General features: G+C 68.8%; 53 protein-coding genes (1 of these 53 cut by a window edge). 36 read left to right on the top strand and 17 right to left on the bottom strand.

The annotated features are described in order from the left end of the window. Positions 1 to 338, bottom strand: the 5' end (the start) of a protein-coding gene (locus tag ACZ6O0_RS33385; RefSeq protein WP_465769011.1) for a helix-turn-helix transcriptional regulator. The gene continues 349 nt to the left of window position 1, outside the view; 338 of the gene's 687 nt are visible here — the first part of the coding sequence; the start codon lies at positions 336 to 338; its stop codon lies off the left edge, out of view. Positions 339 to 413: 75 nt separating this feature from the next. Between ACZ6O0_RS33385 and folE the strand changes: the two genes are divergently transcribed. Then, complete coding sequence (gene folE / locus ACZ6O0_RS33380; protein ID WP_465769010.1) at positions 414 to 1025, top strand: GTP cyclohydrolase I FolE; 612 nt, start codon at positions 414 to 416, stop codon at positions 1023 to 1025. Positions 1026 to 1050: 25 nt separating this feature from the next. Here the strand turns inward: folE and ACZ6O0_RS33375 are convergent, their stop codons facing one another. Then, positions 1051 to 1377, bottom strand: coding sequence for a hypothetical protein (locus ACZ6O0_RS33375; RefSeq protein WP_465769009.1), 327 nt, complete (start codon positions 1375 to 1377; stop codon positions 1051 to 1053). A gap of 295 nt (positions 1378 to 1672) precedes the next feature. On the opposite strand from ACZ6O0_RS33375, the gene ACZ6O0_RS33370 reads away from it, so the two are divergent. The 10 genes from ACZ6O0_RS33370 (at position 1673) to ACZ6O0_RS33325 (ending at position 14892) form a co-directional block, all read left to right on the top strand. Beyond that, complete coding sequence (locus ACZ6O0_RS33370) at positions 1673 to 3076, top strand: 3' terminal RNA ribose 2'-O-methyltransferase Hen1 (protein ID WP_465769008.1); 1404 nt, start codon at positions 1673 to 1675, stop codon at positions 3074 to 3076. Then, entirely contained in the window at positions 3073 to 5598 is a 2526-nt protein-coding gene (locus ACZ6O0_RS33365; RefSeq protein ID WP_465769007.1) for a polynucleotide kinase-phosphatase, read from the top strand. The genes ACZ6O0_RS33370 and ACZ6O0_RS33365 overlap by 4 nt, the downstream gene beginning before the upstream one ends. Before the next feature lie 187 nt (positions 5599 to 5785). Beyond that, the gene (locus tag ACZ6O0_RS33360; protein ID WP_465769006.1) at positions 5786 to 7618 is read left to right on the top strand and encodes a glycoside hydrolase family 127 protein; all 1833 of its coding nucleotides are present in this window, start codon (positions 5786 to 5788) and stop codon (positions 7616 to 7618) included. A 10-nt stretch (positions 7619 to 7628) separates the two neighbouring features. Continuing rightward, a complete protein-coding gene (locus ACZ6O0_RS33355; RefSeq protein WP_465769005.1) occupies positions 7629 to 9323 on the top strand; it encodes an ABC transporter substrate-binding protein in 1695 nt (564 codons plus the stop codon). Positions 9324 to 9326: 3 nt separating this feature from the next. Continuing rightward, a complete protein-coding gene (locus tag ACZ6O0_RS33350) occupies positions 9327 to 10283 on the top strand; it encodes an ABC transporter permease (protein ID WP_465769004.1) in 957 nt (318 codons plus the stop codon). Further along, complete coding sequence (locus tag ACZ6O0_RS33345; protein ID WP_465769003.1) at positions 10280 to 11263, top strand: ABC transporter permease; 984 nt, start codon at positions 10280 to 10282, stop codon at positions 11261 to 11263. The genes ACZ6O0_RS33350 and ACZ6O0_RS33345 overlap by 4 nt, the downstream gene beginning before the upstream one ends. After that, positions 11260 to 12063 (top strand): ABC transporter ATP-binding protein, encoded by an 804-nt coding sequence (locus ACZ6O0_RS33340; RefSeq protein ID WP_465769002.1) that lies wholly within the window; start codon positions 11260 to 11262, stop codon positions 12061 to 12063. Before ACZ6O0_RS33345 ends, ACZ6O0_RS33340 begins: the two co-directional genes overlap by 4 nt. Continuing rightward, positions 12060 to 12884 carry an ABC transporter ATP-binding protein gene (locus ACZ6O0_RS33335; RefSeq protein ID WP_465769001.1) on the top strand — a complete coding sequence of 275 codons (825 nt, stop codon included), beginning with the start codon at positions 12060 to 12062 and terminating at the stop codon, positions 12882 to 12884. The genes ACZ6O0_RS33340 and ACZ6O0_RS33335 overlap by 4 nt, the downstream gene beginning before the upstream one ends. Next, complete coding sequence (locus tag ACZ6O0_RS33330; protein ID WP_465769000.1) at positions 12881 to 14158, top strand: alpha/beta fold hydrolase; 1278 nt, start codon at positions 12881 to 12883, stop codon at positions 14156 to 14158. The genes ACZ6O0_RS33335 and ACZ6O0_RS33330 overlap by 4 nt, the downstream gene beginning before the upstream one ends. Before the next feature lie 50 nt (positions 14159 to 14208). Further along, complete coding sequence (locus ACZ6O0_RS33325) at positions 14209 to 14892, top strand: GntR family transcriptional regulator (protein WP_465768999.1); 684 nt, start codon at positions 14209 to 14211, stop codon at positions 14890 to 14892. Here ACZ6O0_RS33325 and ACZ6O0_RS33320 read toward each other — a convergent pair. Beyond that, a complete protein-coding gene (locus ACZ6O0_RS33320) occupies positions 14880 to 15473 on the bottom strand; it encodes a TetR/AcrR family transcriptional regulator (RefSeq protein ID WP_465768998.1) in 594 nt (197 codons plus the stop codon). The two genes, ACZ6O0_RS33325 and ACZ6O0_RS33320, sit on opposite strands and share 13 nt — an antisense overlap. Positions 15474 to 15631: 158 nt before the next feature. Here ACZ6O0_RS33320 and ACZ6O0_RS33315 point away from each other — a divergent pair, with 158 nt between their 5' ends. Continuing rightward, complete coding sequence (locus ACZ6O0_RS33315; RefSeq protein ID WP_465769252.1) at positions 15632 to 15850, top strand: ester cyclase; 219 nt, start codon at positions 15632 to 15634, stop codon at positions 15848 to 15850. Here the strand turns inward: ACZ6O0_RS33315 and ACZ6O0_RS33310 are convergent. Then, the gene (locus tag ACZ6O0_RS33310; protein ID WP_465768997.1) at positions 15837 to 16817 is read right to left on the bottom strand and encodes a carbohydrate kinase family protein; all 981 of its coding nucleotides are present in this window, start codon (positions 16815 to 16817) and stop codon (positions 15837 to 15839) included. The two genes, ACZ6O0_RS33315 and ACZ6O0_RS33310, sit on opposite strands and share 14 nt — an antisense overlap. Before the next feature lie 94 nt (positions 16818 to 16911). Between ACZ6O0_RS33310 and ACZ6O0_RS33305 the strand changes: the two genes are divergently transcribed. From ACZ6O0_RS33305 to ACZ6O0_RS33285, 5 genes are all read left to right on the top strand, one after another. After that, on the top strand, positions 16912 to 17547 hold the full coding sequence (locus ACZ6O0_RS33305; protein WP_465768996.1) for an O-methyltransferase: 636 nt from the start codon (positions 16912 to 16914) through the stop codon (positions 17545 to 17547). Next, a complete protein-coding gene (locus tag ACZ6O0_RS33300; protein WP_465768995.1) occupies positions 17544 to 18197 on the top strand; it encodes an ABC transporter ATP-binding protein in 654 nt (217 codons plus the stop codon). The genes ACZ6O0_RS33305 and ACZ6O0_RS33300 overlap by 4 nt, the downstream gene beginning before the upstream one ends. After that, the gene (locus ACZ6O0_RS33295) at positions 18194 to 19762 is read left to right on the top strand and encodes a DUF6297 family protein (protein ID WP_465768994.1); all 1569 of its coding nucleotides are present in this window, start codon (positions 18194 to 18196) and stop codon (positions 19760 to 19762) included. Before ACZ6O0_RS33300 ends, ACZ6O0_RS33295 begins: the two co-directional genes overlap by 4 nt. Before the next feature lie 407 nt (positions 19763 to 20169). Continuing rightward, positions 20170 to 20949 (top strand): DUF4097 family beta strand repeat-containing protein, encoded by a 780-nt coding sequence (locus tag ACZ6O0_RS33290; protein WP_465768993.1) that lies wholly within the window; start codon positions 20170 to 20172, stop codon positions 20947 to 20949. A 39-nt stretch (positions 20950 to 20988) separates the two neighbouring features. Then, positions 20989 to 23142 carry an MMPL family transporter gene (locus ACZ6O0_RS33285; RefSeq protein ID WP_465768992.1) on the top strand — a complete coding sequence of 718 codons (2154 nt, stop codon included), beginning with the start codon at positions 20989 to 20991 and terminating at the stop codon, positions 23140 to 23142. 186 nt (positions 23143 to 23328) lie between these two features. Here the strand turns inward: ACZ6O0_RS33285 and ACZ6O0_RS33280 are convergent, their stop codons facing one another. Next, the gene (locus tag ACZ6O0_RS33280) at positions 23329 to 23625 is read right to left on the bottom strand and encodes a helix-turn-helix transcriptional regulator (protein ID WP_465768991.1); all 297 of its coding nucleotides are present in this window, start codon (positions 23623 to 23625) and stop codon (positions 23329 to 23331) included. Positions 23626 to 23751: 126 nt separating this feature from the next. Between ACZ6O0_RS33280 and ACZ6O0_RS33275 the strand changes: the two genes are divergently transcribed. The 3 genes from ACZ6O0_RS33275 (at position 23752) to ACZ6O0_RS33265 (ending at position 25009) form a co-directional block, all read left to right on the top strand. Further along, on the top strand, positions 23752 to 24069 hold the full coding sequence (locus tag ACZ6O0_RS33275) for a hypothetical protein (RefSeq protein ID WP_465768990.1): 318 nt from the start codon (positions 23752 to 23754) through the stop codon (positions 24067 to 24069). A 371-nt stretch (positions 24070 to 24440) separates the two neighbouring features. Continuing rightward, positions 24441 to 24824, top strand: coding sequence for a hypothetical protein (locus ACZ6O0_RS33270; protein WP_465768989.1), 384 nt, complete (start codon positions 24441 to 24443; stop codon positions 24822 to 24824). Further along, a complete protein-coding gene (locus ACZ6O0_RS33265; protein WP_465768988.1) occupies positions 24821 to 25009 on the top strand; it encodes a hypothetical protein in 189 nt (62 codons plus the stop codon). Before ACZ6O0_RS33270 ends, ACZ6O0_RS33265 begins: the two co-directional genes overlap by 4 nt. Before the next feature lie 128 nt (positions 25010 to 25137). Here ACZ6O0_RS33265 and ACZ6O0_RS33260 read toward each other — a convergent pair whose 3' ends face one another. Both ACZ6O0_RS33260 and ACZ6O0_RS33255 read right to left on the bottom strand, forming a co-directional pair. Further along, the gene (locus ACZ6O0_RS33260; protein WP_465768987.1) at positions 25138 to 25983 is read right to left on the bottom strand and encodes an acyl-CoA desaturase; all 846 of its coding nucleotides are present in this window, start codon (positions 25981 to 25983) and stop codon (positions 25138 to 25140) included. A gap of 167 nt (positions 25984 to 26150) precedes the next feature. Further along, the gene (locus tag ACZ6O0_RS33255; RefSeq protein WP_465768986.1) at positions 26151 to 27197 is read right to left on the bottom strand and encodes a fatty acid desaturase family protein; all 1047 of its coding nucleotides are present in this window, start codon (positions 27195 to 27197) and stop codon (positions 26151 to 26153) included. Positions 27198 to 27305: 108 nt separating this feature from the next. On the opposite strand from ACZ6O0_RS33255, the gene ACZ6O0_RS33250 reads away from it, so the two are divergent. Together ACZ6O0_RS33250 and ACZ6O0_RS33245 are read left to right on the top strand one after the other, a co-directional pair. After that, positions 27306 to 27503 (top strand): PadR family transcriptional regulator, encoded by a 198-nt coding sequence (locus ACZ6O0_RS33250; RefSeq protein ID WP_465768985.1) that lies wholly within the window; start codon positions 27306 to 27308, stop codon positions 27501 to 27503. Then, positions 27500 to 28075 (top strand): HAAS signaling domain-containing protein, encoded by a 576-nt coding sequence (locus ACZ6O0_RS33245; RefSeq protein ID WP_465768984.1) that lies wholly within the window; start codon positions 27500 to 27502, stop codon positions 28073 to 28075. Before ACZ6O0_RS33250 ends, ACZ6O0_RS33245 begins: the two co-directional genes overlap by 4 nt. 211 nt (positions 28076 to 28286) lie before the next feature. Here ACZ6O0_RS33245 and ACZ6O0_RS33240 read toward each other — a convergent pair whose 3' ends face one another. Both ACZ6O0_RS33240 and ACZ6O0_RS33235 read right to left on the bottom strand, forming a co-directional pair. Then, on the bottom strand, positions 28287 to 28592 hold the full coding sequence (locus tag ACZ6O0_RS33240) for a pyrophosphatase (protein ID WP_465768983.1): 306 nt from the start codon (positions 28590 to 28592) through the stop codon (positions 28287 to 28289). 29 nt (positions 28593 to 28621) lie between these two features. After that, positions 28622 to 29467, bottom strand: coding sequence for a peptidoglycan recognition protein family protein (locus ACZ6O0_RS33235; protein WP_465768982.1), 846 nt, complete (start codon positions 29465 to 29467; stop codon positions 28622 to 28624). Between the two features lie 242 nt (positions 29468 to 29709). Between ACZ6O0_RS33235 and ACZ6O0_RS33230 the strand changes: the two genes are divergently transcribed. Continuing rightward, positions 29710 to 31617, top strand: a complete 1908-nt coding sequence (locus ACZ6O0_RS33230) for a glycoside hydrolase family 76 protein (protein ID WP_465768981.1) — start codon at positions 29710 to 29712, stop codon at positions 31615 to 31617. 189 nt (positions 31618 to 31806) lie between these two features. On the opposite strand, the gene ACZ6O0_RS33225 is transcribed toward ACZ6O0_RS33230, so the two are convergent. Further along, entirely contained in the window at positions 31807 to 32862 is a 1056-nt protein-coding gene (locus ACZ6O0_RS33225) for an LLM class flavin-dependent oxidoreductase (protein WP_465768980.1), read from the bottom strand. Positions 32863 to 32949: 87 nt separating this feature from the next. On the opposite strand from ACZ6O0_RS33225, the gene ACZ6O0_RS33220 reads away from it, so the two are divergent. From ACZ6O0_RS33220 to ACZ6O0_RS33205, 4 genes are all read left to right on the top strand, one after another. Next, positions 32950 to 34359, top strand: a complete 1410-nt coding sequence (locus ACZ6O0_RS33220) for a DUF2252 domain-containing protein (protein WP_465768979.1) — start codon at positions 32950 to 32952, stop codon at positions 34357 to 34359. Between the two features lie 101 nt (positions 34360 to 34460). Beyond that, a complete protein-coding gene (locus ACZ6O0_RS33215; protein WP_465768978.1) occupies positions 34461 to 35429 on the top strand; it encodes an aldo/keto reductase in 969 nt (322 codons plus the stop codon). A 96-nt stretch (positions 35430 to 35525) separates the two neighbouring features. Then, positions 35526 to 36518, top strand: coding sequence for a zinc-binding dehydrogenase (locus tag ACZ6O0_RS33210; RefSeq protein WP_465768977.1), 993 nt, complete (start codon positions 35526 to 35528; stop codon positions 36516 to 36518). A gap of 31 nt (positions 36519 to 36549) precedes the next feature. Then, complete coding sequence (locus tag ACZ6O0_RS33205) at positions 36550 to 37548, top strand: RNA polymerase subunit sigma-70 (protein ID WP_465768976.1); 999 nt, start codon at positions 36550 to 36552, stop codon at positions 37546 to 37548. Positions 37549 to 37616: 68 nt separating this feature from the next. Here ACZ6O0_RS33205 and glnA read toward each other — a convergent pair whose 3' ends face one another. Next, positions 37617 to 39041: a type I glutamate--ammonia ligase gene (gene glnA / locus ACZ6O0_RS33200; RefSeq protein WP_465768975.1), complete on the bottom strand. Its 1425-nt coding sequence runs from the start codon at positions 39039 to 39041 to the stop codon at positions 37617 to 37619. 190 nt (positions 39042 to 39231) lie between these two features. Between glnA and ACZ6O0_RS33195 the strand changes: the two genes are divergently transcribed. After that, the gene (locus ACZ6O0_RS33195; protein ID WP_465768974.1) at positions 39232 to 39693 is read left to right on the top strand and encodes an RDD family protein; all 462 of its coding nucleotides are present in this window, start codon (positions 39232 to 39234) and stop codon (positions 39691 to 39693) included. Here the strand turns inward: ACZ6O0_RS33195 and ACZ6O0_RS33190 are convergent, their stop codons facing one another. The 3 genes from ACZ6O0_RS33190 to lipA form a co-directional block, all read right to left on the bottom strand. Then, positions 39694 to 40974, bottom strand: coding sequence for a class I SAM-dependent methyltransferase (locus ACZ6O0_RS33190; protein WP_465768973.1), 1281 nt, complete (start codon positions 40972 to 40974; stop codon positions 39694 to 39696). It abuts the gene before it with no gap. A gap of 221 nt (positions 40975 to 41195) precedes the next feature. Further along, on the bottom strand, positions 41196 to 41891 hold the full coding sequence (locus ACZ6O0_RS33185) for a DUF4191 domain-containing protein (protein WP_465768972.1): 696 nt from the start codon (positions 41889 to 41891) through the stop codon (positions 41196 to 41198). A 16-nt stretch (positions 41892 to 41907) separates the two neighbouring features. Further along, positions 41908 to 42852 (bottom strand): lipoyl synthase, encoded by a 945-nt coding sequence (lipA, locus tag ACZ6O0_RS33180; protein ID WP_465768971.1) that lies wholly within the window; start codon positions 42850 to 42852, stop codon positions 41908 to 41910. Positions 42853 to 42908: 56 nt separating this feature from the next. On the opposite strand from lipA, the gene ACZ6O0_RS33175 reads away from it, so the two are divergent. The 5 genes from ACZ6O0_RS33175 to ACZ6O0_RS33155 all read left to right on the top strand — a co-directional run bounded on the left by ACZ6O0_RS33175 (position 42909) and on the right by ACZ6O0_RS33155 (position 48230). Continuing rightward, a complete protein-coding gene (locus ACZ6O0_RS33175) occupies positions 42909 to 44276 on the top strand; it encodes a sensor histidine kinase (RefSeq protein ID WP_465768970.1) in 1368 nt (455 codons plus the stop codon). After that, positions 44269 to 44946, top strand: coding sequence for a response regulator (locus tag ACZ6O0_RS33170; protein WP_465768969.1), 678 nt, complete (start codon positions 44269 to 44271; stop codon positions 44944 to 44946). Before ACZ6O0_RS33175 ends, ACZ6O0_RS33170 begins: the two co-directional genes overlap by 8 nt. Positions 44947 to 45105: 159 nt before the next feature. Further along, on the top strand, positions 45106 to 45987 hold the full coding sequence (locus tag ACZ6O0_RS33165) for an ABC transporter ATP-binding protein (protein WP_465768968.1): 882 nt from the start codon (positions 45106 to 45108) through the stop codon (positions 45985 to 45987). Then, a complete protein-coding gene (locus ACZ6O0_RS33160) occupies positions 45984 to 47156 on the top strand; it encodes an ABC transporter permease (protein ID WP_465768967.1) in 1173 nt (390 codons plus the stop codon). Before ACZ6O0_RS33165 ends, ACZ6O0_RS33160 begins: the two co-directional genes overlap by 4 nt. Before the next feature lie 108 nt (positions 47157 to 47264). After that, entirely contained in the window at positions 47265 to 48230 is a 966-nt protein-coding gene (locus tag ACZ6O0_RS33155; protein ID WP_465768966.1) for a LysR family transcriptional regulator, read from the top strand. A 4-nt stretch (positions 48231 to 48234) separates the two neighbouring features. Here ACZ6O0_RS33155 and ACZ6O0_RS33150 read toward each other — a convergent pair whose 3' ends face one another. Beyond that, positions 48235 to 49662: a hypothetical protein gene (locus ACZ6O0_RS33150; protein WP_465768965.1), complete on the bottom strand. Its 1428-nt coding sequence runs from the start codon at positions 49660 to 49662 to the stop codon at positions 48235 to 48237. Between the two features lie 88 nt (positions 49663 to 49750). Here ACZ6O0_RS33150 and ACZ6O0_RS33145 point away from each other — a divergent pair, with 88 nt between their 5' ends. Next, the gene (locus ACZ6O0_RS33145) at positions 49751 to 51061 is read left to right on the top strand and encodes a sulfatase-like hydrolase/transferase (RefSeq protein WP_465768964.1); all 1311 of its coding nucleotides are present in this window, start codon (positions 49751 to 49753) and stop codon (positions 51059 to 51061) included. Further along, a complete protein-coding gene (locus tag ACZ6O0_RS33140) occupies positions 51058 to 52449 on the top strand; it encodes a sulfatase family protein (protein ID WP_465768963.1) in 1392 nt (463 codons plus the stop codon). Before ACZ6O0_RS33145 ends, ACZ6O0_RS33140 begins: the two co-directional genes overlap by 4 nt. 81 nt (positions 52450 to 52530) lie before the next feature. On the opposite strand, the gene lipB is transcribed toward ACZ6O0_RS33140, so the two are convergent. Further along, the gene (gene lipB, locus ACZ6O0_RS33135; RefSeq protein WP_465768962.1) at positions 52531 to 53247 is read right to left on the bottom strand and encodes a lipoyl(octanoyl) transferase LipB; all 717 of its coding nucleotides are present in this window, start codon (positions 53245 to 53247) and stop codon (positions 52531 to 52533) included. A gap of 142 nt (positions 53248 to 53389) precedes the next feature. On the opposite strand from lipB, the gene ACZ6O0_RS33130 reads away from it, so the two are divergent. Further along, positions 53390 to 55435, top strand: coding sequence for a protein kinase domain-containing protein (locus tag ACZ6O0_RS33130; RefSeq protein WP_465768961.1), 2046 nt, complete (start codon positions 53390 to 53392; stop codon positions 55433 to 55435). Between the two features lie 26 nt (positions 55436 to 55461). Here ACZ6O0_RS33130 and ACZ6O0_RS33125 read toward each other — a convergent pair whose 3' ends face one another. Next, complete coding sequence (locus tag ACZ6O0_RS33125; protein WP_465768960.1) at positions 55462 to 55647, bottom strand: hypothetical protein; 186 nt, start codon at positions 55645 to 55647, stop codon at positions 55462 to 55464. Positions 55648 to 56098 lie beyond the last annotated feature (451 nt).

The following is a 56098-nucleotide window of genomic DNA, read 5'->3' as shown; positions in this document are numbered from 1 at the left end:
TCGATGGCGGCGGCGAGGAGGCGGCCGGCGATGGCGTACTGGCGCTCGGGGAGGCTGATCTCGATCTCGCGGTCGGAGCGGTGGTAGAGCTTCGCGGGCCGGCCGGCGCCGGGGCCGGTGCGACCGGTGCGGCGCTCGTAGCAGGTCGCGAGCAGACCCTCCTCGGTCAGCTTGTCCAGGTGGAACGCGGCCGTCGTCCGCGGGATCCCGATCGCGGTGGCGGCCTCGTCCCGGCTCACCGGCCCGGGCTGGGCGACGACGTACTCGTAGAGGCGGCGCCGGGTCGGTTCCTCCAGCACCGCGACCGCCTGCACGCGGGCGTCCCACGAAGTGTCCACGGAATGATTCTATCGACAACTTCCGTTGGACTAACAGTATGATGGCACTTCGTTGAATTCTCAGGGAGTGAGTAGATGGCGATCTCGGCCGATCTCGAGTCCGTCCCCCTCCACATCGTCCCCGGACGTGCGGAGATCGATCTTCCCGCCGCCCAGCGCGCGGTCGCGGATCTGCTGACCGCCCTCGGGCGGGACCCGCACAGCGCGCACCTGGCCGACACCCCGCGCCGCGTCGCGCACGCCTACGCGGAGATGCTGACGCCGCGCGAGTTCGAGCTGACCACGTTCCCGAACGACGAGGGGTACGACGAGCTCGTGCTGGCCAAGGACATCCCGGTGCAGTCGCTGTGCGAGCACCACCTGCTGCCGTTCCAGGGTGTCGCCCACGTCGGCTACCTGCCGGGGGAGCGGATCCTCGGGCTGTCGAAGCTGGCCCGCGTCGTGGAGCTGTTCGCGCGCGACTTCCAGGTGCAGGAGCGGCTGACCAAGCAGGTCGCCGACTGGCTGCAGGACCACCTCGACCCGAAGGGCGTCGGCGTGGTGATCGAGGCCGAGCACCAGTGCATGTCGTTGCGCGGCGTCCGCGCGGTCGGCTCGCGCACGGTCACGTCGGCGCTGCACGGCACCCTGCGCGAGAACCCCAGCTCGCGGCAGGAGTTCTTCGCCCTGACCGGCCTCACCCCGTAGCGGCGGCGGCCGGGCGAAGCGTCACTCAGGCGGAGGCGACCGCCGTCGGCGGGTGGTGATGGGTCTGCCGGCCGGTGGCCAGGATGTGTGCCACTTCGCCGGGGAGCAGGTCGGTGCCCGGAACCGTTTCCATCTCGGAGACGTCGAGCCAGCGGACGACGGTCGCGCCGCAGTGGCCGTGGACGGCGAGGATGGAGTCGAGGTCCGGCCAGACGGCCGTGGACGGGTTGGCGCCGTGCCAGCGCAACGCGACCGAGCCGTCGGTGAAGACGCAGCCTTCGGCGACGATGCCGGTCCCGGAGACGCCGCTGATGTCGCTGTAACGAACGAGTTCGAACGTCTGGGGTTTCACCGGCGGGCCTCGCCGGAACTGTCGTGGCCTGATCGGCCTGAGGGAGCTGCCATGGTCCTTTCCCCGTGGTCGGCGTGGTTGGGCGCTCGCCACAAACCGGGACATTACCGACTGTCAACGGGGAAGGACGGTCTGTAGCGACTCAACTTCTCAAAACAAGCTAGATCCAAACGGCCCGAACACGCCAGAGGTCCGGCAGCGTGTCTCAAATCTCGGCCGTGGGTTCCCCGAAAACTCCTGCCAAAACGGGGTAATTCGGTACATAACCGAACGCGCGGCGTGATCGAATACAGCAGTGTTCCTGACCATTGCCACCGACCTGGCCGGAATCGACGCGCCCGCGAGCGATTTCGGCTTCCTGCTGCACAAGAATCCGGCACGACCGCAGGCGGTCGACATTACCGGCGGGTCGGCGCAGGTGTTCTATCCCGAGGCGACCGCCGAACGGTGTACGGCGGCCGTCCTGCTCGAAATCGACCCGATCGCGCTGGTCCGGTCCGGGCGGGGAAAGGCGGCGGAGGGATTCACGCTCGGGCAGTACGTGAACGACCGTCCGTACGCCGCCTCCAGCCTGCTCGCGGTCGCCCTCGGCAAGCTGTTCCGGACCGCGATGAACGGCCGGTGCGACGCCCGGCCCGAGCTCGCGGCCCGGCCGATCCCGCTCGAGATCCATGTCCCGGCGCTCCCGTGCAGTGGTGGCGCCGAGCTGGCCGAGCGGCTGTTCGCGCCGCTCGGCTGGACGGTCGACGCGCGGCCGGTGCCGCTCGATCCCGAGATCCCGGGCTGGGGTATGTCGCGGTACGTCGACTTGCGGCTGAGCGGCGCACTCCGGCTGGCGGACGCGCTCAATCACCTGTACGTGCTGCTGCCTGTGCTGGATGACGCCAAGCACTATTGGGTCGGCTCCGATGAGGTGGACAAACTCGTCCGCGCGGGTGAGGGGTGGCTTGGCGCGCATCCCTTGAAGGACGTGATCTCGCATCGCTATCTCGCCCATCGCCGCTATCTGGCCGACAACGCGCTCGAGCGTCTCGCCGAGGCCGATGGTGTGGAGCTGGTGGAGGAGGCGCCCGTGGAAGGGTCGGTATCGCTTGCGGTCGAACGTCGTACGGCGGTTGCCGGCGTACTGCGGGAGCTCGGGGCGCGGCGGGTCGCGGACCTCGGCTGTGGTGAGGGCGCGCTCGTCGGTGAACTGCTGAAGGACCCGATGATCGGCGAGCTGATCGCGACGGACGTGTCCGCGCGGGCGCTTGTCGCGGCGAAACGACGCCTGCACTACGACGATCTCCCGGACCGTCAACGTGAGCGTCTCCGCTTCCTGCAGTCGTCGGTCACGTACGCCGACCACCGCCTCGCCGGCCTGGACGCGGCCGTCCTGATGGAGGTCGTCGAACACGTCGACCCACCCCGGCTGCCCGCCCTCGCTCGATCCGTCTTCCACACCGCCCACCCCGGAGCCGTCATCGTCACCACCCCCAACAGCGAGTACAACGTCCGCTTCCCCTCCCTCCCCGCCGGCAATTACCGCCACCCCGACCACCGCTTCGAATGGTCCCGCCACCAGTTCCAGACGTGGGCAGCCGGCGTCGCGGACCTGTACGACTACACCGTCGAGTTCCGCCCGGTCGGTCCGGAAGATCCGGCAGTCGGCCCGCCAACCCAGCTCGCGCTCTTCCGCGTGCGTGCGGAGGCTCGATGACGACCATCGATGTACCGAAGCTTTCTCTGGTGGTTCTGGTGGGGGCCAGTGGGTCGGGGAAGTCGACGTTTGCCCGGCGGCATTTCCTGGCGACCGAGGTGATTTCGAGTGACTTCTGCCGCGGACTGGTTTCTGATGACGAGAACGATCAGGCCGCCACCAAAGACGCGTTCGAGGTGTTGCACTTCATCGCGGGGAAGCGGCTGGCGGCCGGGCGGTTGACGGTGATCGACGCGACCAATGTGCAGCCCGAGGCGCGGAAGGAGCTGGTGAATCTCGCCCGGGAGTACGACGTACTCCCGGTGGCGATCGTGCTGGATCCGCCGGAGCGCGTGTGCGTGGAGCGGAACGAGCAGCGGGCCGACCGGCAGTTCGGCGCGAAGGTGGTCGTCCGGCAGCGGTCGCAGCTCAAGCGCGGGCTGCGGAGCCTGAAACGCGAGGGCTTCCGGACCGTGCACGTGCTGACCGGCGTCGAGGAGATCGATGCCGTCAGCATCGAACGCACGCGGCTGTTCAACGACCGCACCGACGAGACCGGCCCGTTCGACGTCATCGGTGACATCCACGGCTGCCGGGCCGAGCTCGAGCAACTGCTGACCGACCTCGGCTACACGTTCACCCGCGACGCCGCCGGCCGGCCGGTCGACGCCGTCCACCCCGATCGCCGCGCCGTCTTCGTCGGCGACCTGGTCGACCGCGGCCCGGACACCCCGGGCGTGCTGCGCCTGGTGATGGGAATGGTTGCCGCAGGCCACGCTTTCTGCGTCCCCGGCAACCACGACGACAAGTTGCTCAGGGCACTCAGAGGCCGGAACGTGAAGATCAGCCACGGCCTCGAATCCTCCCTGGAGCAGCTGGCCGGCGAGCCGCCCGAGTTCCGCGATGCCGTCGCGACGTTCATCGACGGTCTGATCTCGCACTACGTCTTCGACGGCGGCAAGCTGGTCGTCTCGCACGCCGGCCTGGTCGAGCGGATGCACGGCCGCACGTCCGGCCGCGTCCGTTCCTTCTGCCTGTACGGCGAAACGACCGGGGAGACCGACGAGTTCGGGCTACCGGTCCGCTACCCGTGGGCGAACGAGTACCGCGGCCGCGCGACGGTCGTCTACGGCCACGCCCCGACTCCGGAGCCGGAGTGGATCAACAACACGATCTGCCTCGACACGGGCTGCGTCTTCGGCGGCGCACTGACCGCACTGCGGTATCCCGAGCGCGAGCTGGTCTCGGTCCAGGCAGCCCGCGAGTACTACGCCCCAGCGAAGCCGTTGCACGTGGCAACCGCTCCGGCGCGTGAGCCCGACGTCCTCGAGCTGACCGACGTGACCGGTCGCCGGGTGATCGAGACCTCGACCCACGGCCGGCTCAGCATCCGGGCCGAGCAGGCGGGCGCGGCGCTCGAGATGATGAGCCGGTTCGCGATCGATCCGCGGCTCCTGCTGTACCTGCCGCCGACGATGAGCCCGGTCTCGACCTCCCCGGAACCAGGCTTGCTGGAGCACCCGCGACAGGCCTTCGAGACCTATCGGGCGCAGGGCGTCACCGAGGTGGTGTGCGAGGAGAAGCACATGGGTTCGCGTGCCGTGGTGCTGCTGACCCGGGACGACGACGTGGCCGAGAGACGCTTCGGCCTCGCTGGTCGCGGCGCGATCCACACCCGCACGGGCCGGTCCTTCTTCGACCCCGCGTTGACGGACGAGCTGCTGCTCCGCCTGCGTACAGTTGCCGAGGACGCGGGTGTCTTCGACGAGCTCGACACCTCGTGGCTCCTGCTCGACGCGGAATTGCTGCCGTGGAGCGCCAAGGCCGAGGACCTGCTCCGGAACCAGTACGCCGCCGTCGGCGCGGCCGCGCGTACGGCGTTGCCAGCGGCAACCGCCGCGCTGGAGGCGGCCGTCGCCGCCGGTCTCGACGTCGGTGGGCTGCTGGCCGCGACGGAACGCCGTACGGCGAACGCCGCGAAGTTCACCGCCGCGTACCGGCGCTACTGCTGGCCGACGGACGGGCTGGACGGGGTGCGGATCGCGCCGTTCCAGGTGCTGGCGTCGGAAGGGGCGACGTACCAGGACCGGGCGCACGCGTGGCACCTCGGGATCGCCGATCGGATGGTGGCCGCGGGGCCGGGGCTGATCACGCCGACCCGGCGACTGTTCGTGGACGCGGCGAACTGGGATGCCGGGATCGCGTGGTGGGAAGAGCTCACCGGCGCGGGTGGTGAGGGCATGGTGGTGAAGCCGGCCGCCAACCTGACGCGGACGGCGAAGGGGCTTGCGCAGCCGGGGCTGAAGGTGCGCGGGCAGGAGTACCTGCGGCTCATCTACGGGCCGGACTACACCGAGCCCGCCAACTTCGAGCGGCTGCGTGATCGCAACCTCGGCCACAAGCGGTCGCTGGCTCTGCGCGAGTACGCACTCGGTCTGGAGTCGCTGGAGCGCGCCGCTCGCGGTGAGCCGCTGTGGCGCATCCATGAGTGTGTCTTCGCAGTCCTCGCGCTCGAGTCGGAACCGATCGATCCACGCCTCTGACCTGCTGCGCAGGCCTCCGCCGGAGCTGGAGGAGCGAGCGGCGGCCGGACGGACCGCGGTGAGCGGACCTCGGCGGGCGTGCTGGGCGGGAGTTGTCTCCGGTCGGTAAACGTCTTTCGGAATCGCTTGGCAAGGCGTGGGGGAGCGCCTTAGGGTCAGTGCAATGTCACACGGTACTGACGAGAGGATGGCGTCTGTGGTCCAGGTGGAGCTGACCGGAGGGCTGCTGCGCGCCTGGCAGGAGCGCAATCGGGTGGCGACGATCCCGCACTCGATCGCGGAGCTGCGCAAGGCCGGCAACCTGGAGAACCTGCGCCGCCTGGCCGACCCGTCGGTCGGGCCGTACCGCGGCCGCTACCCGTTCCTCGACACGGATCTGTACAAGACCCTCGAGGGCCTCGCCTACGAGGTCGGCCGGGACGACGCGCCGGTGGGCGCCCGCGAGTTCTTCGACGAGGTCGTCGAACTGCTCGAGCAGGCGCAGGCCGAGGACGGCTACCTGAACTCGTACTTCCAGGACCCCGACCAGCCGAAGCAGCCGTGGTCGGACCTCGGCTGGGGCCACGAGCTGTACAACCTCGGCCACCTCATCCAGGCGGCCGTCGTGGCGAATCGTCAACTGTCCGATGGTCGACTGTTGGCCATCGCCGGCCGGTTCGCGGACCTCGTCGTCCGGCGGTACGGCGTGGACGGCGAGGAGGCGATCGACGGGCATCCCGAGGTCGAGATGGCGCTCGTCGAGCTTTATCGAGAAACGGGGAACCCGGACTACCTGACCCAGGCACGGCTGTTCGTCGATCGTCGCGGACAGGGGAAGCTGAAGCACACGATCTTCCCCGCCGAGTACTTCCAGGACAACGCGCCGTTCCGCGAGCTCCCGTCGGTCACGGGCCACGCCGTACGGATGGCGTATCTCGCGGCCGGGGCGGCGGACGTGCACCTCGAGACCGGCGATCCGACCCTGCTGGCGGCGCTGGAGCGGCTGTGGGACGACATGGTCGCGACGAAGCTCTACCTCACCGGTGGGTTGGGCAGCCGGCACTCCGACGAGGCGATCGGCGATCGGTACGAGCTGCCGTCCGAACGCGCGTACGCCGAGACATGTGCGGCGATCGCGACCATGCAGTGGGCGTGGCGGATGTTCCTTGCGACGGGCAAGGCGTCGTACCTCGATGTCTTCGAGACCGTGCTCTACAACGCTTACGCCGTTGGGCTTTCGGCCGATGGTACGGCGTTCTTCTACGACAACCCGTTGCAGCGGCGGCCGGATCACGAGCAGCGTTCCGGGGCGGAGAGCGGCGGTGATCCGCTCCGGCGCCCGTGGTTCGGCTGCCCGTGCTGCCCGCCGAACATCATCCGCTGGATGTCGGAGCTCCAGGACCATGTCGCCGGCGTCCGCGACAACACCCTGTACGTCGGTCTGTACGCCGACGCCCGCATCACCACCGGCGACCTCACCATCGCCCTCACCACGAACTACCCGTGGGACGGCCAGGTGACGATCACGGTCGAACAAGCACCGGACGAGGAGCAGGCGATCGCCCTCCGCATTCCGTCGTGGGTGGTGGGTGCTGAGGTGGACGGATCGGCGGTAGAGCCTGGCTGGGCGGTCGTCAAGCGGAGGTTTGTTGCCGGCGACACCATTCGGCTGACGCTTCCGATGGTGCCTCGGGCGCATGGGTCGCATCCGTATCTGGACGCGACCCGGGGAGCGATTGCCGTTGCCCGCGGACCGCTTGTCTACTGCGTCGAGCAGCAGGACGTCGCGGCCCCGGTGGACGACTTGTTGCTCTCAGCAACAGACGTCAGGAACGCGACAGCCCGCCCGTGGGACGACCACGTCGTGCTCGAGCTACCCGTCGGCGTCGCGCCGACCCCGTCGACCGAGCTCTATCCCGTCATCACCGAGCAACCACAGGTCGCTCGAGCGGGCGAGGTGCCGGCGACGTTCGTGCCGTACTTCCTCTGGGGAAACCGTCAGGCCCTGGCCATGCGTGTATGGCTGCGCGCCGCGAACTGAAAGAAGATCAATGAAGAGAACGACCATGCTGGTGGGGCTGGTGGCGGCCGGTGCGTTGGCGCTCAGCGCCTGCGGCGGCGGCACGACTGCGAGCAGCGGTGCGTCGGCCGGGCCGGGTGGTAAGGCGGCGCAGGGCGGCACGCTGCAGGTGCTGCAGAACGCGGCGTACTCGCACCTCGATCCGGCCCGCGGGTTCGACGGTGGTGTGAACAACTTCTACCGGTTGATCTACCGGACCCTGACCACCCAGGGCGCGGCGCCCGGTGCCGAGGGCACCAAGATCGTCCCCGACCTGGCGACCGACACCGGGAAGCCGTCCGACGGCGGCAAGACCTGGACGTTCACGCTGAAGGACGGCCTGTTCTTCGAGACCGGTGCGCCGATCACCAGCGCGGACGTGAAGTGGGGTGTCGAGCGGGCGTGGGACCCGGAGCTCGGCATCGGCTCGCCGTACGCGAAGCAGCTGATCGCGGCACCGGCGTCGTACCTGGGCCCGTACAAGTCCGGTGACCTGTCGACGATCGAGACGCCGGACGCGAAGACCATCGTCTTCCATCTGAAGAAGCCGTTCGCCGACTTCAGCAGCGTGGTCGCCCAGAACACCTTCACCCCGGTGCCGAAGGGCCAGGGTGCGGGCAACCAGCTGGACAGCAAGCCGATTGCCTCCGGCCCCTACAAGGTCTCCGAGTACAAGCCCGGCGCGTCGCTGACGCTGGTCCGCAACGACAAGTGGGACAAGAACACCGACTCGATCCGCAAGGCGAACCCGGACGGCTACCACTGGACGTTCGGCCTCGACCCGGCCACCATCGACGAGCGGATGATCGCCGGCCAGGGCACCGACGCCGACGCGATCGCCGGCACGATCCAGGCCGCGACCGTGGCCCGGATCCAGACCCCGCAGCTCAAGCAGCGCACGATGACCGGCCTCGCCGGCTGTACGACGTACATGGGCCTGAACACGACCAAGAAGCCGTTCAACGACGTCAAGGTCCGGCAGGCGATCAACCTCGCGGTCAACAAGGAGACGGTCCGCAACGCCGTCGGCGGATCGACCCTCGCCGACATCGCGACCAGCATCCAGCCGCCGACCGTGGCCGGCCGGGTGGACTACGACCCGTACCCGAGCCCGGACCACAAGGGTGACGTCGCGGCGGCCGGCAAGCTGCTCACCGAGGCGGGGGTGGCGGCAGGCTTCACGATGACGCTCGACATCATGTCCACGCCGAAGATGCAGGCGATGGCGGTCGCGGTCCAGCAGGCGCTCGAGCCGCTGAAGATCACGGTGAAGATCAACACCATCGACACCTCGACGTACTACGAGGTGATCGGCACGCCGTCGCAGCAGCACGACGCCGCGATCACCGGCTGGTGCCCGGACTGGCCGTCCGGCGCGACCTTCCTGCCGCCGCTGTTCGACGGCCGCAACATCGCCCCGAAGGGCAACTCGAACCTGGCCCAGCTGAACGACCCGGGCGTGAACGCGAAGATCGACGAGATCGCCACGATGACCGACGTGACCGCGGCCAACGCGGCGTACGGCGACCTCGACAAGCAGATCATGGCGCTCGCGCCGGTCGTCCCGCTGCTGTACGAGAAAGTGCTGATGCTGGTCGGCAGCAACATCGCCGGCGCCTACCTGCACGACGGGTTCTCCGGCGGGATCGACCTGGTCTCGGTCGGCCTCGCGGACGCCGGGAAGTAGCCGATGACAACGACCCCGGTGTTGCTCGAGGTCGAGGAGGTGGGGACCCCGGCGCCGGCCGCGGGTCCCCCGACCTCGGGCCGGCGGATCCTCACCACGATCACCCGGGACAAGGGCGCGCTGGCGTGCGTGCTGTTCCTGGCGATCGTGGTCCTGATGGCGGTGGCCGCGCCGCTGATCGTCAAGCTCAGCGGCTGGGGGCCGTACCAGTTCGACTCCGCGGCGATCAACCCCGACCTCGGCGGCGTGCCGCGCGGCGCGCTCGGCGGGATCAGCGGGGAGCACTGGTTCGGCGTCGAGCCGCAGAACGGCCGCGACCTGTTCGCCCGGATCGTGTACGGCGCCCGCGTGTCCATCACGATCTCGTTGTCGGCGACGCTGCTGACCGGGATCCTCGGGGTCGTGCTCGGCCTGCTGGCCGGGTTCTACCGCGGCTGGGTCGACCAGGTGATCTCCCGGTTGATGGACTTCCTGATGGCGTTCCCGGCGCTGATCTTCATGATCGCGATCCTGTCCTCGCTGCCGGCCGGGAACCGGCCGGTCCTGCTGGTCGTGGTGATCAGCGCGTTCGGCTGGCCGTACCTGGCCCGGGTGATCCGCGGCCAGACGATGACGCTGGCCAACCGCGAGTTCGTCGAGGCGGCCCGGGCGTCCGGGGCGAAGGACTCCGCGGTGGTGTTCCGGGAGATCCTGCCGAACCTGCGCGGCTCGATCATCGTGATGACGACGCTGGCGATCCCGGGCTACATCGGCACCGAGGCCGGCCTGTCCTTCCTCGGCGTCGGCGTCTCCCCGCCGACCGCGTCCTGGGGTCAGATGATCGCGAGCTCGGTCAGCTGGTACTCGGTGGACCCGATGTTCTTCGTGATCCCCGGCGCCTTCCTGTTCCTCACCGTGCTCTCGCTGACCGTGCTCGGCGACAAGATCCGCTCGGTCGTCGATCAAGGAGCGGCCGCGTGATCCGCTACGTGCTCGGCCGCCTCGGCGGGCTCGTGGTGATCCTGCTGGCGGTCTGCCTGTTCACCTACCTGATCTTCTTCAAGCTCTCACCGGATCCCGCGGTGATGATCTGCGGCAAGACCTGTACGCCGGACCGGATCAACTCGATCCGTGACGTGCTGGGGCTGAACCAGCCGATCCTGAGCCAGTTCTGGGAGTTCCTGCGGGGCATCTTCGCGGGCCGTGAGTACGGCTCGGTGCACTGCCCGGCGCCCTGTCTCGGGTACAGCTTCCAGACCAACGAGTCCGTGTGGAGCATGATCACCGCGCGGCTCCCGATCAGTGTCACGGTCGCGGTCGGCGCCGCCGTACTGTGGTTGCTCGCCGGTGTGGTCGGCGGTCTGGTCAGTGCGATCAAGCAGGGCACGTGGTGGGACCGGACCGCGATGGCACTCGCTCTGGGCGGGGTGAGCGTGCCGAACTACGTGCTCGCGCTCGTGCTGCAGTACGTCCTGGTCGTGAAGCTGCGGGTGTTGCCATTCCCGTCGGCGCCGGCGTTCGCGGACAACCCCGTGCTGTGGTTCGAGTCGTACCTGATGCCGTGGACCGTGCTGGCCGTCGGCTACGCCTGTCTGTACGCGCGGTTGACCCGGAGCAACGTGATCGACACGTTGTCGGAGAACTACTTCCGGACCGCGCGGGCCAAGGGCCTGAGCCGGCCGTTGATCCTGCGACGGCACGCGCTGCGGCCGGCCCTGACGCCGATCACCACGATCTTCGGGATGGACTTCGCCGGCCTGCTCGGCGGCGCGCTGATCACCGAGACCGTCTTCGGGCTGAACGGGATCGGCAAGATGGCGGCCGACTCGATCGCGAAGAACGACCAGCCGGTGATCATGGCGGTCACGCTGCTGGCCGCCTTCTTCGTTGTCATCGGCAACGTCGTGGTCGACCTGGTCTACACCGCGCTGGACCCACGAGTGAGGGTGACGTCGTCATGACGGATGAACTGTTCGTGGTGGAGGACCTGACCGTCACACTGCCGACCGGGCGTGGTCCGGTGGACGTGGTGAAGAACGTCTCGTTCACGGTCGGCCGGGACGAAACGCTCGGCATCGTCGGCGAGTCCGGGTCGGGCAAGTCGATGACGGCGCTCGCCGTACTGGGCCTGCTTCCCCGCGGAGCGGAGACCAAGGGCAGCATCCGGCTGGACGGCACCGAGTTGCTGGGGCGGTCGGAGCGGGAGCTGCGGTCGGTGCGCGGGAACGCGATCTCGATGGTGTTCCAGGACCCGCTGTCGTCGCTGAATCCCTACTACACCGTGGGTCTGCAGATCGAGGAGATGTACCGGGCGCATCGCGGCGGCTCGCGTCGCGCCGCCCGGCAGGTGGCGATCGAGGCGCTGGAGCGGGTCGGGATTCCCGATCCGGGCCGGCGGATCGACCACTACCCGCACCAGTTCTCCGGTGGCCAGCGGCAACGAGTGATGATCGCGATGGCGTTGTGCTGCTCGCCGTCGCTGCTGATCGCGGACGAGCCGACGACCGCCCTCGACGTCACCGTCCAGGCGCAGATCCTGGAGTTGCTGGCCGAACTGCAGTCGACCACCGGGACCGGGCTGATCTTCATCACCCACGACCTGGCGGTGATCAGCACGATCGCCCAGCGGGTGCTGGTGATGTGCGCGGGTGATCCGGTCGAGTACGGCACGGCCGAGCAGGTGTTCTCGGATCCGCGGCACGAGTACACGCGGACGCTGCTGGACGCCGTACCCAGGATCGACGACGAGGTGACGGCATGACATTGCTCGAGGTGCGCGGGGTGACCAAGGAGTTCGTCACCCGCGGCGAGGGCGCGATGGCGAAGAAGTCCACGTTCACCGCGGTCGACGACGTGAGCTTCGAGGTGGAGCTGGGCGAGACGCTCGCGATCGTGGGGGAGTCGGGCAGCGGGAAGTCGACGACCGCGCGGATCGCGGCCCGCCTGCTGGAGCCGACCAGCGGTACGGTCGTGTTCGACGGGCAGGACGTGACCCTGGCCAGTGGCAGGGACCTGGCCACGTTCCGGAGCAACGTGCAGGTGGTGTTCCAGGACCCGTTCTCGTCGCTGAACCCGCGGTACACGGTCGAGCGGATCGTCACCGCGCCGCTCACGTATCAGGGCATCGTCCCGAAAGGCGGCCGGCGGCAGTTCGCCCAGGAGCTGATGGCGCGGGTCGGGTTGAATCCGGATCACTGCCAGCGGTATCCGGCGCAGTTCTCCGGCGGCCAGGCACAGCGGATCGGGATCGCCCGGGCGCTCGCGGTGAACCCGAAGCTGGTGATCTGCGACGAGGCGGTGTCCGCCCTCGACGTGTCGATCCAGGCACAGGTGCTGGAACTACTGATGCGGCTGCAGCGGGAGAGCGGGTTCAGCTACATCTTCATCGCGCACGACCTGGCGGTGGTCCGGCAGATCTCGCAGCGGGTCGCGGTGATGAACCAGGGCAGAATCGTAGAGCTGGGATCGCGCGATCAGGTGTTCGGCGATCCTCAGGACGACTACACGAAGACGCTGCTGGCCGCCGTACCGCGGATCAACCCGGAATGGGACGCCAAGCGTCGGCAGAAGGAGTGGCGATGACCAGCTACACGATCCCTGGAATGCACGTTCGGGAGCACTCGGTCGAGGTGCCGCTGGACTGGTCGGATCCCGCGGAGACGATCACCGTCTTCGCGCGCGAGCTCGTCGACCCGGTGCGCAAGGACGAGGACCTGCCGTGCCTGCTGTTCCTCCAGGGCGGTCCGGGTGGGAAGGGTCCGCGTCCGGTCGAGCCGTCGGGGTGGATCGGGCAGGCCCTGAAGACGTACCGGGTGATCCTGATGGACCAGCGCGGGACCGGTCGCAGTACGCCGGTCTCCGGCCGGCTGATGGGGTCGTTGAGTGCCGAGGAGGGCGCGGACTACCTGGCCTGCTTCCGGGCGGACTCGATCGTGGCCGATGCCGAGCACCTGCGCACGACGGTCTTCGGCGGGTGCAGGTGGTCGACGCTGGGGCAGAGCTACGGCGGATTCCTCACGCTGACCTATCTGTCCAAGGCTCCTGAAGGGTTGACGGCCTGCTACGTCACCGGAGGGCTCGCCTCGATCGATCCCTCGGCCGCCGAGGTGTATCGGCGGACATATCCGCGGGTCGCGGCGAAGAACCGGGAGTTCTACCAGCGCTATCCGCACAACGTGGAGCGGGTCGGCCGGATCGCGGACCGGCTCGCGGCGTCCGACGTACGGCTGCCGGATGGTGACCGGCTGACCGTCCGGCGGTTCCAGTCGCTCGGGATCGACTTCGGGATGAAGCCCGGGTACGAGCGCATCCACTGGCTGATCGACGAGGCCTTCGACGGCGACTCGTTGTCGGACCTGTTCCTCAGCCAGGCGATGGGATTGTCGTCGTACAGCGGGAACCCGCTGTTCGCGGCGTTGCAGGAGAGCATCTACGGGTCCGGCGACGGCGCCACCGGCTGGGCGGCCGAGGCGGAGCGGAAGCTGCGGCCGGAGTTCGCCGAGGACGCGAGGCCGCTGCTGTTCACCGGCGAGATGATGTATCCGTGGATGTTCGCGGAGATCCGCGGGCTGCGGCCGTTCCAGGGGGCCGTCGAGGCGCTGGCGCAGCGCCCGCGGTGGTCGGAGTTGTACGACCTGGAGCGGCTCGCGGCGAACGACGTACCGGTGGCGGCCGCGGTCTACTACGACGACATGTACGTCGACTCCGGTCTGCAGCTGGACACCGCGCACCGGGTCGGCAACGTGCAGGCGTGGGTGACGAACGAGTACGAGCACGACGGGCTCGGCGCGGAGCGGGTGTTCGCCCGGCTGACCGAGCTGGTGCGCTCCGTCGGGGGTGGCGTACCCGCCGGTTGAGGGCCGGGTGCTTCACAATAGGCGGCGACCGGGACCAGGGAGGTGAGCGGATGGTGGCCGACTCGATCGGGCTGCCGAGCGTACGGCGGCTGGCCCAGCGGGAGAACCTGCGGGACAGCGTCGCCAACGCGCTCCGGGCGGCGGTGATCTCCGGTGAACTGGTGCCGGGGGAGGTGTACTCGGCGCCGATGCTCGGGGCACGGTTCGGCGTGTCCGCGACACCGGTGCGTGAGGCGATGCTCGACCTGGTCCGCGAGGGCCTGGTGATCTCCCTGCGGAACAAGGGCTTCCGGGTGACCGAGATGTCCGACGACGATCTCGACAACCTCGCGGCGCTCCGCCAGCTGATCGAACCGCCGACGATCCGGGACGTCGTACCGGTGATCCCCGCCGAGGACTTCCCGCGGCTGCGGGCGCTGGCGGAGGCCATCGTGGTGTCCGCGGAGGCGGGCGACCTGATCGCCTACATCGAGGCGGACCGGGTCTTCCACGTCACCCTGCTCGCGTACTCCGGCAACCAGAAGCTGGTCGACGTGGTGTCGGACCTGCGGTCGCAGACGCGGCTGCTCGGCCTGACACCGCTGGTCGAGAGTGGCCGGCTCGGCCAGTCGGCGGCCGAGCACCACGAGCTGATGGACCTCGTCGAAGCACGCGACGGTGACGGCGCCGAGCAACTCATGCGCCGCCACATCGGCCACGTCCGCGGACTCTGGGCCCGCTCTCAAAGCAGCTGACGTTGTAGGGAGTCGGCGACGAACTGCTCGAACTCCCGCGGCGTCCAGCCGGACTCGTCGACGAGCTCCTGGTACACGCCGGGCGCGGCGAGCGCACGGTAGATGGCCTGCGCCCGCTTCAGCGGGATACTCAGGTCGGTCTCGAGTGACGCGATGATCGCGTCCATCAGCTGGTTGCGCCCGGCCAGCTTGGAGCGCAGCAGCGTCCTGGTCTCGGCGCTCTCGTCGGTGGCCGCCTCGAAGATCAGCACGACATCGAAGCCGGCCGCGTACAGCTTCGTCAGCCAGCCCGCGGCGCCGCGCAACCGTTCGGCCGCGTCCTCGATCGCCAGCACCTGGTCGGCTCGCTCGATCGCGCCGGCGTCGGACAACCACAGATCGCAGATCAGCGACAGGATCTCCCGCTTGGTGCCGAAGGCCGAGTACACGGTCCGCGTGGCCACGCCGGCGTCCTTCGCGATCACGTCGATGCTGGTCGCGCCGTACCCCTGCGACGCGAAGAGCCGGCGCGCGGCGTGCGCGATCCGGATCCGGGTCTCCTCCGCCTGCACCTGGCGATAGGTCTTGACAGCCTCGGGCATGTGGGCACGCGAGCGGCCCGGTGTCCGTCGTACCGGGCGAGGTCGGATCGAGCACCAGTTCCGGCTGGCCGGGACGGGCGAGCGGGCCCGCGAGCAGGTGAAGGAGGCGATCCGGCAGGTGCACGCGATGATGCCGGACATCGTCTACACGCTGGAGGATTCGGTCGTCGTGGGGCGACCTCGTCTGGGCGCGCGGGCGGGCGTGCGGCACCGCGACCGGCGGGTTCTTCGGACCGCCCAGCAACGCGCCGGTCGACATCGCACTCTTCGAGATGGCGCGCGTCGTGGACGGCCGCATCGTCGAACACTGGGGCTGCCCGGACCGCTTCGCCCTCCTCGCCCAGACGGGGGGCCTCGAGCGCCTTACTTCGTCCTGAGGGCGCCGGCGGCGGTGGCGGCCGCGGGGGAGCCGTAGGTGGCGGAGAGACGGTCCAGGAAGGCGGACTGGTCGAGCGTGTACTCCTGGGTGCCGACCGTCTCCAGGACCGTGGTCGCCAGCGTGCAGCCGAGGTGGGCGGCCGCCTCGTGGTCAAGACCGGCCGCGCGGCCGGTCAGGTAGCCGGCCCGGAACGCGTCGCCGCCGCCGGTCGGGTCGACCAGGCCGGGCGCCGGGACCGCCGGGATCTTGGCCAGGATGCCGTCGGCGTTCTCGATCACCACGCCGTCGCCACCGTGCGTGGTGATCCGGACACCGACCCGCTCCAGGATCTCGCCGTGGCTCCAGCCGGTCTTCTGCACCATCAGGCCGGCTTCGTACTCGTTGCTGAACAGGTACGCCGCCCCGTCGATCAGCCGGCGGATATCGGCGCCGTCCATCCGCGCCATCTGCTGCGACGGGTCCGCGGCCACCGCGATCCCGTGCTGCTTGGCCAGCTCGGTGTGCTTCAGCATGCCGTCCGGGTCGTCCGCGCCGATCAGGACCAGGTCGATCCCGCCGGTCGCCGCGTGGATCGCACCCAGGTCGAGCTCGCGGGCCTGCGCCATCGCGCCGGTGTAGAAGGAGGCGATCTGGTTCGCGTCCAGGTCCGTCGTACAGGTGAACCGGGCGGTGTGTACGTTTTCACACACGCGCACGTGCGACACGTCCACGCCGGCCGTCGTCAGCGCCGCGCCGTACTCGGCGAAATCGGCGCCGACCGAACCGACCAGCACCGACGGCTGCCCGAGCTGGGCCATGCCGTAACAGATGTTCGCCGCGACGCCGCCACGGTGGACGACCAGCTCGTCGACCAGGAAGGACAGGGAGACCTTGTGCATCTGTTCCTCGAGGAACTGGTCCTTGAACCGGCCCGGGAACGTCATCAGGATGTCGGTCGCGATCGAGCCGGCGACGGCGATGCGCATGCGGGGTGCTCCCTCGGGTGGGGTGGGTGTGCGGCGTGCGGACAACCCATAGAGACTACAGGCGACCGATCTAATACATGGAGGGCGGGAATTCATGGGCAGTCAGGTACAGGTGACCGAGGAACTGCACGACTACATGGTCGCGCACGGGATGCCGCTGGACGAGATCGCGACCGATCTGGTGGCGGAGACCCAGCAGCTCGGTGACGCGGCCGGGATGCTCACCACGGCCGACCAGGCCGGGCTGCTGACCACCCTGACCCGGCTGATCTCGGCGCGCCGGGCGGTCGAGATCGGCACCTTCACCGGGTTCTCCGCGCTGGCGATCTCGCGCGGGCTGCCCGACGACGGGCAGCTGATCTGCCTGGACGTGAGCGAGGAGTGGACCGCGATCGGCCGGCGGTACTGGGAGCGGGCCGGGGTGGCGTCGAAGATCGAGCTCCGGATCGGTGACGGGCACGAGCTGGCGGCGGCGCTCGACGGGACGTTCGACCTCGCCTTCGTGGACGCCGACAAGCCCGGGTACATCGACTACTTCGAGCGCCTGGTGCCGCTGATCCGGCCGAACGGCGTACTGCTGTTCGACAACACGCTGGCCGGCGGCCGCGTGATCGACGCGGACGGTCCCACCGACCGCAAGGAGTTCAACGCGCACATCGCCAAGGACGACCGGGTCGACGTGATCATGCTCGGCATCGGCGACGGACTGACCCTGGTTCGCAAGAAGTGAGCCCAGCGTCGAGCAAGGCCGCGGCTCGGTTGAGCGTGAAGGAGTTGCAGCACAAGTACGGCGACCGGCCGGTGATCGAGGGTCTGACCTTCAGCCTGGCCGCCGGTCAGGCGATCGCGCTGGTCGGCCCGAACGGCGCCGGCAAGACGACCGTGCTCAAGTGCATCGTCGGCTCGGCCGAACCGGCGGCGGGCACGATCCTGCTCGACGGCCTGCCGATCGACGAACGCGCCGAGGCGGTCCGGCGCGACGTCGCCACGCTGCTCGACGACCTCGACTTCTTCCCCGACCTGACCGCGGCCGAACACCTCGACCTGCTCGCCCGTGCGCACGGCAACGCGTCGCCGGAGGATCTCGTCGACACGATCCTGGACGACATCGGGCTTTTGCCGGCCGCCGATCAGCTGCCGGGCTCGCTGTCCTCCGGTCAGCGCCGTCGCCTCGCGCTGGCGACGGCGCTGGTCCGCCCCCGCAAGCTGATGGTGCTCGACGAGCCCGAGGCTCGCCTGGACGTCGACGGCGTCCAGTGGCTCTCGAACCGCCTGATCGAGGAGAAGAAGTCCGGTACGTCGATCCTCTTCGCCAGCCATGATCCGGCGCTGGTCGAAGCCGTCGCCGACTCCATCGTCACCCTCACCCCGCTGCCATGAGCGCAGCGGACGGCCCGGTCGTCTTCGACCCGGCGGACTTCGGTGCGATCCCGACCTCGCGCTCGCTCCGGCAATGGATGCGGACGACCCGGCGGCGGCGCGCGGACCGGCCGTTCTCGCAGATCTTCGAGGACATCTACCTGGTGGTGTTCACGCTGGCCATGGTCGGCGCGTGCGGCGGCAACGTCGTCCGGCACCTCAACGCCAACGCCGCCACCTGTACGTCGTTCACGTGTGGAGAGCTGTCGCACTGGATGCCGTGGGTCGTGGTGCCGTTGCTGCTGGCAACCACGATCCGGGTGCTGCTGAGCGTCGGCCCGGTGTCCGCGTCACGTGCCACCGGGTTCTGGTTGCTCGCCACGCCCGTCAATCGGGCCAGTTTGCTGCGGCCGACGTACCGGCTGGTGATGGTGGTCGTCGCGGTTGGCGGGTTCGTGGCGTCGTTGGTTGTTTGGGCGCTCGTGGGGTTGGAGTGGTTCGACGTACTCGAGGCTTCGGCTCTGGTCGGGGCTTTGCTTGTGTGTACGGCGACTGTGACGGTGTGGGTGCAGCAGACTGGTCGGCGGTCGCGGTGGGCGTTGCGGGTCGCGGACCTGCTGTTGCTGGCGGCCGCCGTACCCGCGGTGGTGCTTGCTTTGCAAGGCGGGTCGCGGCAGGGCGCCGCTGGGACGTTCACCAACACCCTGGTCTTTACGATCGGCTTGTCCGAGGCTCCGGCCGAGCCCCCGCTCCTCGACCCGGCGCAGACGCGGCTGCTGGTGATCTTCGCGGTCGTACTTCTCCTGTGCGTCGCGTTGGTGATCGTCACCTCGCAAACACTCGACAAGCTCAACCGAACCACCGTGATCGCGGGCGGTGAGTTGCTGGCCGGGCTCGCGGGCGCCGCGAGCAGTCTCGACATCAGCATGCTGGCCGACGTGGTCGCCGGACGGCACTGGCGGATGAAGGGGCGGGCGCACACGCGGCGCGGTCGGGGTGCGCACGGAGCCGCCCTGGTGCATCGCGAGTTCGTGCGGATCCTGCGGTGGCCGCGGCGACTCGTGATCGGGTTCGCGCTGCTCGTCGTACCGTACGCGGTGGCCGGCGCGGGATTCGACGTACTCGTGCCCGTCGCGGCCGGGTTCGCCGGGTTCGTCGCCGTACGGCCCCTGATGGACGGGTTGCGCTCGGTCTGCCGCTCCACCGGCCTGGTCCGCGCGCTCGGGATGGACCTGCGCGAACTCCGCGTCATCATGGCCGTCGTCCCCGGCCTCTTCGCGGCCCTCTGGGCACTCCTCGCCCTCCCCGCCATCGGCAACGGCCCAGCCGCGTTCGCCGTGGCCGCCGGCATGCTCTCCGGCGCGGTCCGCCAGGCCTCCGCCCGGCCTCCGTCGTACGCCGGCCCGCTCGTCGCGTCGCCCATGGGCGCCATCCCACCCGGCCTCTTCTCCCAACCCATGCGCGGCTTCGACCTGTTGCTGGTCTGCCTCGCCCCAGTCCTCCTCGGCATCAGCTCCACGTGGGTGCTGGTTGTTCCCGCGTTCGTGCTCGCGGTGATGTTCGCCGTACGCCCGAAGACCGAGTAAGGGCCACCGCCCAAAGGACACCGCTTCGCGGCGGCGGTTTTGTAGCCGCCTCCGGCGGGTGCGCGGAATGGTGTCCCGAGCCAGCGTGGTTTGCGCCAGGGACCGGGTGCGGTCGTCGGATGGACACCGCCGCGCGGCGGCTGTTCTTGTGGCCGCCTTCGGTGGGGTAGGCGGACCGGTGTCCCGGCTGCTTTGTGGTTGGCGGGGGCTGGCCGGGGGAGTGGGAGGGCTCTTGCCGTGTCAGGGGTGGTGTCAGCGCTGTGACTGATCGGCGTCAGGGGTCTGGATGAGTGTTGTCGGCATGAGCGGTTCAGCGATCGCGGTCTCGGGGCTGCCTGGCAGCTGACAGGCCGCCGCGCCTCGACCACGCGCTCAACAACCACGCACTCAACAGAGGGAGATTTGTCATGTCTGTTTTTGCTTCGCCGGAGCCGATTACTGCCACGTTGACCACCGGTGGCGCCAAGGTGCGGGTTGCCGCGAGTGAGCGGGCCGACACCGTGGTGCTCGTCGAGCCGATCAACAGTGCGAGTAAGTCGGACGTGAAGGTGGCGGAGAAGACCGAGGTCGGGTTCTCCGACGGTGAGCTGTCGATCAAGACGGTCAAGTCGGGTGACAAGAACGGCTCGGTCGCCATCACGATCGAGTTGCCGGTCGGGTCCAGGCTGGTGCTGAACACGGCATGGACCGACGTCCACGCGGAGGGCCGGCTGGGGGACTGTGAGTTGAATCTGGCTTCAGGGCAGGTGCAGCTGGACCACGTTGCCGGGAACGCCACCATCGAGAACGGCGCGGCCGGCGTGCGGATCGGCGAGGTCGAGGGCATCGTCCGGTACGAGGGCTCGAACGGGACGATCTGGATCGGCCACGCCTTGTCCGACATCGAGCTCAACGGGGCCGGCGGTCGCTTCGACATCGAGCGGGCCGAGTGCAGCGTCATCGCCAAGGCGGGCAACTGCCCGATCCGGGTCGGCCGGATCACGCGCGGTCAGGCGGAGCTGATGAATGCCTCCGGAGGCATCGAGGTCGGCATCGCCGAAGGCACGGCTGCGCAGGTGGACGCCGCGAGTACGAAGGGCGCCGTACGCAACTCCCTGCCTGCGGGGGACAACACCGAGGACAGCACGCTCATGGTCTACGCCCGTACGCGTCTCGACGACATCGTCATCCACCCCGCGACCGTCTGAAACCCCTTCCTACGAATCGCTGCCAGGAGGCAGACCGAAATGTTCCACCGCATCGGGCGCGTCGTCGTCCGTCATCCCATCTGGACGATCGTGGCGTGGATCTTCATCGCCGCCGCGGTCGTCGCCACCGCACCCAGCCTCCCGTCGAGCAGTGACGAGAGCAGCTTTCTTCCCAAGAGTTACGAATCGATCCAGGCCGCGGACCTCCAGCAGAGCGCATTCCCCAGCGCCTTCACGCCGTCCGCGATCGTCCTGTACGGGCGTTCGGACGGTGGCAAGCTCACCCCGGCCGACCTGCAGGACGCGGCGCGCATCACGACCGAACTGGGTCAGAAGAAGATCGACCAGGTCCAGCAGGTCGTTCCCGGGCCGCCGTCGAAGGACGGGCGTTACGTCCTGGGCCTGGTCTCGATGGACACCCAGAACGCCGGTCAGCCGAAGCAACTCGATGCCGCGAAGACGCTGCGTGCGGATGCCAAGGAACTTACGAAGGGTACGCAACTTGACGCCAAGCTCGGCGGTTCGGCAGCGCAAGGCCTCGACCAGCAGGACTCGTCCAACCGGGCCAACGCGCTGACGTTCGCCGGTACGTTCGCGATCATCCTGATCACGCTGCTGATCATCTTCCGCTCGCCGATCCTCGCGGTGCTGCCGCTGCTCGTCCTGATCGCGCTGGTGTCGTCCACGGCCAACGCGCTGATCGCGGACGCGAGCAAGCTCTTCGGGCTCCAGGCGAACAGCTCGATCTCGTCGCTGCTGATCGTCGTACTGCTGGGCGTCGGCACCGACTACTACCTGTTCCTGATGTTCCGGTACCGCGAACGGCTGCGGGCCGGCGACGAGCCCAAGGAGGCCATGATCACCGCGGTCGGCCGGGTCGGCGAGGCGATCGCTTCGGCGGCCGGCGCGGTGATGATCTCGTTCCTCGCGCTCGTCCTGTCGACGCTCGGCTTCCTCCAGCAGATGGGGCCGGCGCTCGCCATCACCGTCGCGGTGACGCTGATCGCCGCACTGACGCTGTTCCCGGCGATCTGCTCGCTGATCCCGCCGCGCGCCCTCTTCTGGCCGTCGAAGGCGTGGCGCAAAGAACCGGCGAACGCGCGGTTCGCGGCGCTCGGCCGCGGCGTGCAGCGTCGTCCCGCCCTCTTCGCCGGTGTCTCGGGCGTGCTCATGGTCGCGCTGGCGCTCGGCACCTTCGGTTTCAAGGCCACGTTCGACCTGGCGTCCGGCTCGATGCCGAAGACCGAGGAGTCGATGGTCGTCCAGACCGAGATGCAGAACGCGTACTCGGCCGGCGCCGCCGAACCGACCTCCGTCTTCGTCACCTCGACCGGCGACGGTCGGCTCGACCAGGCGGCATTGCCCGCGTACGAGCGGAAGCTCGAAGCGGTCCCCGGTGTCGCGGACGTCCAGCCCGCCGCGATCAGCAAGGACGGGCGTACGGCCTACTTCACGGTCACGCTGAAGTACGGGTCGGCCACCGACCAGGCGATCAGCGCGGTCGGCGACGTACGCGAGGTCGCGCACGCCAACGCCCCGGCCGGGACGAAGGCGCTCGTCGGCGGCATGTCGTCGATCTACAAGGACATCGACGCCGCGGTCGACCACGACTACCGCACGGTGTTCCCGCTCGCCGCGCTGCTGATCATGGTCATCCTCGGGTTGCTGCTGCGCAGTGTCGTGGCGCCGTGGTACCTGATGGCCTCGGTCGGGCTGGGGTTCGGTGCCACGCTCGGTGCGACGGTGCTGATCTTCCAGAAGGGGCAGGGGCACTCGGGGCTGATGTTCATGCTGCCGGTGATCATGTACCTGTTCGTCGTTGCCATCGGCACCGACTACAACATTCTGATGATCTCCCGGCTCCGCGAGGAAGCGCGGGAAGGACGCGATCCGCGCGAGGCCGCCAGCATCGCGGTACGGCACGCCGGTCCGACCGTGGCCGCTGCCGGGTTCATCCTGGCGGCTACGTTCGCCACGCTGATGCTGGCCGGCAACTCACTCCTGACCGAGATGGGTTTCGCGGTCTCGTTCGGCATCGTCGTCGCCGCGTTCGTGATGGCGATGTTCTTCACCCCAAGCCTGACCGCGCTGATCGGCCACGCGGCCTGGTGGCCGGGACACGCGGATCGGAAGAAGACCGCGGACGTGGAGAGCGTCGACACCCGCGAACTCGAGCCTTCAGGAAAGAACTGACGGAGAGGTCGGCCAAGGGACACCGCTTCGCGGCGGCTGTCCCTTGGCCGCCTTCGGCGTCGTGCCCGAGCCGCGCTGGGCTTACCCGCTCAGTAGGAACACGGCGGCGGGGCGCCGCTACCTACCTCCGCCGCGCTAGTTCTGGTCGACGCTCCAGTCAGTTTGACCTGATGTCGCTCAGTGAGCTCAGGAGTGGTCGCGCGTTTCCAGTTCGGTGTGGGCGAGGAGCTCCACCAATTGGCCGACCGTTCGCTGGCGCAGCAGAACCTCTGGCAGGGGTTTGTCGACCTGGACTCCGTAGCGGTTGCGGCGGCCGTTCTTGTCCTTGACCACGTATCCGGCTTCCACCAGATCGGTGACGATCCCGAATGCGGCGCGCTCGGTGATGCCGAGCGTGGTCGCGATTTCCCGCAGCCGCACGCCTGGGTCGTGGGCGATACACAGCAACGCCTGCGCGTGGTTCGTCAGGAATCCCCAAGCCATGACACAGAGTATACCGGATGTCCAGATCCAGGAACTCTATTGCCAGTATTGAAATACTAGCGTAGGTTCATTGATGGAACTGGCTTGCGGGTCTACGCGAGCCGCTCCACCACAGGAAGGCACACCATGCGCTGCACGCGCGTCGCTCTCTATGACATCAAGACCGGCACCTTCGACGAGGTAGTCGGCCAGGCCAAGTCCGGGATGGTTCCGCTGTTCAAGAAGAGCAACGGCTTCGTGTCCTACGGAGTTGCCCAGGTCGACAAGAGCGCTTTCGTCTCCATCAGCACCTGGGAAACCAGGGCGCAGGCTGACGCCGCCGCCACCATGGCAGCCGACTGGGTGAAGGCCAACAGTCGGGACCGTTTCACCCTGCGCGACAACTACGTCGGTGACCTCGCCATCGACACCGGCCACCGCGAGCCGGCGCCGACCGCCCGCTAGATCGTCCAGGTAACGAGCCCCGCCGCGCATCGCGGCGGGGCTCGCCCCGTTCCGCCGCGAAGGCGCCGCGACGTGCTGACGTCGAGTCACCGTCATCGACCGCTCCAACCACCGTCTTTGTCCAGGGTGAAGCGATGACATCCGACTGCGCCGCGATCGACGGCACAAGGCGGTTTACCTCGTCGCCGACTCACCCATCGAGGTGTTTCCGGGCCACAGCTCGATGGGACAACACGACGGCGGCTTCTCCATCCATGCCGTCGCCAGGTCTGATGATCCCCAGAGCCGGCTCGTCCGCGACCGCCGGCAGCGTCGCTGAGCAGGCTCGTGTCCTTGGGTCAGCCGACAGTGTTGGCCCAGGGGTAGCGCTGATGGGAAATACGGCCTGCGCCGAGCCCCTACTCCAACTGCGAAGGAGGCGTCGCGGCGGCGGACAACAGCCGGCCCACTCCGCACCCCAGATCGCCTACGAGGTCGGACTCGTACTCGATGCCCACATCATGACCTTCCCGATCGGCCGGCGGCCCCGCCGTCAACCCGTGCAGGCCTCGCGTCCGGAACGCGCGACTCCGAAACCAGCCGAAGAGGTGACGGCGATCATGGTGCGACCACTCGGCGACCGGGCCGGCCGCCATGGCCAGCCCTCCCGGCAGAACCCGGACGAGACGGGCGAGCACCCGCCGGGACCTCTGCGCTGGCTGCCGACCGAACCGTTCGCCCACTTCGAAGACATCTACCGGCGAATAGCCAGATGATGCGCAACCTCGCGGAGGACGTCGACCTGCGCTTGTGGCGGTGCCCGGCTGACATCGAGGAGACCGACGACGCCTACCTGGTCGAGATCGACCTGCTGCCGACGACTCCGTGGCCGATGTGGGTGATCCACCAGGCCCGTCGAAGCAGCGGCCGGCCAGCCATGGGCGCGACCCCGGTGCTGTAGCTCAACGCTGGGGTCCAGGGCAGACGGCCGCTCGCCCGGCGTTACCAAAGCCACCTGCACTGGTCGGGCTCGGCTGGTGTACTCACCCTGTTGGCCGGTCTCCGTGCGGATGGTTGGAGCTCATCAGGTTAAGCGGCGGCTGCACGCTTCTTCTCGAGGCGGTCCTGGACCGGCCACTTCACGTCGCAGGCCCAGCCGAACTGCTCGAATCGTTTGATGAACCAGGCGTTGACGTCGACCTGTCCCTTGAGCACGCCGTGGCGTGCGCAGGTGGGATCGGCGTGGTGGAGGTTGTGCCATGACTCGCCCTGGCTCAGGATCGCGAGCCACCAGACGTTTCCTGACCTGTCCCGGGCCTCGAAGGGTTTCTTGCCGGTGACATGACAGATCGAGTTGATCGAGAACGTGACATGGTGCATCAGGGCGACGCGGACCAGGGTGCCCCAGAAGAATCCGGTAGCGGCACCGTGCCACGACCTGTCCCACAGTCCACCGATAAGCGCAGGTGTCAGCAGGGAGACCGCCGCCAGTCCACGGAAGTGCCGCGAGATCCATGCCATGTCGCGGTCGTTCAGTAGGTCTGGCGCGTAGTGCCTGGGGTCGGCGCGATCCGCACCCCAGAGCACCCACCCGGCATGGGCGAAGATGAATCCCTTGGTCACCGCCCAGGCGGTGGTGCCGTAGCGCCAGGGTGAGTGTGGGTCTCCCTCGCGGTCGGAGAACTTGTGGTGTTTGCGATGGTCGGCCACCCAGCGTATGACCGGTCCTTCGAGCGCCAGGCTGCCGGCGATCGCGAGTCCGATCTTGAGGCCACGCTTGCTCTTGAAGGAGCCGTGGGTGAAGCCGCGGTGGTAGCCGGCGCCGATGCCGGTGGTGGTGATCATGTAGAACACGACCAGGAGGACGATGTCGTGCCAGCCGATCCAGCCACCCCAGGCGAAAAAGATCCCCGGCAGGAGCGCGAGGGTAGGCACGACGATGAACACCCAGATGAGCCCACGCTCAAGTTTTCCGCCGACGGCTTGAAATTCACCCGGAGGCGAATCGCCGAGCCCCGCTGCTGAAGCCATGGTCCACTCCTAGATTCTGGTCTCCTTGGACCGGCACCCGGGCATCCGGGCGTCGCGACCCCGGCCGTTCTTCATCCGGTGGCGATCGTCCGCGCTCGGCGCAGCTCGGCCCCGACATCACGCAGATGGCGGAGGATCGCACCGTACGACTCGAACGCCGAGGCCTCTACGTAGGGCACCTGGTGCGCCGCGCAGAAGTGACGCACCACGGGTTGCGCCATCCGGAGATTGGGGCGCGGCATGCTCGGGAACAGATGGTGCTCGATCTGGTAGTTGAGGCCGCCCAGCACGAAGTCGACGAATCGCCCGCCCCGGACGTTGCGGGAGGTGAGTACCTGCCGCAGCAACGGGTCGGCGGCCTGCTCGGCGGTCAGGACGGGCATCCCCTTGTGGTTGGGGGCGAACGAGCAGCCGAGATAGACACCGAGCAGCCCCTGGTGGATGACGACAAACACGGCCGCCTGCAGCCAGGTCATGGTGGTGACCAGCAAGACGGCATAGCCGCCGAAATGGACGCCGAGCAGGGCGAGCTCCGTGGCTCTGGCCCGGATGCCCGGCTTCAGTAGGTCGCGGACGCTGGAGACATGCAGGTTGAGGGCCTCGAGCAACAGAAGAGGAAAGAACAGCCAGGCCTGGTGACGCGTCAGCCAAGCGGCCGCACCCTTCCTCGCGGCTGCCTGTGTCGTGTCGAATACCAGGATGCCGGGAAGTACATCCGGATCGGCCTCAAGGTCGTTCGGATGGGCGTGGTGGGCGTTGTGCTTGTCGATCCACCAGCCGTAGCTGAGTCCGTTCAGCAGGTTCGCGTTCAGCAGGCCAAGCAGCGTGGTCGGGACGCGCTTGCGAGCTATCTGGTGGTGACCGGCGTCGTGGCCGAAGAAGCCGATCTGCGCCGACACGATCGCCAGCGCAACCGCGAGCAGCATCAGCCACCAGGAGTCGCGCAGCAGCGCCATCGCGGTCACGACGCCACCGAGCGCGATCACGTTGGCGATCAGCCGGACGGTGTAAAACCCCGGTCGGCGACGCTGCAAGCCGAGGCGGCGGATCTCCCGGGCCAGTTCGGCGTAACCGCTGGTGGCCGGGGTGGCATTGGTACCTCGCACGCTGATCGACATCCCTGGACTCCGTTGGGTCGCGTCCTCGCCACCAGGTCCAGGGCAGCCGTCCACCTCAGCATACGCCGGAATGGCTCGGGCGAAGGTTGTCCAGATCAGGTCATCCGTGTGATCTATCCGCTGCTCGCGCGCTTGCGGCGGGAGGGGCTGGTGGAGACGAGTTGGCAGGAGTCCGAGTCCGGCCCACCGCGGCGGTACTACAAGTCCACGACTGAGGGCAGTCAGGCATTGGCGGCGTTCACGGCGGACTGGGAACGGTTTCGTACGTCGGTTGACGCGATCTTGCAGAGCGGGAGACGGGGATGAACGTGCAACATGAGGGCGACCGACTGGTCGACGCCTACTTGAAGTATCTGGCCGACGCGGCCGAGTCGCTGCCGGCGGAACGGCGCGAGGAACTCGTCGCGGAGGTGACCTCGCACATCGCAGAAGCGCGTGCGTCGGGTGCGGCGTCGGAGAGCGAGGTCCGGGAGGTTCTGCAGCGGCTCGGGGATCCTGACGACATTGTTGCGGCCGCGACCGACGGGCTGGTCCTGGTTGATGTCCCGCCGCGGTTGCGGATCCGGGAGTTCGGCGCGCTCGTGCTGCTGTGGCTCGGGCCGTTCGTGCTGGTGATCGGCTGGGTGGTCGGCGTCTGGTTGCTGTGGGCATCTGATCGCTGGACCCGTGCCGAGAAGTCGGTGGGTACGCTTGCGTGGCCGCTCGGTTACGCCGCCGCCCTGGCCGGTGAGGTCCTCGCGTTCCCGCTGTGGCTGAGCATCCTGGCCGCCAACCTGACTGTGCTCGCCGTCCTCGTCGTACTGGCCAGGAACGCCCGTCCAGGACGGGCCGGCATCCGCGCAGCCGAGGTCAAGCCGGTTGCCGCAGGCAACAGCTAGGTCGGGAGGGCGGGGATGAACGTGTGGTGTGCCGGGCGAATTGGTCGGGAATGCCGGTCGCGAGCTGTCGGGTAGATCTCGCTCGTCAGCAATTTCTGCTCTCGGTGCCCCGGGTTTCAGTCGAAGGCGCACATCACCCTGGCCCGGGACACCGATTTGCGCGCGCCGCCGAAGACGGCAAAAGAACAGGCGGTGTCCTTTGCGTGAGCATCTAGACCTCGTGGGCTAGCCACTTCTGGTTGATCTCGGACTGGAGGTCGACCTCGTGGTGGTGGGCGAAGAGGAGTAGTTGGCAGAAGACGTCGGCGAATTCCTGGTGGAAGGCTGCCTGGATCTCGGGTGCGGTGAGTCCTTTGGTGCGGGCGCGGCCGGTGTGCTGGAGGTAGGCCTGGGTCAGCTCGCCGACTTCCTCCTGCAGTTTGAGGAGGAACCAGTCCGGGTCGCGCTCGAACCCGAGCACCTCGCCGTACCGCACCGACAGCTTTTCCAACCGCTCAGCCAACTCCGTGAGATCCACGGGTCCACCCAAGCAGCCCCCACCGACAGCTACTTGCCGGCGTCGACCGGCGGAGTCGGGTCGGGCGCGGGTACGTCGACCTGTGGGTCGGAGTTGGGGTCTGGTTCGGCCGGGATGTCCGGCTGGTCGACGGTGGGGAAGTTGTCGGGGGCGGTGGCCCAGACGGCGGCGGCCGCGCGGGCCGCGTCGGCGGCGTCGGTCTGGCGCTCGTAGTTCTTGATGTCGAGGGCGTACGCCTTCACCACCGCGGACAGGTCCTTGCGGAGCTGCCGGTGCACCCAGAGGGCGTAGGCCTGCGTGCGGGCCTCGATGAAGTTCTTGAGTTCCTGCATCTGGGCGGGGGTCATGTCGTCCTCCGAAGAGCCTGGGGTGAAGTCGCCACGGGCGATCGCGGCACGAGCGGCCGGTCCGGGGCAGTCGGTCGGGTCCGGGCGGACCGCGGAGTGCGGCCGGATCGCCGTACCGCGGGGATAGATCCGGCGGAAGTCGGCGATCACCGCGCGGGTGGTCGCCTTCATCGCCGCGGTCGGCTGCTCGCCGGTGACCAGGATGAGCAGGATCGCGCCGTACCGCTCGTTCACGTCGGTGTCGCCGTTCGCGCCGGACTGGGTGCGCAGGCCGCGCAGCGTCCAGGCCCGGCCGGCCTGGTCGACCGCGACCTGGTACGCGATGTCGGACCAGCCGCGGGTGTCCATGTGGTAGTCCTGCCACCCGCGCAACGCCGACGCGACCGCCGTCTTGCTGTGGATAACGCTTGTCGACCCGGTCCCGGGCCAGTGGATCACCGCGCCCTCGACCCTGGACACGGTCAAGTTGCCCGGCCCGCTGGTCGGCGGTCGCGCGTTCCACGCGGACCGGGGCAGATAAACGACCATCAATGCTCCTCACATGCCTCACGGCACCGCATACCCACCGCTGGCGCTCAGTAATCAACCGATCACACTGGGCACGCGATCGTCAAGCGATGGCGCCATCCTTTCAGCACCGAGGCGCATTCGTCTGGACGCCAGGATCTTGACATCGTTGTCTCGACTTGATGAGCTTCCGCGTGGCACATCTCTGAAACGTTTCCAACTGTTGGCTGGGCGGGCCTGCACCGAGGCACACGAGGAGTTCGATGATGGTCGTGAAACGTTCGGCGCGCGTCCTGCGCGCAGTCCTGTCCGGCGCGGCGGTGCTGGCCCTGGGCATGGGCACGGCACTGCCGGCCGGAGCCGATCCGGGCAACGGGGCCGACGGGCCGACCGCGGTCGCGCGGGCCCGGGTCGCGGCCGACGTGCTGATGAGTTCGTACGAGCCGGTGAAGGCGTGGTTTCCCTCGAGCTGGTGGAACTCGGCGGTCGCGTTGCAGACGATCGGCGACTACATGCAGCGCACCGGAGACCGGCGCTACCTGTCCCAGCTGGACAACACGTTCGAGAAGGACAAGGGCGTGTTCCCGGCCGGGTATCTCTCGGGCGATCCGCTGCTCGGCAACTTCACCAGTCGCGCGATCGACGATTCCGAGTGGTGGGGGCTGACCTGGATCCAGGCCTACGACCTCACCAAGAACCGCAAGTACCTCGACATGGCGGTCACGATCGCCGAGTACGTCGAGGGCTACTGGGACAACACCTGCGGCGGCGGTGTCTGGTGGGATGGGGAGCGGACGTACAAGAACGCCGTCACCAACGGCCTCTGGATCCGGCTCACCGCCGAGCTGCACAACCGGCTGCCTGGTGACCGCCGGTGGATCGGCCGGGCGCAGGAAGGATGGAACTGGCTCACCGGCAGCGGCATGATCAACTCGAATGGCCTGGTCAACGACGGCCTGAACACCAGCAGCTGCGAGAACAACGGCGGCACGGTGTGGAGCTACAACCAGGGGCTGGCGATCGGTGCCGGCCTGGAGCTGTGGCGGGCGACCCGCGATCCCAAGCTGCTGACCACCGTACGGCGGCTGGCCGACGCGTCGATCGCAGCCGGCGGACTGGTGTCGGACGGCGTACTGACCGAGTACTGCGATGCGCCGGACCGTCAGTGCGACGACAACGGGAAGCAGTTCAAGGGCATCTTCATGCGGTACTGGATGGATCTCGCCGACACCACTCATGACGCGCGGTACGCCGCCTTCGTCCAGCAGCAGGCGACCAGTGTGTGGGACAACGACCGGGATGCGTCCGGGCGACTGGGTGAGCGGTGGTCCGGTCTGACGAATGCCGACCACCCGAACGCGTTCGACTGGCGCACGCAGGCCAGTGCGTTGAGTGCGCTGATCGCCGCCGTACCGAAGCAGACGCCCGACCGGTCGTTGTCGGCGACGATGAGTCCTGCGCACCCGGTGGTGATGCCGGCGAGCGGTGGCGCGACCCATGTCAAGCTCGAGGTCGCTCTGCAGGCGACTGCGCCGGCTGGTCCTCTTGCGGTCGACGTGCGGGCGACGGCGCCTGCCGGGTGGACGGTGACGCCGGCGCGGGCGACGACCACGCTGCGTCCGCGCGGGAACGCCGTACCTGCGAAGTCGAGTGTCCAGTTGGATGTGACGATCCCCGCGGGCACGGCGGACGGGCGCTACGCGGTGACCGCGACAGCGACGTCAGGTAGCCAGCTGGCGTTCACTGCGCAGGCCGACATCCTGGTGGCGCGGAACGTCGACTTCGACACGGGTACGGCGGCCGAGACGCCGTGGTTGTGGGACGCGGACGGCTCGCAGAGCAACGGGGTCCAGAACCGGTTCGCGGACGGCAATGCGTACTTCGTCTACCGCTTCCCGTTCCCGGCCGACACGGCCGCGGCGCATGCGACGCTGACGATCGACAACGAGTACGTCGTCCAGGTCAGCGGTGACGGTCAGCACTGGACCACAGTCCTGACCGAGACCCGCCAAATCCACGACGGCGAGAACAAGGCCGACCAGACGATCGACCTGACCCCGTACCTCGGCCCGGACAAGTCCGCCTACATCCGAGTCTCCGACTCCTTCCCCACCGACGGCTGGGGCGGCCGCGTCTACCACGTAAGCGCCGGCTACACCGGTCAGCCCTGACCCCTCGGGCGACCTGACCGGGTGCGCCCGGTCAGGTCGCCGAACCCTGCAGCACCTGTCCGCATCTCCGGCTGCACCACCGGTAGACGTTCTCTGGCGCCGATCACGTTGGCTCGGGACAGCGGTCTGCGCCTGCCGCCGGAGGCGGCCGGAAGGCAGCCGCCGCCGAAGGCGGTGTCCTTTGCGCGGCTAGGCGTTCCTCAGCAGGGGTAGGAGTTGGTCGCCTACGCGGATGGTTTCTTCGCGGTACGGGGTGTCGGAGAGGATCAAGTGGGTGATGCCGAGGTCCTGGTACTTGCGGAGGGACTTCGCGACGTCGTCCGCTGAGCCTACGAGCCACGTCGTACCGGCACCGCCCCCGCCGTACTTCCCGGGGGCGGTGTAGAGGTTGTCGTCGAGGACCTCGCCGCGCTCGGCGAGCTCGAGGAGGCGCTGCTGACCGACCGCCTTGAACCAGCGGCGGTCCTTGGAGCCGTGCGCCTCGGCCATCTTCGCGACCTTCGCCTCCGCGTCGGCCCAGGCCTCCTCGGTGGTGTCGCGGACGAGCGTGGTGATCCGCAGCCCGAACTCCAACGGCGCGTGCTCGCGCTCCAACTCCGACTCCAGCTGCCGCAGCTTGCTGATCCGCTCGGCGATCCCGTCCAGCGGCTCACCCCAGAACAGCTGTACGTCGGCATCCGTCGCGGCCACCCGCTGCGCCGCCTCCGACGCGCCCCCGAAGTACAGCCGCGGATGCGAACGAGCTTCCCGTACGACGGGACGCGTCGCGACCGTGGACCCGGTGACCGAGAAGTGCTCGCCGGTGAAGGTCACGTCCTCCTCGGTCCACAGGCGCCGTACCAACTGCAGGAACTCACGCGTCCGCGCGTACCGCTGAGCCTGATCGCCCTCGGAGTCGCCGTACGCCGCGAGGTTGTCCTGGCCCGACACGATGTTGATCAGCAGCCGTCCGCCGGTCAGCTGGTCCAGCGTCCCCGCCGCCGAGGCGAAATGCGCCGGCTGCCAGTACCCCGGCCGGATCGCGACCAGCGGCTGGAAGGTCGTCGTCCGCGCGGCCAGCGCCGTCGCGACCGTGAACGTGTCCGGCCGGCCCCACCCGGTGCCGAGGAGCGCGCCGGCCCAGCCGTGGTCCTCGGCAAGCCTGGCCAGCTCGGTCAGCCGGTCGAGGCTGTTGTGTCCCTGGACGGTGTCGTCCCCGCGGTGACCGGGATCGACCTGGTTCGGGATGTACCAGAGGAAAGTCATGGAAACCAGTTTATGTTCACCGTATTAGTGGACTTTGGGCCGTCTCGCGGTCTGGTCAAGCCGACCGTGCGGGCTGACGCTGGAGTCATGACTGTGCAGGCGTTGAGCGCGCAGCAGCGGGCGGCGCGGGGGAAGGCAGTGCGGAAGGACGTGCCGTTGGACTCGCACGCGGAGTTCCGGCCGGGCAAGAGGCGGGATCCGATCGGGCTGCTGATCAGCCAGGCGGAGGGACGGGTTCCGGAACTGGTGCCGATCCGGCACGGGCGGATGCTGGTGTCGCCGTTCACGTTCTATCGCGGTGCGGCCATGATCATGGCGGCGGACCTGGCGCGGATGCCTTCGACCGGGCTGTCGGTCCAGCTCTGCGGCGACGCGCACCTGTCGAACTTCGGCGCGTACGCCTCGCCGGAGCGGCGGTTGGTGTTCGACATCAACGACTTCGACGAGACGCTGCCCGGGCCGTTCGAGTGGGACGTCAAACGGCTGGCGACGAGCTTCGTGGTGGCGGGCCGGGACAACGGCTTCAGTGCGAAGAAGTGCCGGCGCCTCGCGCGGATCGCCGTACGGAGCTATCGCGAGGCGATGCGCGAGCTGGCGCGGCAGTCGATCCTCAAGGTCTGGTACACGCGCCTCGACGTCGAGGACATGATCGCGCAGTACCAGGCGACACTGTCGCCGGCCGAGCGCAAGCGGCGGAAGGCCGAGCTCAGGACTGCCCACAAGAGCCTCGCGAAGGCGTACACCCGCGACAACCTGCAGGCGATCGGGAAGCTCACCACTATGGTGGACGGCCGCCGGCGGATCGTTTCCGATCCACCGCTGGTGATGCCGCTCAACGAGCTCGCGGGTATCGACAGCGAGCTCGTGCTCGACCAGCTGGAGGCGCTCGTCGCGGACTATCGCGCCACCTTGCAGCAGGATCGCCGGCACCTGCTCGATCACTTCCGGCTCACGGACGTCGCCCACAAGGTGGTCGGCGTCGGCAGCGTGGGCACCCGGGCGTGGATCTTGCTGCTGGAGTCGACCGTCGCGGACGAAGCCCTGCTCCTGCAGGCCAAGCAGGCCGGTCCCTCCGTGCTGAGCGAGTACGCCGGTGCCTCGGAGCATACGAACCAGGGGGAGCGTGTGGTCGCGGGCCAACGGCTCATGCAGGCCGCCAGCGACATCTTCCTCGGCTGGCTGCACGCCGACGCCCCGGACGGCGCGCAGGACTACTACCTGCGGCAACTCCGCGACTGGAAGATGTCCGCCGAGATCGAGCAGCTGAACCCGAAGGCCATGAAGCTCTACGCCCAGCTCTGCGGCTGGACCCTGGCCCGAGCCCACGCCCGCTCCGGCGACCGCTTCGCGATCGCGGCGTACCTCGGCAAGTCCCAACGCTTCGACCGCGCCGTCGCCGACTTCGCCACGGCGTACGCCGACCAGAACGACCGCGACCACGCAGCCCTCTCCCAAGCCATCACCACCGGCCGCCTCCAGGCCCTGGAAGGCCTCTGACTCAGTAGCAGGGTTCATGGGCTTCAGTTTGTTTCCGTGTTGGACGGAAACAGGGGGACGGACGAGGATGCTGGAAACGTTCCCGAGGGTCGGAGGGTCGGATGACGACGGCGCAGCGTTCGCTTGGCGTGGGTGGTCCGGTGGTGAGTGCGCTCGGGATGGGGTGCTGGGCGATCGGTGGGCCGCACGCGCGGCAGGGGAGTCCGGTGGGGTGGGGAGTGATCGACGACGCGGAGTCGAAGCGCGCGCTGCGGCGTGCGTACGACCTCGGCGTCACGTTCTTCGACACGGCCGACGTCTACGGGTGCGGGCACAGCGAGAAGCTGATCGCGGCCGCGCTCGGTGATGTCCGGGACGAGATCGTGATCGCGTCCAAGGCCGGTTACACGTACGTCGAGGAGACGCGGGAGGCACCGGGGGAGAACGGCGACCCGGACTACATCCGCTGGGCCTGCGACGAGTCGCTCCGCCGGCTCGGGACCGACCGGATCGACCTGTACCAGTTCCACCTCGGCGGCTACGACCTGGCGAAGGCGGACGACGTACTCGCGGTGTTCGAGGAGCTGGTCGCCGCCGGCAAGGTCCGGGCGATCGGCTGGAGCACGGACAGCCCCGAGCGGGCCGCGGTGTTCGCGAAAAGCGCGCACTGCAAGGCGATCCAGCAGCACTTCAACGTGTTCGGCGGCAACGACGAGGTGCTCGAGCTGTGTGAGCAGAGCGGTCTCGCGAGCATCGTCCGCGGTCCGCTCGGCATGGGCCTGCTGACCGGCAAGTTCACGCAGGACAGCAGCCTGCCGGCGGACGACGTACGGCACGGGTGGAACTTCCGGACCGGCGACCAGGCGGAGTCCCTCCGCCGCCTCGACGCTATCCGCGACGTACTGACGTCGGACGGCCGCACCCTCGCCCAAGGCGCTCTCGCCTGGCTCTGGGCCCGCAGCGAAGCCTTCATCCCGATCCCCGGCTTCAAAACCGTCGCCCAGGTCGAGGAGAACGCCGGCGCCTTGGCGCACGGCCCGCTGACCTCCGACCAACTCGCCGAGGTGAGCACGATCCTCACCCGGCCATAGCCGGTCGATTCCTTTGCGCGGTGGCGGGGGTCTACCTGGTAAACGGCCGGCCCGCCGGACGGGCCGGTCATGCCGAGGAAGGAATGGTGATCGCCCATGAGCATCCCCGCCACCATGCGCGCCCTGCAGCAGACGTCCCTTAACGGTCCGCGGGACATGCGCCTGATCAGGGACGCGCCGGTACCGGTCCCTGGCCGGGGGGAGATCCTGATCCGGGTGGCCGCCACCGGGATCAACTTCGCCGACATCTCGAAGGCTCATGGCACGTTCCTGGATGGTCCCAGGCCGCCGTACCTGGCCGGTTTCGAGGCTGTCGGCGAGGTCGTCGCAGTGGGCGAGGAGGTGACCGGCCCGTGCCCGGGGACTCGCGTCATCGGCGTCGGAGACGGTGCTTTCGCCGAATACATGGTGTTGCCCGCGGCCGCTGCGGCACCGGTGCCCGCGGGCTGGACAGAGCAGCAGGCGCTGGGCATGGTCGTCAATTGGCCCACCGCGCTGGCCGCACTCAAGCCTCTGGGTGGCATCGCTGCCGGGCAGACCGTGGTGATCCACGCCGCGGCGGGCGCGACCGGCCAGGCCGCGGTGAGAATGGCCAAGCACTACGGCGCAACGGTCATCGCCACCGCCTCTCCGGGCAAGCACGAGACAGTGCTCGCGCTGGGCGCGGACCACGCGCTGGACTCCGTCGGCGGCGACCTCGTCGCCGAGGTGCTGCGGCTGACCAGCGGCGCCGGTGCCGATCTGGTGTTGGAGTCGGCAGGCGGCACCACCTTCGAGGCCAGCCTGGCCGTGGCCAAACGGGTGACCGGCCGGGTCATCGTCTACGGCCTGGCAGGCGGCAGAGCCACGATCACCAACTGGGATCTGGTGTACAGGCACCAGATCCACGTCATCGGCCTGAACCTCGGCGTACTGATCCAGGCCGCACCGCAGATCTTCGGTGAAGTCATGGCCGAGCTGTCCGTGCTCATCGCTGCCGGCGTACTCACCCCCGGCCGGCCCACCGCCTACGACTTGGTCGACGGCCCGAAAGCGCTCGCGGAACTGGAAGCCAGGGCCACCATCGGCAAGCTGGCCCTGGTGCCGTGAGCCGCACCATCCGTCGGCCTAAGCTCGCCGCATGACGGCGCAGCTGCGGGCGACTCCGAGCCAGGATCGGTTCACCGCCGAGACGGAGCGGTATCGGCGGGAGTTGCTGGCGCACTGCTACCGCATGGTGGGCTCGGCGCACGACGCCGAGGACCTGGTGCAGGAGACGTACCTACGGGCGTGGCGGTCGTACGCCGGATTCGAGGGTCGCTCGTCGATCCGGTCCTGGCTGTACAAGATCGCCACCAACGTCTGCCTGAGGGCGTTGGAGCCACGCCGCATCCGCGTGCTGCCGTCCGGACTGGCCGGCCCGTGCGACGATCCGGACCGGGTGCCGAGTCCTGTTGCGCCCGGCGAGATCTCGTGGCTGGAACCGTTGCCGGACGCGTGGATCGCCTCGCCCCCCGATGATCCGGCCGCGGTGGTGGTCGCGCGGGAGTCCGTACGGCTGGCGCTCGTCGCGAGCTTGCAGCACCTGCCCGCCCGTCAGCGCGCGATCCTCATCCTGCGCGAGGTGCTGGCCTTCTCCGCCGCCGAGACCGCGGAAGTCCTCGACACCACCACCGCCGCGGTGAAGAGCGGTCTGCAGCGGGCCCGCGCCCGACTGAACGAGCTGGGGACGGAGCCGGCGGAACTGCTCGAACCGACCGACCAGCGGGCACGCGCGCTGCTGGACGGGTACATCGCCGCCTTCGAGCGGTCCGACGCTGCCCTGCTGGAGAAGGTGCTGCGGACGGACGCCACGCTGGAGGCGACGCCATTCCGCGACTGGCAGGCAGGCCGGGCGATGTGCATCCACGTGCTGGACGCGTATGTGCTGGGTACGCCGGGCGACTGGCGGATGCTCGCGACCACCGCCAACGGCCAGCCCGCGGCCGTCGTCTACCACCGGGCCGCGGACGGCGTGCTCCGGGCGAACGGTGCCGTGGTGCTGGCCACCACCGCCACCGGGGTCACCCAGGCGGTCGCGTTCCACCACGATCCCGCCCTGGTCGCCCTGTTCGGCTTCCCGGATGTGTATCCGGACTGATCCCGGCCTGACGACCGAGGCCCCCACCCGCCAGAGCGGATGGGGGCCTCGTCTTGGTGCGGACGAACTCAGACGTCGTAGTAGAGCTCGAACTCGTGCGGGTGGGGGCGGAGCTGGATGGGGGCGATCTCCTGCTCGCGCTTGAGGTCGACCCAGGTCTCGATCAGGTCGGAGGTGAAGACGTCGCCCTCGAGCAGGAAGGCGTGGTCGGCCTCGAGGGAGTCGATCACGGCCGGCAGGGAGGTGGGGACCTGCGGGATGCCCGCGTGCTCCTCCGGCGGCAGCTCGTAGAGGTCCTTGTCGACCGGGTCGGCCGGCTCGATCTTGTTGCGGATGCCGTCCAGGCCGGCCAGCAGCTGGGCCGAGAAGGCCAGGTACGGGTTGGCGGACGGGTCCGGGCAGCGGAACTCGATCCGCTTCGCCTTCGGGTTCGACCCGGTGATCGGGATCCGGATGCAGGCCGAGCGGTTGCGCTGCGAGTAGACCAGGTTGACCGGCGCCTCGAAGCCCGGGACCAGGCGGTGGTAGGAGTTCACCGTCGGGTTGGTGAAGGCCAGCAGCGACGGGGCGTGCTTGAGCAGGCCGCCGATGTACCAGCGGGCGATGTCGGACAGGCCGCCGTACCCGGACTCGTCGTAGAACAGCGCGTCGCCACCGGAGAACAGCGACTGGTGGACGTGCATGCCGGAGCCGTTGTCACCGAAGATCGGCTTCGGCATGAAGGTCGCCGTCTTGCCGGCCGCCCAGGCGGTGTTCTTGACGATGTACTTGAACTTCTGCAGGTTGTCCGCGGTCTTCAGCAGCTCGTCGAAGCGGAAGTTGATCTCCGCCTGACCGGCGGTGCCGACCTCGTGGTGGGCGCGCTCGACGACCAGCCCGGCCTTCTCCAGGTTCAGCGTGATCTGGTCGCGCAGGTCGCCGAAGTGGTCGGTCGGCGCGACCGGGAAGTAGCCACCCTTGTAGCGGACCTTGTACCCGCGGTTGCCGCCGTCCTCGACCCGGCCGGTGTTCCAGGCGCCGGCGACCGAGTCGATCGAGTAGTAGCCGGAGTTCTGCTTGGTCTCGAACCGGACGTCGTCGAAGACGTAGAACTCGGCCTCGGGCGCGAAGAACGCGGTGTCCGCGATGCCGGTCGACTTCAGGTACTCCTGCGCCTTCCGCGCGATGTTGCGCGGGTCACGCGAGTACGCCTCGCCGGTCAGCGGGTCGTGGACGAAGAAGTTGATCGCCAGCGTCTTCGTCCCACGGAACGTGTCGAGGAAGGCGGTGGTCGGGTCGGGCAGCAGCTTCATGTCGGATTCGTGGATCTGCTGGAACCCGCGCACCGACGAACCGTCGAACATCAGGCCCTCTTCGAAGACCTCGGGCCCGAACGACGACACCGGGACGGTGAAGTGCTGCATGATGCCCGGCAGGTCGGAGAACCGGACATCGATGATCTCGATGCCCTCGTCCTTGACGTAGGCGAGCAGCTCCTCAGCGCTGGAAAACATACGTACTCCTAGGGTGGCTCAGAGATTGATCTGAACGTAGGGCCTCGGCATTACTCGGTCGTGACCCCAATGTTTCGCGGATGTTACGCCCAGCGTGTCCGCGCTGACCCACTGGTGTACGGCGGTCACGCCCTGAGATCTTGTGATCCGCTGTCAGCGGGGGCGCGAGTGCTTCCGTAGGCTAGCCATCATGGCATCATCGGCGCAGCCGGGCACAGGACCCTCCGAAGAATTCCGGTTTCCGGGGAACCGGCTCGGTCTGCCGCAGGACGGTCCGGGCTCGGTCGCGACCTGGGGCCGGCGCATCCTCGCGCTGTTCGTCGACTGGCTGATCGCCGCGCTGATCGCGTCGGCGGTGACCTCGAAGCCCATCTGGGCTGGTGGCAACGACTTCAGCACCGCGCAACTGGTCGTCTTCTTCGCGATGACCGCGATCCTGACCGGCCTCATGGGCGCGACGATCGGTCACCGGCTGTGTGGGCTCCGCGTGATCCCGGTCCGCGGCGGTACGACGTACACGGCACAACCCGGCCTGCTCGCCGGTGTGATCCGGGCCGTGCTGATCTGCGTGATCATCCCCGCCGTGGTCTTCGACCGGGACCGGCGAGGGCTGCACGACCTCGCGGCGAAGACAGTCGTCGTCCTGCGGTAGTCAGCGCCGGGTGAGCCGGAGCTGGACGTCGTCCAGGTACCCGGTGCGGAAGCCGGCCTCGGAGTACGCCAGGTAGAACTCCCACATCCGCCGGAAGGTGCTGTCGAAGCCGAGGTCCTCGATGGCTCCCGCGCGGTCCATGAAGCGGTTCCGCCAGATCCGCAGCGTCCGCGCGTAGTCCCCGCCGAGGTGACGGAGCACCTCGGCCCGCAGGCCGGTGTGCTGGGCGGTGATGTCCTGGATCACCTTGATCGACGGGATCAGGCCGCCGGGGAAGATGTACTTCTGCACCCAGGTGAAGGTGTTCCGGGTCGCGAGCATCCGCTCGTGCGGCATCACGATCGCCTGCACCACGGCGACCCCGCCCGGGGTCAGCCGGCGCTCGATCGCGTCGAAGTAGACCGGCCAGTACTTCTCGCCGACCGCCTCGATCATCTCTACACTCAGCACGGCGTCGAACTCGCCGATCTGGTCCCGGTAGTCACGCAGCGCGACCTGGACCCGGTCGCTCACTCCGGCCTCCGCGATCCGGCGCTGCGCCAGCAACGCCTGCTGCGAGGCGATGGTGATCGCGGTCACCCAGGCGCCCCGCTGGGCGGCGCGGATCGCGAGACTCGCCCAGCCACAGCCGATGTCCAGCACGCGCGACCCGGACACGACACCGGCCGCGTCGAGGATCGAGTCCAGCTTGTTCAGCTGGGCCTGGGTGAGTTCGTCGTACGACGCCGTCGCGAGGCCGGCCATCGGGTCGCCGCCGAAGTACGCCGCCGAGTAGGTCAGGGTCGGGTCGAGGAACTCGGAGAACATCGCGTTGCTCAGGTCGTAATGCCGGCTGACGTTCTCCCGGGCGCCGGCCCGGTCGTTCTCCTGGTCGCCCGGCTGGGAGCGGGTCACCAGCCAGCGCAGCGACTGCGCCCACTTCGGCAGCAGGTGCCGGGTCTCCTCGTTGCTGAACCGCTCGGCGAACGGGACCAGCAGATCGGCCAGATCGGTGCCCGGCTCCGGATCCCAGTCGCCGGCCAGGAACGCCTCGCCGAACCCGGATCCGGCGTCGTGCCCGAGCCGGTCCAGGAAGTGCGCGCTCCGGTGCACCCGCATCGCCGGGCCGCCCAGGCCGTAGGTCCGGTTCTCCAGGTGGATGGTCGCGGGCAGGTCCTTGGCGATCAGACGGATCGCGGCCAGCGCGCCGGCCCGGCGAACGGGGTTCGACCGCGGGCGGGCCAGTGTCGGCCACGTCTCCGCCGCCGGCTGATGCACAACCGCCGGTAAGAGATCCGTCATGGTCGTCAACCTCGTGTCCTCGATCCGTCCTGGTCGCACCTTAAGGCCCAACCACCACCCCACGACGCGACACGAAGGCACACACGTGCCACGTCACGACTGATCAACTGCTGAGCGGCCGCCGGGTTACCGGCGGCTCACGCAGAGGAAGGTGTTCGTCGCCCCCCGGCGCTGGTCAGCGCCCCTGTCAGCGCCCTGTCAGCGCCCTCTCAACGCCCCTGTCAGCGGCCCTTCATGGCCTGCCGTGCGCCCTTGAGGCTGGTCGGGACCGGGCCCTTCGGCATCGGCACCTGCGGGCGGACGGCGTCCAGCGCCTTCAGCCGCTGCAGCAGGTCGGTGATCTCCGACGGCTGCAGTGCCTGCGGGAGCTTCATCACGTGTTTGGTCAGCTTGCGGATGTCGATCTCGTCCTCGCCCTGACCGGCGACGATCTGGATCACCGGGGCGCCACCGGCCACCCGGGTGTGCTTCTTGCCCTCGGCGGCGAGCAGGTTCTTCACCCGGCTCGCCTGCCCCTCGCCGACCAGCACGATGCCCGGCCGGCCGACCACGCGGTGCACGATGTCGGCGTTCTTGGTGACCGCGATCGCGGGCGTCACGGTCCAGCCGCGGCGCAGCGTCTGCAGCGCGGACGCGGCCGCACCGGCCTGCCCCTCGATCTGGCTGTACGCCGCCTTCTCGACCTTGCGGCCGAACACGATCGTGGCGGCCAGGAACCCGAGCGCGACACCCAGCGGGATCCAGATCAGCAGCGGTCCGACCAGGAATCCGAGCAGGACGAACACGCCGACGATGCCGAGGAAGATCCCGGCGAGCACCAGGCCGACCGTCGGGTCGGACTTCTTGGTCAGCGTGTACGCCGACCGGATCTGCTTGAGCCGACTGGTCTTCTCTTCGGGCGCGTCGTTCTTGGCCATGTCTCCCGGGTCCCTGTTATGCGTCTCGTGCCGCGGAATTCATCCGCGATTCCACAGCCTGACGGTACAGCCGACCGGCCCGGTACGACGAACGCACGAGCGGACCGGACATCACACCGACGAAGCCGATCGCCTCGGCCTCGTCCTTCAACTCGACGAACTCCTCCGGCCGGACCCACCGCTCGACCGGGTGGTGCCGCACCGACGGGCGCAGGTACTGGGTGATGGTGATGATCTCGCAGCCGGCCGCGTGCAGGTCGCGCAGCGCCTGGCTGACCTCCTCGCGGGTCTCGCCCATGCCGAGGATCAGGTTCGACTTGGTCACCAGCCCGTAGTCGCGGGCCTGGGTGATCACGTCGAGCGAACGCTCGTACCGGAAGCCGGGCCGGATCCGGCGGAAGATCCGCGGCACCGTCTCGACGTTGTGCGCGAACACCTCCGGCCGGGACGAGAACACCTCGGCCAGCTGCTCCGGTACGGCGTTGAAGTCCGGCGCGAGCATCTCCACGCCGGTGCCCGGGTTGAGCTCGTGGATCTGGCGGATCGTCTCGGCGTACAGCCAGGCTCCGCCGTCGTCCAGGTCGTCGCGGGCGACGCCGGTCACGGTCGCGTACCGCAGGCCCATGGTCCGGACCGACTCGGCCACGCGGCGCGGCTCGTCGCGGTCCAGCGCCTCCGGTTTACCGGTGTCGATCTGGCAGAAGTCGCAGCGCCGGGTGCATTGGTCGCCACCGATGAGGAAGGTGGCCTCGCGGTCCTCCCAGCACTCGAAGATGTTCGGGCAACCGGCTTCCTGGCACACCGTGTGCAGTTGCTCGGACTTCACGAGTTTCTGCAGTGCCTGGTACTCCGGGCCCATCTTGGCGCGGGTCTTGATCCACTCGGGTTTGCGCTCGATCGGGGTCTCCGCGTTGCGCACCTCGAGCCTGAGCAGTTTCCGTCCTTCTGGGGCGATCGTCACGCCCTCCAGGGTACGCGGCCGGGGTCAGGAGCCATCCACCCGTAGGCTGATGAGCTATGTCCACGCTCGAACTCGGTACGGCGTCGTCGAACGCCGAGCCGGGGACACCACCCGCCACCGGGACGACGGTTCAGGGCTGGGTGCGGCCCGGACCGTCGCCGAAGCAGCGCAGCAACGACGTCCTGCTGGGTCTCGCGATGGCGCTGGCGGGCGCCATCGGGGCCGAGCTGGCCCGGGGCGCCGCCCCGACGCACGTCGACCTGGGGATCGGCGGAGTCGAGCCGTACGTGCTCAGCGCGGCCGTGGCGCTGCCGCTGTGCGTCCGGCGCCGCTGGCCGATCCCGGTGCTCCTGCTCGTCTCCGTGCTGTTCGTCGTCACCGGCGAGCGGGCCACCTTCGCGTTCAGCGGCAACCTGGTCACCCAGGCGACGATGTTCATGGCGATCTACGCCGCGGTCGCGTGGTCGCGGGACCGCCGGTTGATGAAGGCGGCGGTGTCCGTCGTCTTCATCGGCATGTTCGGCTGGCTCGTACTCGGTTTCGTCCGGGCGCTCCGCAACAACGAGATCGAAGGGCCAAACCACGCCCTGTTCTCGCCGTACGTCTCGGGTGTCATCATCACGCTCGCGCTGAACGCGCTCTATTTCTTCGGCGCGTACTTCTGGGGCCGGACCGCGTGGGGGATCGCCCGGCAGCGGTACGAGCTCGAGCAGCAGGCCGCCGAGCTCGCCACGCAGCAGGAGGCGAACGCCCGGCGCGCGGTGATCGACGAGCGGCTGCGGATCTCCCGCGAACTGCACGACGTCGTCGCGCACCACATCAGCAGCATCGGCGTCCAGGCCGGTGGCGCCCGCCGGGTGATGGACACCGACCCGGACGCGGCCAAGGACGCACTCAGCGTGATCGAGAACTCCAGCCGTACGGCGGTGAACGAGATGCGCCAGCTGCTCGGCATGCTCCGCGCGGCCGACCCGGATCTCGACATCGCGGCACCGGCGGTCAAGGAGCCACAGGCCGGCGCCGACCGGCTGCCCGCGCTGATCGCGGAGGTGAACGGCGAGGGCCTGTCGGTCGGTTTCCACCAGATCGGCGCACCGGTCAAGCTGCCCGAGACGGTGTCGGTGTCGGTCTACCGGATCGCCCAGGAAGCCCTGACGAACGTACGCCGGCACTCGACAGCGCGCAGTGCGCACATCACCCTGCGTTACCTCGGGGACGCGGTCGAGCTTGAGGTCCTCGACGACGGCCGGCCGAAACACGCGCCGGTCGGGAGCCGGCTGGGTCACGTCGGGATCCGTGAGAGGGTCGGTCTGCTCGGCGGCGAGAGCGAGATCGGGCCGCGCCCGGTCGGTGGCTTCCGGGTCCGGGTCCGGATCCCGCTCGACCCGCAGAACCGCCCGCTGACCGGAGGGACCGATGACTGAGCCGACGCCGATGCGGGTCCTGCTCGTGGACGACCAGGACCTGGTCCGGGCCGGGTTCCGGATGATCCTCTCGGTCGAGCCGGACATCGAGGTCATCGGTGAGGCGTCGGACGGCGAGAAGGCGATCGAGCTCGCGCTGGCGTTGCGGCCGGACGTCGTACTGATGGATGTCCAGATGCCCGGGATGGACGGGATCACCGCGACCCAGCAGATCGTCGCGGCGGATGCCGGCAAGGTCGTGATCCTGACCACGTTCGATCGGGACGACTACCTGTTCGAGTCGCTCGGCGCGGGGGCCAGCGGGTTCCTGCTGAAGAACACCGCGCCGGAGGATCTGGTCGACGCGATCCAGGTCGTGCACTCCGGCCACGCGCTGCTCGCGCCGGAGGTGACCCGGCGGGTGATCAAGCGGTTCACCGGCGGCGGCGAACGCGTGTACCGCCCGGACCTGCTGGCCGAGCTGACCGACCGTGAGCGCGAGGTCCTCGGCCTGATCGCCCGCGGCCTCACCAACACCGAGATCGCCAACCAGCTCTACGTCGGCGAGGCCACGGTCAAGACCCACGTCTCCCGCGTCCTGCTCAAACTCGGCCTCCGCGACCGCGTCCAGGCCGTCGTCTTCGCCTACGAATGCGGCCTCGTCACCCCGGGCGACGACCCCTCGTCCTGATCCGTCCGCCGCGCGGATGACCTGGGTGATCACCCGTGCGGACGACGTGCGCACGGCCTTGTCCTGACTAGCTTTGGGGAGTGTCGGGCGCAGGCTCGCCTGGACGCGATGAGCTGTCCCCAGAAAGTACAGGGGCTGAGTCGATGGGAACGGTGACGGATGCTGAGGGTGGCTGGGCTCACCCGGCGGTTCGGTGATCATCTGGCGTTGGACGACGTGACATTCGACGTCGTACCGGGACGGATGACCGGGTTCGTCGGGGCCAACGGGGCCGGGAAGACGACGGCGATGCGGATCATCCTCGGCGTCCTCGCGGCGACCGCCGGCGAGGTGCGGTGGAAGGGTGAGCTGCTGACCCGGGAGGTACGGCGCGACTTCGGCTACATGCCCGAGGAGCGCGGGCTGTACCCGAAGATGAAGATCCACGACCAGCTGGTGTTCTTCGGCCGGCTGCACGGTCTCTCGCCGGAGCGGGCCGCCGAGCGGGTCGACAAGCTGCTCGAGCGACTCGGGCTGGCCGAGCGGGCGACCGACGTACTCGAGACGCTGTCGCTGGGCAACCAGCAGCGGGTGCAGATCGCGTCCGCGCTGGTGCACGAGCCGATCGCGCTGGTGCTCGACGAGCCGTTCAGCGGTCTCGACCCGCTCGCCGTCGACGCGATGGTGGACCTGCTCCGCGAGGAGGTCACCGACGAGGTGCCGGTGCTGTTCTCCAGCCACCAGCTCGACCTGGTCGAGCGGTTGTGCGACGACCTGGTCGTGCTGTCCCGCGGCAAAGTCGTTGCCGCGGGCCCCGTTGCGGAGCTGGCCGCCGGGCCTTCGCTGACCTACAGGCTGAGGGTGGACGGCGACGCGGGCTGGTTGCGCGACGTGCGCGGCATCAAGGTGCGCGATGTCGCCGGCGGTACGGCGCTCTTCGACGTCGAGGAAGACGGTGTTGTGCAAGAGATTCTTCAGCAGGCGATCGCCCGCGGCCCGGTGCTCGAGTTCGGGCCGGAGCGGGTGGCGCTGAGCGACGTCTTCCGGGAGGCGACCCGATGAACGACCGTACTCTCGACCGGCCCTGGATGCTGATCGCCCAGCGCGAGGTCACCACCAAGCTGCGGGACAAGACCTTCATCGGGTCGACCGCGGTGATGCTGCTGATCGTGCTGGTCGCCGTCATCGTGCCGGCGGTGCTCGCCGGGCGCGGCGGTGCCGACAAGATCGCGGTGATCGACGACGCCGGCGCGAAGATCGTGCAACAGGCGTCCACGACCAAGGGCGGCGACGGCTTCGAGGTGACCCGGGCGGCGGACCGGCCGGCCGCCGAGCAGCTCGTCACGAACGGCGACGTGAAGGCGGCGCTGCTGCCCGGCCAGGACGGGTACGTCGTCCTCGGCAAGGACCGGGTCGACTCAGGGCTGGAAAGCGCGCTGCGCGAGGCGGCGGTCAACGTCGGGATGGAGCAGAACGCGGCCCGCGTGGGGCTGACTCCGGACGAGCTGCGAGCCGGCACCAAGGTCGAGTTGCAGCTGCTGAAACCCGGTCCGCTGCCGGACATCGTGTCCGACTTCGTCAACATCGGGCTGGCGCTGGTGTTCTACATGACCGCTCTCGGCTTCGGCATGATGATCGCGCAGAGCGTCGTGCAGGAGAAGGAGAGCCGGGTCGTCGAGATCCTCGCCGCGGCGGTGCCGATCCGGTCGCTGCTGTGGGGGAAGGTGCTCGGCAGCACCGCGCTGGCCCTCGGGCAGATCGTGGTGATCGCGGGCGCGTCGCTGATCGGGCTGCTGGCCACCGACCAGGCCGACATCCTCGAGGTGGTCGCGCCGGTGGCCGGCTGGTTCGTGGTGTTCTTCGTGCTCGGGTTCGTCGCGCTGGCCGGGTTGTGGGCGGTGGCCGGATCGCTGGCCACGCGGCAGGAGGACCTCGGGTCGACCACGCTGCCGGGCCAGATGATCCTGATGATCCCGTTCTTCTTCTCGGTGTTCGCCGGGTCGTCGGCCAAGACGGTCGCCTCGTTCGTCCCGATCGCGTCGTCGATGTCGATGCCGGGCCGGATGCTGACCGAGAACGTGCCCGTGTGGCAGCCGCTGGTGGCGATCGTGATCCTGCTCGCCACGACCGTACTGATCATCCGCCTCGGCGCCCGGCTCTACGAGCGGACGCTGCTGCAGACCGGCCGCCGGCTCGGTTACCGGGAGGCACTGGCGCTGGACGCGTCCTGACTCATCGTCACAGCCGGGCCGAGCGTTACACCGACGGCCTGGCTGTGACAAAACCGCAATGTTGGGTCCCTGTGTGCTGTGCCTGCACCTGGACTACGGTCTCAACGCATGAACGTCGAGCTGCGCCACCTGCGGGTGGTGGTCCTAGTGGCAGAAGCGGGGTCCGTCGGACGGGCCGCCCGCTGGCTGAAGGTCAGCCAGCCGAGCCTGACCGCGCAGCTCAAGCGGATCGAGGCCGCGTTCGGCGGTGAGCTGTTCGAGCGCTCCCGCACCGGAGTCACCCCCACGCCCCTGGGCCGGTACGCCGTCGATCGCGCCCGGGCGATCCTGGTCGACGTCGACCACCTGTCCGCGACCGTGTCCGCGATGACCGCGGTCGAGTCCAGCGCGGCCCGGCTCGGCGGATTCCCGACCGCGCCGATGTCGGGGATCGCGTCCCGGCTGCGCGACCACGGCGAGATCGAGCAGGTCAGCATCGAGGTCGAGTGGTCCACCAGCGTGCTGTTGCAGCAGCTGGAGAGCGGGCGGCTCGACTTCGCGCTGTTGCGGGAGTTCCCCGGGTTCGAACTGCGGTTGCCGAGCGGCGTCGAGGCGGTCACGGTCGTCGAGTCGGAATCGGCGTACGTCGTGATGTCCGCGGACCACCCGATGGCGGTCGCGTCGCGGGCCCGCGGGGAGATCGAGCTGTCCGCGCTGTCGGACGAGGAGTGGATCGGGGAGCCGCCGGACGACAGCGGGTTCCACGTGCTGTTCCGGGCGGCGTGCGAGGCGGCCGGGTTCCAGCCGAAGGTGGAGCATCACTCGGTCGACACGTCCGTACTGATGGGGTTCGTGACGAGTGGTCAGGGCGTCGCGCTGATCTCGCCGACGTCGTACCGGATGCTCTCCACCGACGTCACCACCCGCACCCTGGTCGGCGACCCGATCCACCGCAAGCTGCTGCTGGCGTGGAGCACGGACTCACCGCGGGCGCAGATGGCGCCGGATGTGCTGGCGATGGCGACCGCGGCGTACGACGAGGCCATCACCGAGCATGCGCGGCGCGATCAGCACCAGCGCATGCACGTCGCTTGAGGTCTCAGGTTCCGGCGGGCCGGACGACGGGGCTCTCGAACGCGGTGAAGTGGAACTCCCCGGTGTCCTCGGGGTCCTCCATCCGCTCCCGATACTGAGAGCCCACCTGCTCCTTGGTGGCCGGCACCTTCTCCGCCTTACCCTCGGACGCCTCCTTGGCGGGCTCGTCCTTCGCTTCGGGCGCCTTCTGCTCGGCAGCAGCCGGCTCCTGGGGCTTCGGGGCGGGGGCGTCCTGGGGCTTCTGGGCTGGCGCGTCCTGTGCCTTCGGGGCAACCGCTTCCTCGGGCTTGGGGGCGGGCTCTTGCCTCGCCTCGGGTGCGGGGTCTTCCTTCGCTGCGACCGGCTCCGGGGTCTTCGCCTCGGGTGCGGCGGCTGGCTCTGGGGTCTTCGCCTCGGGTGCGGCGGCTGGCTCCGAGGCCTTCGCCTCGGGTGCGGCGACCGGCTCCGGCTGCTTCGCCGGTGGCTGCTCCACCTTCGGCTCGGCCGGCGCTTCCGGCCTCGCCTCCGGCGCCTTCGTCTCCGCGGCCTTCGTCTCGTCCGCCTTTGTCTCGTCCGCCTTCGGCGCTGCTGCCGGGGCGACCTGCGTCACCTCCGGCTGAGCCTCTGCTTGCGGCTCGACGCGAGGCGCCTCCTGCGTCGGCTCGCCCTCGTCCTCCGGTGCCGCGGTGTCCTCCGGCTCGGCGTCCGCCGGGGGAGCGGCCGGCACCTGGACCGTCTCGTCGCGATCGGTCGGCACCAGCACGGTGTCGTCGGGGTCGTTGCCCTGGGCATCGTCCTCGGGGTACTGCGCGGTCTGGTCGAACCCCGCGACCGGGTACTGCGCGGTCTGCTCGTCCGCCTGGTTCCGCGGCTGCACCGGCTCCGGGTCCTCGTCGAACAGGTCGTCGAACCGGCTCCTGTTCTCGTACGACCCGGCGTACTGACCCGCCACCGGATAGGTGCTCCCGGCAACCGGGTACACCGCCGCGGCGTCCGCCTCCTGCTGCGCCTGCGCGGCCTCCTGCTCCCGCTGCAGCCGCTCCGCCTCGACCCGCTCCCGCCGCCGGCGCTGCACCCCGTGCACGATCAGCTGGATCCCGTAGACCAGCGAGATCACCGTGAGGATCGGTACGACGCCGTTCAGCGTGTACTGCTTCGACCCCTCGATCATCCCGGTGGTCACCCCGGGGACGTCGTTGAGGAAGTTCGTGGTCCGGTTCGGGATCCAGAGCCAGCAGTAGACCAGCGTGCCGAAGGCGACGAACGCACCCAGTGCGCCGGCGCCGGTGAAGTACGACACCACGGTCCAGAAGATCAGCGCGCCGATGCCGTAGGCAAGCGCCATCTCCTTCGTATTCAGCTCGATACCGCCCGGCGCCGCGAGCACCCCGAAGATCGCCGGCCCGGCGAGCGCTACGGCCACTCCGAGCAAGAACCCAAGAAATTTGGACACACCCCCAAGGTAGCGACGTTTGCCCGTCACACCCCGCAGACACTTCGGCACCACGCGGAAGGTCAATCGCTTGCCTAAGGTAGATCCCATGCGCCGTCCCAACATCCTGGTGGTCCTGTCCGACGAGCACACGGCCTCCGCATCAGGGTGGGCCGGCCATCCGCACGTCCGGACACCGCATCTGGATCAGCTGGCCGCGCAGGGTGTTTCGTTCGACCGCGCGTACACGAACAGCCCGATGTGTGTGCCGTCGCGGCTCTCACTGATGGCCGGGCAGTACGTGCACCAGATCGGGGCCTGGGACAACGGCGTGATCCCCGGGCCGTCGCTTCGCACGTGGGGTCACCATCTGCGCGAGGCGGGTTACACCTCGGTGATCGCGGGCCGGACCCACTTCAACGGACCGGACCGGCTGCTCGGGTTCGACCGTCGGCTGACCGACGACCTGGACTTCTGGCTCGACCACAGTGGCCGTCCACCTCGTCGTACGACGGACTGGCGGCGACCGTCCAACTCCCACGTGACCGAACACGGGTCCGGCGACCACGTCCACACCAGGCACGACGTCGCGGCGACCGATGCAGCGCTGGAGTTCTTGCGCGATCCCGGGCCGGACCCGTTCCTGCTGTACGTCGGGTACATGCATCCGCACTTCCCGTTGGTCGCACCACCGGCGTTTCGCGCGCTTTACGATCCGGCGGACGTCGAGCTGCCTGTGGCTACCGGCGGCGAGCATCCGGTGATCTCGCTGCTCCGGCACGGGTTCCGCAATGACGAGCCGCTGACCGAGGAGCAGGTGCGTGAGGCGACGGTCTGCTACTGGGGACTGATCAGTCACCTCGACCACCAGATCGGTCGGCTGCTGGCAGCGGTGCCTGACGACACGGTCGTCATCTACACGAGTGACCACGGCGAGATGGCGGGCCACCACGGCATCTGGCAGAAGCAGTGCTTCTACGAGCCCGCCGTACACATCCCTCTGCTGCTTCGTCATCCGTCGCTGCGCCCGGCTCGGATCGCGTCACAGGTCAGCCTGATCGACGTACTCCCAACCCTCCGGGAGATCGCCGGACTGCCGCTGGACCCGGCTCTTCCTGGGCGGAGTCTGCTCGAGCCTTCCGATCGGCCCGTGCTGTCGGAGTACCACGCTCAGGGGATGGTCGACGGCGGTTTCCTGCTGAAGTCGGGGCCGTGGAAGTACTGCTACTACGGTCCCGCCCACGCACCTCAGGTCTTCAACGTCGACAACGATCCGTCGGAGCTCCACGACCTCTCGACGGACGAGTCTCTCGTCGCCAAGCTCGATGCCGAGCTGCGATCGATCGTGGACCCCGACCGGATCGACGTACTCGCGAAAGCCGACCAGGCCGAGCGTCTGACTGAGAGGACGGGCCATTGAGCGCCCCCAACATTCTGCTGATCGTTTCCGATGACCACGGGTACGCCGATCGCGGTGTCCAAGGCATCCACCAGGACGTACGGACGCCCGCCCTCGATCGGCTCGCGGCCGAGGGCGTGAGTTGCACCGACGCGTACGTGACGGCGCCGATCTGCAGTCCGTCGCGGGCCGCGATCATCTCCGGGCGGTACCAGCAGCGGTGGGGTGGTCAGTGGTTCGACTCGGCCGCTTTCCCGCCGGACGACGTACCGACGCTGGCGGAGATCCTGCGGGACCAGGGGTATCGCACCGGGTACTTCGGCAAGGTGCATTACGGGGGAGAGGCGGTCGGTGATCGGGCCTGTCCGCCGCATCATGGGTTCGAGGAGACGCTGTACGGGCTGGCCGGTCAGTCGTTCGGGCGGCTCAACTATCTGCACCACTCGGAGGACGCGGTCTCGTCGTACGGGCAGCCGGCCGCGCATCACATGGCGGTCCAGCCGTTGCTGTCCGGGGACGAGCCCGTCGAGCACGAGGGCTTCCTGACCGCGGAGCTCGGGCGACGGGCGGCGGAGTTCATCACCGGTGCGGACGACCGGCCGTACTTCTGCATGCTCGCGTTCAACGCGGTGCACAACTTCTGCTGGCAACTGCCGGAATCCGAACTCGCCGCCCGCGGACTGCCCACCTTCCGCGACTGGACGCCGGACGTGGACGGCCCCTTCGCCGAGTGGTACGACGACGTGATCGTGCCGAACCTGCCGCACGGCCGGGAGTACTACCTCGCCCAGCTGGAACTCATGGACGCCGAGATCGGCCGGCTGCTCGACCTGGTCGACGACAACACGATCGTCGTCTACGTCACCGACAACGGCGGCTCCACCTGCAACTTCGGCGACAACACTCCGCTCCGCGGCACGAAGTACACCCTCTGGGACGGCGGCATCCGCATCCCGATGCTCTGGCGCTGGCCCGGCCACCTACCCGCCGGCCACCGTACCGACGCCCTGGTCAGCACCCTCGACCTGGTCCCAACCCTGGCCACCGCAGCCGGCGCAACCGTCCCGGCGACCGACGGCCTGGACCTCCTCCCGGTCCTGTCCGGCCAGTCAGAAGCCGCCCACGACACCCTCCACTGGGACTGCGAATTCCAATGGTCAGTCCGCTCCGGCCCCTGGAAACTCACCTGGGTCGCCGACACCCCCGCCACCCAACACCTCAAAACCTACGAACACGCCCCCATGGGCAACGGCTGGTTCCTCTCCAACCTCACCCAAGACCTCCCCGAACAAACCAACCACCTCCCCACCAACCCCCAAGTCGCCACCCACCTACACACCCTCCACAAAACCTGGCGCACCGAAGTTGGCCTACCACCCCTACCCACCCCACCCCCACCCACGAACTAACCCCGAAGCCCGACCGTCCGCGTCAACTCCAACCGCCTGTGAGCTACCTGCACAAACCCACAAACGCCGCGGCAGCAAGCCTCAAACAGTCAACCCGTACGTGATAGCCGTCGGCGGTTCCTCGGCGTGATCAATGTCCGGACTCCGCTCGTACTCCTCCCAAGCAAGCAGCTCATCCACATGCCGCCGCACAGGCTCAAGCACCTCAGTCACCGAAACATCCCGCCCCAGCTCGCGCGACAAGGTCGTGACATCCGCATCCGCGATCCCACAGGGCACGATCCGATCGAACCAAGCCAGATCGTTGTCGCAGTTCAACGCGAACCCATGCATCGTCACACCTTGCGCAACCCGGATCCCGATCGCCGCGATCTTCCGCTCCCGCCCACGATCGTCCGCGGCCACCCAAACCCCGCTGCGCCCCTTGACTCGCCCCGTCTTCACCCCAAGCTCAGCACAGACCCCGATCAGCGCCTCCTCGAGCCGCCGAACGTAGTCCACGACGTACACATGTGAGGCCAGCTTCACGATCGGATAGCCCACCAGTTGCCCCGGCCCGTGCCACGTGATCTTCCCACCACGGTCGACGTCCACCACCGGCGTACCGTCGAGCGGCCGCTCGTGCGGCTCCGTCCGCTTGCCCGCCGTGTACACCGGCGGATGCTCGAGCAGGATGACCGTGTCAGAACCCGTGCCCTCGGCAACTTCCGCGTGCAGACGCCGCTGCTCGGCCCACGCGGTCTCGTAGTCCACCGCGTCGGCTCCGAATCCGGCCTCCACATACCTGATATTCCTCACGCCTTCGAGTGTAGGCGGCGCCCCATCCCGCCGTACGCCGCCGTCCACAGGCCACCCGTCGTACGCCGTACTCCGCGCTCACCGGCCGCGGTCTGTGGATAACTTCCGCGGCGCTTCTCGCGATTCGTGCACTCTCTTGAGCATGGACCTCGAAGACCTCGCCGGCTACAGCCTCCGCCGCAAGCTCGGGTCCGGATCGGCCGGCGCCGTCTGGCAGGTCCGCGACCTCGCGTCCGGCCGCAACGCCGTACTCAAAAGCATCCCGATCACGACGATCCCCGACCAGGAGAAGCTCCGTGAAGACCTCACCATCCTGCAACGCATACGTCACCCCCACATCGCCCGCCTATTGGAGCTCCGCGAGACCCGCGCCGAGTGGCTGATCATCAGCCAGTACGTCGTAGCCGGCAGCCTGACCGCCCTCCTCACCCGCCGCCCCCCGCTCTCACCAGGCGAGCTAGTAACCCTCCTCACACCCCTAGCCGAGGCTCTCGACCACCTCCACCGCTCCGGACTGACCCACGGCCGCCTGAGCCCAACCAACACCCTCTTCGACGCCGACGGCCGCCCCGTCCTCACCGACGCAGCCCTCCACCTCCAAGCAACACCCACCCCCACCCCGACCGACGACCTCATCGCCCTAGCCACCCTCGCCCACCAAGCCGGCGCCGACCCATCCGTCTTCACCCCCACCCTCTTCACCACAACCCCACTCCACGACCTACCCCACCACCTCCTCCAGCTATCCGCCCCCACCCCCATCGACCTAGCCTTCCAAGACCCCACCCCCTCCCACCCCAAGCCCGCCGCCACCCCCAACCCCCCACCCCCCGACGACCCCATCGAACTCTCCCGCACCCCCCTCACTCCGCCCCCACCCAATCCGCCAACCCCCCACCCCCCGCCGCCGTCCACCACCCCCCACCCACCCCCTCCCACCAACCTCCCCAAACGCCCCCGCCGCCCCCGCCCCCTCCGCCGCCCCACCCTCACCCGCCGCACCCCAACCCCCATCAACCCCCTATCCCGCCTAACCCCACCTGCACCGCCCCCACCCACCACGCCCTCGCCGTACGCCACGCCAACATCTGCGGCCCCGCCGCCCGCGGCCCTCACTCCCGAACCCGCAGCGACCCCACCCAGCACACCCTCGACGTTCGCCACCAAACCGACCCCGCCGCCTGCAGCGCCCAACCCCGCACCCGCAACGACGCCCACCGCGATCTCCGCATTCGTCACCGGACCGGTCGCGCTCCCACCCACCTCGCCGTCGACGCCCGCCGGGACACCTGCACCGACCCCGCCCACCGCGATCTCGGCGTTCGCCCTCGCACCGCTCGCGACGCCACCCACCTCGGCACTCGCCGACGCATCTGCAGCGACCCCACCCGCAGCACCGGTCGCGACCCCAACGCGACCAGACCGCCCCCGAACCCGCCGCCACCCGTGGCGCCGCAACCAAACCCTGTGGCACCGCCTAGCCGTGCGCCTGCCTCACCCTGCGTACGGCGTCGTCGCAGCAGCCGGCCTCGGAGCAGCCATCGTCCTGCTCATCGGCATAGCAACAGTCAACGCCCTCAACACCCCCACCACCCCAGCAGCCGCCAGCAACCAACCCGCAACCCCCACAGACGCCAACAACCCACCAACACCCACGACCGCGACGACACCTACGGCCGCGACGGCGACGACACCTACGGCCGCGTCAACCCCGACGACACCCGCCGGCACCACCAACCCACCCGAGTCCACCGGCCCCACAACCCCATCAACCACCACGCCGCACCCGACCACTGCCGGGTCACGCACCGAAGCAACCGATTGGGCACTCACCCTCCGAGCCTTGGACGCCCAACGTGCACACGCGTTCTGGACTCTCGACCAGAACATCCTCGACAAGATCTACGTCCCCGGCAGCCAACCATGGCAGGCCGACCGCGCCTTGCTAGCCACCTACCGCAAACAACAAGTCCGCGTACAGGGACTCCGCATTCAGATCGACAAAACCACCATCGCCCACCAAACCCCCACCACCGTCACCCTCAAAACCACCGACCACCTCACCGCAGGCCAAGCCATAGACCACACCGGCACCAGCACCCCCCTCCCACCAGGCACCCCCACCACCCGCCTGATCACCCTCACCAAAACCCCCACCCCCCGAATAACCACCATCACCCGTGCCTGACCCGAGCCACAGTCAGGGCCCGAAGCTCATCGCGCACCCAGCGGGTTCGACCAGCGCGACGGTCCGGTCGACCACCTGCGTACGGCGAGCAGGAGTTCGTGCCCGATGCCGAGCCAGGCCCTGGGCGGCGGCTTGAGCAGAACCAAGTCCCACCCGACGCGTGCCCAGCCGTGCTCCGGCCCGGGTGGCGGCTGGAGCCAACCAGTTCCCACTCAGCTCCTGCGCAGCGGTCCTCCGGCTTGGGTTCGTGGCCTGGGCAGTGGCTGTCGGTCGACTAAGACCCGCCCCGCGCGTGCCCGTCCGTACCCGGCCTGCCATTGGCATGCGTGGCTGGAGGTAGACCAGTCACCGCCCGCTCATGCGCACCACCGCTCCGGCCGGGGAGTGGCGGGAGTGAACCAGGTCGGCGCCCCGTGTGCGCCGGCGCACCACCCTGCCCATGCTTACGGCCTGAGTCCCGGCCCGGGTATCGAAGACCGGACCGCAGGACGAGGCCAGGTGGTGGCTGGCGACGGACCCGTCCCATCCCACGCGTGCTCGCCCGGCGGTGTGGCCGGAGTTCTGGCCGGGTGGTGGCTGGCGACGGACCCGTCCCATCCCACGCGTGCTCGCCCCGCGGTGTGGCCGGAGTTCTGGCCGGGTGGTGGCTGGCGACGGACCCGT

This window comes from Kribbella sp. NPDC048837 (assembly GCF_055586945.1).
This window is presented reverse-complemented; position numbering and strand designations above follow the sequence as displayed.

Bases quoted from the DNA above. Each gene is read 5' to 3' on its own strand.
- ACZ6O0_RS33330 (WP_465769000.1), top strand. From the start codon at position 12,881: ATGACCAGCTACACGATCCCTGGAATGCACGTTCGGGAGCACTCGGTC.
- folE (WP_465769010.1), top strand. From the start codon at position 414: ATGGCGATCTCGGCCGATCTCGAGTCCGTCCCCCTCCACATCGTCCCC.
- ACZ6O0_RS33255 (WP_465768986.1), bottom strand. From the start codon at position 27,197: ATGTCGATCAGCGTGCGAGGTACCAATGCCACCCCGGCCACCAGCGGT.
- ACZ6O0_RS33275 (WP_465768990.1), top strand. From the start codon at position 23,752: ATGCGCTGCACGCGCGTCGCTCTCTATGACATCAAGACCGGCACCTTC.
- ACZ6O0_RS33280 (WP_465768991.1), bottom strand. From the start codon at position 23,625: ATGGCTTGGGGATTCCTGACGAACCACGCGCAGGCGTTGCTGTGTATC.
- ACZ6O0_RS33295 (WP_465768994.1), top strand. From the start codon at position 18,194: ATGAGCGCAGCGGACGGCCCGGTCGTCTTCGACCCGGCGGACTTCGGT.
- ACZ6O0_RS33160 (WP_465768967.1), top strand. From the start codon at position 45,984: ATGAACGACCGTACTCTCGACCGGCCCTGGATGCTGATCGCCCAGCGC.
- ACZ6O0_RS33195 (WP_465768974.1), top strand. From the start codon at position 39,232: ATGGCATCATCGGCGCAGCCGGGCACAGGACCCTCCGAAGAATTCCGG.
- ACZ6O0_RS33175 (WP_465768970.1), top strand. From the start codon at position 42,909: ATGTCCACGCTCGAACTCGGTACGGCGTCGTCGAACGCCGAGCCGGGG.
- ACZ6O0_RS33130 (WP_465768961.1), top strand. From the start codon at position 53,390: ATGGACCTCGAAGACCTCGCCGGCTACAGCCTCCGCCGCAAGCTCGGG.
- ACZ6O0_RS33365 (WP_465769007.1), top strand. From the start codon at position 3,073: ATGACGACCATCGATGTACCGAAGCTTTCTCTGGTGGTTCTGGTGGGG.
- ACZ6O0_RS33190 (WP_465768973.1), bottom strand. From the start codon at position 40,974: ATGACGGATCTCTTACCGGCGGTTGTGCATCAGCCGGCGGCGGAGACG.
- ACZ6O0_RS33335 (WP_465769001.1), top strand. From the start codon at position 12,060: ATGACATTGCTCGAGGTGCGCGGGGTGACCAAGGAGTTCGTCACCCGC.
- ACZ6O0_RS33340 (WP_465769002.1), top strand. From the start codon at position 11,260: ATGACGGATGAACTGTTCGTGGTGGAGGACCTGACCGTCACACTGCCG.
- ACZ6O0_RS33205 (WP_465768976.1), top strand. From the start codon at position 36,550: ATGACGGCGCAGCTGCGGGCGACTCCGAGCCAGGATCGGTTCACCGCC.
- ACZ6O0_RS33355 (WP_465769005.1), top strand. From the start codon at position 7,629: ATGAAGAGAACGACCATGCTGGTGGGGCTGGTGGCGGCCGGTGCGTTG.
- ACZ6O0_RS33165 (WP_465768968.1), top strand. From the start codon at position 45,106: ATGCTGAGGGTGGCTGGGCTCACCCGGCGGTTCGGTGATCATCTGGCG.
- ACZ6O0_RS33210 (WP_465768977.1), top strand. From the start codon at position 35,526: ATGAGCATCCCCGCCACCATGCGCGCCCTGCAGCAGACGTCCCTTAAC.
- ACZ6O0_RS33360 (WP_465769006.1), top strand. From the start codon at position 5,786: ATGGCGTCTGTGGTCCAGGTGGAGCTGACCGGAGGGCTGCTGCGCGCC.
- ACZ6O0_RS33285 (WP_465768992.1), top strand. From the start codon at position 20,989: ATGTTCCACCGCATCGGGCGCGTCGTCGTCCGTCATCCCATCTGGACG.
- ACZ6O0_RS33290 (WP_465768993.1), top strand. From the start codon at position 20,170: ATGTCTGTTTTTGCTTCGCCGGAGCCGATTACTGCCACGTTGACCACC.
- ACZ6O0_RS33145 (WP_465768964.1), top strand. From the start codon at position 49,751: ATGCGCCGTCCCAACATCCTGGTGGTCCTGTCCGACGAGCACACGGCC.
- ACZ6O0_RS33265 (WP_465768988.1), top strand. From the start codon at position 24,821: ATGATGCGCAACCTCGCGGAGGACGTCGACCTGCGCTTGTGGCGGTGC.
- ACZ6O0_RS33225 (WP_465768980.1), bottom strand. From the start codon at position 32,862: ATGACTTTCCTCTGGTACATCCCGAACCAGGTCGATCCCGGTCACCGC.
- ACZ6O0_RS33325 (WP_465768999.1), top strand. From the start codon at position 14,209: ATGGTGGCCGACTCGATCGGGCTGCCGAGCGTACGGCGGCTGGCCCAG.
- ACZ6O0_RS33215 (WP_465768978.1), top strand. From the start codon at position 34,461: ATGACGACGGCGCAGCGTTCGCTTGGCGTGGGTGGTCCGGTGGTGAGT.
- ACZ6O0_RS33310 (WP_465768997.1), bottom strand. From the start codon at position 16,817: ATGCGCATCGCCGTCGCCGGCTCGATCGCGACCGACATCCTGATGACG.
- ACZ6O0_RS33185 (WP_465768972.1), bottom strand. From the start codon at position 41,891: ATGGCCAAGAACGACGCGCCCGAAGAGAAGACCAGTCGGCTCAAGCAG.
- ACZ6O0_RS33245 (WP_465768984.1), top strand. From the start codon at position 27,500: ATGAACGTGCAACATGAGGGCGACCGACTGGTCGACGCCTACTTGAAG.
- ACZ6O0_RS33155 (WP_465768966.1), top strand. From the start codon at position 47,265: ATGAACGTCGAGCTGCGCCACCTGCGGGTGGTGGTCCTAGTGGCAGAA.
- ACZ6O0_RS33230 (WP_465768981.1), top strand. From the start codon at position 29,710: ATGATGGTCGTGAAACGTTCGGCGCGCGTCCTGCGCGCAGTCCTGTCC.
- ACZ6O0_RS33270 (WP_465768989.1), top strand. From the start codon at position 24,441: ATGGGAAATACGGCCTGCGCCGAGCCCCTACTCCAACTGCGAAGGAGG.
- ACZ6O0_RS33350 (WP_465769004.1), top strand. From the start codon at position 9,327: ATGACAACGACCCCGGTGTTGCTCGAGGTCGAGGAGGTGGGGACCCCG.
- ACZ6O0_RS33305 (WP_465768996.1), top strand. From the start codon at position 16,912: ATGGGCAGTCAGGTACAGGTGACCGAGGAACTGCACGACTACATGGTC.
- ACZ6O0_RS33320 (WP_465768998.1), bottom strand. From the start codon at position 15,473: ATGCCCGAGGCTGTCAAGACCTATCGCCAGGTGCAGGCGGAGGAGACC.
- ACZ6O0_RS33235 (WP_465768982.1), bottom strand. From the start codon at position 29,467: ATGGTCGTTTATCTGCCCCGGTCCGCGTGGAACGCGCGACCGCCGACC.
- ACZ6O0_RS33170 (WP_465768969.1), top strand. From the start codon at position 44,269: ATGACTGAGCCGACGCCGATGCGGGTCCTGCTCGTGGACGACCAGGAC.
- glnA (WP_465768975.1), bottom strand. From the start codon at position 39,041: ATGTTTTCCAGCGCTGAGGAGCTGCTCGCCTACGTCAAGGACGAGGGC.
- ACZ6O0_RS33220 (WP_465768979.1), top strand. From the start codon at position 32,950: ATGACTGTGCAGGCGTTGAGCGCGCAGCAGCGGGCGGCGCGGGGGAAG.